At 63.4% G+C, this 57,671-nt stretch carries 45 protein-coding genes and 1 pseudogene (1 of these 46 running past the window's edge); 32 read left to right on the forward strand and 14 right to left on the reverse strand.

Going from position 1 to position 57,671, the window contains the following annotated elements; genetic code table 11:
- Window positions 1–1,767 (reverse strand): penicillin-binding protein 1C (pbpC, locus tag X726_RS163040; RefSeq protein ID WP_023668184.1); only part of this gene is annotated, 1,767 nt, incomplete at its 3' end.
- An 83-nt stretch (window positions 1,768–1,850) separates the two neighbouring features.
- Window positions 1,851–7,337, reverse strand: coding sequence for an alpha-2-macroglobulin family protein (locus X726_RS163035; protein ID WP_023668185.1), 5,487 nt, complete (start codon window positions 7,335–7,337; stop codon window positions 1,851–1,853).
- Between the two features lie 277 nt (window positions 7,338–7,614).
- On the opposite strand from X726_RS163035, the pseudogene X726_RS01000000166625 reads away from it, so the two are divergent.
- The 8 genes and pseudogenes from X726_RS01000000166625 (at window position 7,615) to X726_RS163000 (ending at window position 23,008) form a co-directional block, all read left to right on the forward strand.
- Window positions 7,615–9,554: pseudogene (locus tag X726_RS01000000166625) on the forward strand (autotransporter assembly complex family protein).
- 2 nt (window positions 9,555–9,556) lie between these two features.
- Window positions 9,557–15,604 (forward strand): translocation/assembly module TamB domain-containing protein, encoded by a 6,048-nt coding sequence (locus X726_RS163030; protein ID WP_023668186.1) that lies wholly within the window; start codon window positions 9,557–9,559, stop codon window positions 15,602–15,604.
- Between the two features lie 254 nt (window positions 15,605–15,858).
- Window positions 15,859–17,511, forward strand: a complete 1,653-nt coding sequence (locus X726_RS163025; RefSeq protein ID WP_023668187.1) for an ABC transporter substrate-binding protein — start codon at window positions 15,859–15,861, stop codon at window positions 17,509–17,511.
- Between the two features lie 223 nt (window positions 17,512–17,734).
- Window positions 17,735–18,769: an ABC transporter permease gene (locus tag X726_RS163020; RefSeq protein ID WP_023668188.1), complete on the forward strand. Its 1,035-nt coding sequence runs from the start codon at window positions 17,735–17,737 to the stop codon at window positions 18,767–18,769.
- 13 nt (window positions 18,770–18,782) lie between these two features.
- On the forward strand, window positions 18,783–19,940 hold the full coding sequence (locus X726_RS163015; protein ID WP_023668189.1) for an ABC transporter permease: 1,158 nt from the start codon (window positions 18,783–18,785) through the stop codon (window positions 19,938–19,940).
- Window positions 19,941–19,987: 47 nt separating this feature from the next.
- Window positions 19,988–22,204: an ABC transporter ATP-binding protein gene (locus X726_RS163010; protein WP_023668190.1), complete on the forward strand. Its 2,217-nt coding sequence runs from the start codon at window positions 19,988–19,990 to the stop codon at window positions 22,202–22,204.
- 142 nt (window positions 22,205–22,346) lie between these two features.
- Window positions 22,347–22,574 carry a hypothetical protein gene (locus tag X726_RS163005; RefSeq protein WP_023668191.1) on the forward strand — a complete coding sequence of 76 codons (228 nt, stop codon included), beginning with the start codon at window positions 22,347–22,349 and terminating at the stop codon, window positions 22,572–22,574.
- The gene (locus tag X726_RS163000; RefSeq protein ID WP_023668192.1) at window positions 22,571–23,008 is read left to right on the forward strand and encodes a TA system VapC family ribonuclease toxin; all 438 of its coding nucleotides are present in this window, start codon (window positions 22,571–22,573) and stop codon (window positions 23,006–23,008) included. Before X726_RS163005 ends, X726_RS163000 begins: the two co-directional genes overlap by 4 nt.
- A 56-nt stretch (window positions 23,009–23,064) precedes the next feature.
- Here the strand turns inward: X726_RS163000 and X726_RS162995 are convergent, their stop codons facing one another.
- Window positions 23,065–23,655, reverse strand: coding sequence for a transglycosylase SLT domain-containing protein (locus X726_RS162995; protein ID WP_023668193.1), 591 nt, complete (start codon window positions 23,653–23,655; stop codon window positions 23,065–23,067).
- A gap of 216 nt (window positions 23,656–23,871) precedes the next feature.
- On the opposite strand from X726_RS162995, the gene X726_RS162990 reads away from it, so the two are divergent.
- Together X726_RS162990 and X726_RS162985 are read left to right on the forward strand one after the other, a co-directional pair.
- On the forward strand, window positions 23,872–25,410 hold the full coding sequence (locus X726_RS162990) for a trimethylamine methyltransferase family protein (RefSeq protein WP_023668194.1): 1,539 nt from the start codon (window positions 23,872–23,874) through the stop codon (window positions 25,408–25,410).
- A 78-nt stretch (window positions 25,411–25,488) separates the two neighbouring features.
- Window positions 25,489–27,930, forward strand: coding sequence for an FAD-dependent oxidoreductase (locus X726_RS162985; RefSeq protein ID WP_023668195.1), 2,442 nt, complete (start codon window positions 25,489–25,491; stop codon window positions 27,928–27,930).
- 93 nt (window positions 27,931–28,023) lie between these two features.
- On the opposite strand, the gene X726_RS162980 is transcribed toward X726_RS162985, so the two are convergent.
- On the reverse strand, window positions 28,024–28,416 hold the full coding sequence (locus tag X726_RS162980; RefSeq protein WP_023668196.1) for a DoxX family protein: 393 nt from the start codon (window positions 28,414–28,416) through the stop codon (window positions 28,024–28,026).
- Between the two features lie 207 nt (window positions 28,417–28,623).
- On the opposite strand from X726_RS162980, the gene X726_RS162975 reads away from it, so the two are divergent.
- The gene (locus X726_RS162975) at window positions 28,624–29,112 is read left to right on the forward strand and encodes a hypothetical protein (protein ID WP_023668197.1); all 489 of its coding nucleotides are present in this window, start codon (window positions 28,624–28,626) and stop codon (window positions 29,110–29,112) included.
- A gap of 76 nt (window positions 29,113–29,188) precedes the next feature.
- On the opposite strand, the gene X726_RS162970 is transcribed toward X726_RS162975, so the two are convergent.
- The gene (locus tag X726_RS162970) at window positions 29,189–29,965 is read right to left on the reverse strand and encodes a VOC family protein (protein WP_023668198.1); all 777 of its coding nucleotides are present in this window, start codon (window positions 29,963–29,965) and stop codon (window positions 29,189–29,191) included.
- Window positions 29,966–30,157: 192 nt separating this feature from the next.
- On the opposite strand from X726_RS162970, the gene X726_RS162965 reads away from it, so the two are divergent.
- Window positions 30,158–30,877, forward strand: a complete 720-nt coding sequence (locus X726_RS162965) for a gamma-glutamylcyclotransferase (RefSeq protein WP_023668199.1) — start codon at window positions 30,158–30,160, stop codon at window positions 30,875–30,877.
- A 68-nt stretch (window positions 30,878–30,945) separates the two neighbouring features.
- Here X726_RS162965 and X726_RS162960 read toward each other — a convergent pair whose 3' ends face one another.
- Window positions 30,946–31,389: a hypothetical protein gene (locus X726_RS162960; protein ID WP_156940612.1), complete on the reverse strand. Its 444-nt coding sequence runs from the start codon at window positions 31,387–31,389 to the stop codon at window positions 30,946–30,948.
- Window positions 31,390–31,602: 213 nt separating this feature from the next.
- On the opposite strand from X726_RS162960, the gene X726_RS162955 reads away from it, so the two are divergent.
- From X726_RS162955 to X726_RS162930, 6 genes are all read left to right on the forward strand, one after another.
- A complete protein-coding gene (locus X726_RS162955; protein WP_023668201.1) occupies window positions 31,603–32,970 on the forward strand; it encodes an NAD(P)-dependent oxidoreductase in 1,368 nt (455 codons plus the stop codon).
- A 425-nt stretch (window positions 32,971–33,395) separates the two neighbouring features.
- The gene (locus X726_RS162950) at window positions 33,396–33,749 is read left to right on the forward strand and encodes a hypothetical protein (RefSeq protein WP_023668203.1); all 354 of its coding nucleotides are present in this window, start codon (window positions 33,396–33,398) and stop codon (window positions 33,747–33,749) included.
- A 59-nt stretch (window positions 33,750–33,808) separates the two neighbouring features.
- On the forward strand, window positions 33,809–35,122 hold the full coding sequence (gene preA / locus X726_RS162945) for an NAD-dependent dihydropyrimidine dehydrogenase subunit PreA (protein ID WP_023668204.1): 1,314 nt from the start codon (window positions 33,809–33,811) through the stop codon (window positions 35,120–35,122).
- Window positions 35,123–35,231: 109 nt separating this feature from the next.
- Complete coding sequence (locus X726_RS162940; RefSeq protein ID WP_023668205.1) at window positions 35,232–35,750, forward strand: Rrf2 family transcriptional regulator; 519 nt, start codon at window positions 35,232–35,234, stop codon at window positions 35,748–35,750.
- 31 nt (window positions 35,751–35,781) lie between these two features.
- Window positions 35,782–36,240, forward strand: coding sequence for a carboxymuconolactone decarboxylase family protein (locus X726_RS162935; RefSeq protein ID WP_023668206.1), 459 nt, complete (start codon window positions 35,782–35,784; stop codon window positions 36,238–36,240).
- 76 nt (window positions 36,241–36,316) lie between these two features.
- The gene (locus X726_RS162930; RefSeq protein ID WP_023668207.1) at window positions 36,317–36,694 is read left to right on the forward strand and encodes a DoxX family protein; all 378 of its coding nucleotides are present in this window, start codon (window positions 36,317–36,319) and stop codon (window positions 36,692–36,694) included.
- A 2-nt stretch (window positions 36,695–36,696) separates the two neighbouring features.
- Here the strand turns inward: X726_RS162930 and X726_RS162925 are convergent, their stop codons facing one another.
- Both X726_RS162925 and X726_RS162920 read right to left on the reverse strand, forming a co-directional pair.
- On the reverse strand, window positions 36,697–37,419 hold the full coding sequence (locus tag X726_RS162925; protein ID WP_023668208.1) for an SDR family oxidoreductase: 723 nt from the start codon (window positions 37,417–37,419) through the stop codon (window positions 36,697–36,699).
- A complete protein-coding gene (locus X726_RS162920; RefSeq protein ID WP_023668209.1) occupies window positions 37,416–38,255 on the reverse strand; it encodes an SDR family oxidoreductase in 840 nt (279 codons plus the stop codon). The genes X726_RS162925 and X726_RS162920 overlap by 4 nt, the downstream gene beginning before the upstream one ends.
- 101 nt (window positions 38,256–38,356) lie before the next feature.
- Between X726_RS162920 and X726_RS162915 the strand changes: the two genes are divergently transcribed.
- The gene (locus X726_RS162915) at window positions 38,357–39,229 is read left to right on the forward strand and encodes a helix-turn-helix transcriptional regulator (protein ID WP_023668210.1); all 873 of its coding nucleotides are present in this window, start codon (window positions 38,357–38,359) and stop codon (window positions 39,227–39,229) included.
- A 9-nt stretch (window positions 39,230–39,238) separates the two neighbouring features.
- Here the strand turns inward: X726_RS162915 and X726_RS162910 are convergent, their stop codons facing one another.
- Entirely contained in the window at window positions 39,239–39,868 is a 630-nt protein-coding gene (locus X726_RS162910; RefSeq protein ID WP_023668211.1) for a TetR family transcriptional regulator C-terminal domain-containing protein, read from the reverse strand.
- A gap of 255 nt (window positions 39,869–40,123) precedes the next feature.
- Between X726_RS162910 and X726_RS162905 the strand changes: the two genes are divergently transcribed.
- The 6 genes from X726_RS162905 (at window position 40,124) to X726_RS162880 (ending at window position 45,562) form a co-directional block, all read left to right on the forward strand.
- Window positions 40,124–41,452, forward strand: coding sequence for an aspartate aminotransferase family protein (locus X726_RS162905; RefSeq protein WP_023668212.1), 1,329 nt, complete (start codon window positions 40,124–40,126; stop codon window positions 41,450–41,452).
- Window positions 41,453–41,591: 139 nt separating this feature from the next.
- Entirely contained in the window at window positions 41,592–42,011 is a 420-nt protein-coding gene (locus X726_RS162900; RefSeq protein ID WP_245260016.1) for an endonuclease domain-containing protein, read from the forward strand.
- A gap of 3 nt (window positions 42,012–42,014) precedes the next feature.
- Window positions 42,015–43,274 carry a Zn-dependent hydrolase gene (locus X726_RS162895; protein ID WP_023668214.1) on the forward strand — a complete coding sequence of 420 codons (1,260 nt, stop codon included), beginning with the start codon at window positions 42,015–42,017 and terminating at the stop codon, window positions 43,272–43,274.
- Between the two features lie 62 nt (window positions 43,275–43,336).
- Window positions 43,337–44,788, forward strand: a complete 1,452-nt coding sequence (hydA, locus tag X726_RS162890) for a dihydropyrimidinase (RefSeq protein ID WP_023668215.1) — start codon at window positions 43,337–43,339, stop codon at window positions 44,786–44,788.
- Window positions 44,785–45,162 (forward strand): hypothetical protein, encoded by a 378-nt coding sequence (locus X726_RS162885; protein ID WP_023668216.1) that lies wholly within the window; start codon window positions 44,785–44,787, stop codon window positions 45,160–45,162. The genes hydA and X726_RS162885 overlap by 4 nt, the downstream gene beginning before the upstream one ends.
- Window positions 45,163–45,178: 16 nt before the next feature.
- A complete protein-coding gene (locus X726_RS162880; protein ID WP_023729378.1) occupies window positions 45,179–45,562 on the forward strand; it encodes a hypothetical protein in 384 nt (127 codons plus the stop codon).
- A gap of 17 nt (window positions 45,563–45,579) precedes the next feature.
- On the opposite strand, the gene X726_RS162875 is transcribed toward X726_RS162880, so the two are convergent.
- Window positions 45,580–45,990: a cupin domain-containing protein gene (locus X726_RS162875; RefSeq protein WP_023668218.1), complete on the reverse strand. Its 411-nt coding sequence runs from the start codon at window positions 45,988–45,990 to the stop codon at window positions 45,580–45,582.
- Between the two features lie 104 nt (window positions 45,991–46,094).
- Between X726_RS162875 and X726_RS162870 the strand changes: the two genes are divergently transcribed.
- The 4 genes from X726_RS162870 to X726_RS162855 all read left to right on the forward strand — a co-directional run bounded on the left by X726_RS162870 (window position 46,095) and on the right by X726_RS162855 (window position 50,256).
- Complete coding sequence (locus X726_RS162870) at window positions 46,095–46,886, forward strand: ABC transporter ATP-binding protein (RefSeq protein WP_023668219.1); 792 nt, start codon at window positions 46,095–46,097, stop codon at window positions 46,884–46,886.
- 330 nt (window positions 46,887–47,216) lie between these two features.
- A complete protein-coding gene (locus X726_RS162865) occupies window positions 47,217–48,095 on the forward strand; it encodes an ABC transporter permease (RefSeq protein WP_023668221.1) in 879 nt (292 codons plus the stop codon).
- Window positions 48,092–49,246 (forward strand): ABC transporter permease, encoded by a 1,155-nt coding sequence (locus X726_RS162860; protein ID WP_023668222.1) that lies wholly within the window; start codon window positions 48,092–48,094, stop codon window positions 49,244–49,246. Before X726_RS162865 ends, X726_RS162860 begins: the two co-directional genes overlap by 4 nt.
- Before the next feature lie 38 nt (window positions 49,247–49,284).
- Complete coding sequence (locus X726_RS162855) at window positions 49,285–50,256, forward strand: ABC transporter substrate-binding protein (protein WP_023668223.1); 972 nt, start codon at window positions 49,285–49,287, stop codon at window positions 50,254–50,256.
- Window positions 50,257–50,304: 48 nt separating this feature from the next.
- Here the strand turns inward: X726_RS162855 and X726_RS162850 are convergent, their stop codons facing one another.
- Entirely contained in the window at window positions 50,305–50,763 is a 459-nt protein-coding gene (locus tag X726_RS162850; RefSeq protein ID WP_023668224.1) for an Lrp/AsnC family transcriptional regulator, read from the reverse strand.
- A 123-nt stretch (window positions 50,764–50,886) separates the two neighbouring features.
- Here X726_RS162850 and X726_RS162845 point away from each other — a divergent pair, with 123 nt between their 5' ends.
- On the forward strand, window positions 50,887–52,170 hold the full coding sequence (locus tag X726_RS162845) for a cystathionine gamma-synthase family protein (RefSeq protein WP_023668225.1): 1,284 nt from the start codon (window positions 50,887–50,889) through the stop codon (window positions 52,168–52,170).
- A gap of 388 nt (window positions 52,171–52,558) precedes the next feature.
- On the opposite strand, the gene X726_RS162840 is transcribed toward X726_RS162845, so the two are convergent.
- The 3 genes from X726_RS162840 to X726_RS162830 form a co-directional block, all read right to left on the reverse strand.
- On the reverse strand, window positions 52,559–54,208 hold the full coding sequence (locus X726_RS162840; RefSeq protein WP_023668226.1) for a thiamine pyrophosphate-binding protein: 1,650 nt from the start codon (window positions 54,206–54,208) through the stop codon (window positions 52,559–52,561).
- Window positions 54,205–55,380 carry a CaiB/BaiF CoA-transferase family protein gene (locus X726_RS162835; RefSeq protein WP_023668227.1) on the reverse strand — a complete coding sequence of 392 codons (1,176 nt, stop codon included), beginning with the start codon at window positions 55,378–55,380 and terminating at the stop codon, window positions 54,205–54,207. The genes X726_RS162840 and X726_RS162835 overlap by 4 nt, the downstream gene beginning before the upstream one ends.
- Before the next feature lie 82 nt (window positions 55,381–55,462).
- The gene (locus tag X726_RS162830) at window positions 55,463–56,395 is read right to left on the reverse strand and encodes an alpha/beta hydrolase (protein WP_023668228.1); all 933 of its coding nucleotides are present in this window, start codon (window positions 56,393–56,395) and stop codon (window positions 55,463–55,465) included.
- A gap of 140 nt (window positions 56,396–56,535) precedes the next feature.
- Here X726_RS162830 and X726_RS25930 point away from each other — a divergent pair, with 140 nt between their 5' ends.
- Both X726_RS25930 and X726_RS162825 read left to right on the forward strand, forming a co-directional pair.
- On the forward strand, window positions 56,536–57,426 hold the full coding sequence (locus X726_RS25930) for an alpha/beta hydrolase (RefSeq protein WP_198037275.1): 891 nt from the start codon (window positions 56,536–56,538) through the stop codon (window positions 57,424–57,426).
- On the forward strand, window positions 57,423–57,671 hold the 5' portion of the coding sequence (locus X726_RS162825; protein WP_023668231.1) for a MarR family transcriptional regulator. It continues 201 nt past the right edge of the window; only the first 249 of its 450 coding nucleotides appear in the window; its start codon is at window positions 57,423–57,425; its stop codon lies beyond the right edge, outside the window. Before X726_RS25930 ends, X726_RS162825 begins: the two co-directional genes overlap by 4 nt.

The raw sequence follows: 57,671 nt of genomic DNA on the forward strand, positions 1-57,671 counted from the left end.
GACGACGCCGGCCGGCTGGCTGGGCAACGGTACCGCTGCAAGGCTGGAGCGGACGAAGCCCTCGAACAGGATGGGGGCGGCCGAGACATAGCCGGACAGGCCGGGCACGGCGCCGGCATCGGCGCGGCCGACCCAGACGCCCAGCACGTAGCGGCCGTCGAAGCCGACCGACCAGGCGTCGCGGTAGCCGTAGGACGTGCCGGTCTTGTAGGCGATGCCGCGCTGCAAGGCGCCCTCGGGCGGCTTCACGCCCGACAATATGTCGGTGATCTGCCAGTTCGCCTGGGCGTCGAGGATGGTGGCGGTGGTGCGCTCGGCATTGGCCGGCTCGGTGCCGTCATGGAGCGTGTTTGCCTTGCCGCCATTGGCGAGGCCGGTATAGAGCTGGACGAGATCGCGCAGCGTTACGCCGACGCCTCCGAGGCCGATGGCGAGGCCCGGCGCCTCGTTGACCGGTAGCACGGGGCTGACGCCGGCCTGGCGGAAGCGCGCCATCAGCCGTGCCGGGCCGACAGAGTCGAGCACGCGGATTGCCGGCACGTTGAGCGACAGCTGCAGCGCCTGGCGGATCGAGACATCCCCCTGATACCCCATGTCGAAATTCTTCGGCCGGTAGCCGCCGAAATCGACCGGGCTGTCCTCGATCAGCATTTCCTGGGCCACCAGCCCCTGCTCGAAGGCGAGGCCATAGATGAACGGCTTCAGCGTCGAACCGGGCGAACGCACGATCTTGGTCATGTCGATCCAGCCGGAGCGGCTGGCGTCGAAGAAATCGGCCGAGCCGACTTCGCCAAGAATGTCGCCGGTGCGCGCGTCCGCCATCACCATGGCGACCGACAGGCGCGGGCCAAGCTTGATCGCGGCATCGCGCGCCACCTGTTCCAGCCCTTGCTGGACGCTTTTGCGGATCGTCAGCTGCAATGGCTTGCCGGGTACGGCCTTGGGCAGCATGGCATAGGCGGCATGTGGCGCCAGTGCCGGCAGTTTGCGGCGCAAGCCCGAGACATCATCGAGCGCTGCGCGCGCGGCCTCGCGCTCGCCAAGCAGGTCAGCTGATACCATGCGGGTCAGCACGCGGTCGCGGGCTGCATGAGCGATGGTGAGATTGCGGTCGGGCCGGCGCTTTTCCGGCAATTGCGGCAGCGCCACCAAGAGGGCTGCTTCCGAGACCGTCAGCCGCTTCGGCTCCTTGCCGAAATAGGCGAGTGACGCGGCGCGCACGCCTTCGAGATTGCCGCCATAAGGCGCCAGCGTCAAATAGCGTTCGAGGATCTCCTGCTTAGACAGCCGCCGCTCGATCTGGATGGCACGCAGCATCTGCTTGATCTTCGAGCCGAGGCTGCGGTTTTCGCGTGGCTCGATCAGCCGGGCAAGCTGCATCGACAGGGTCGAGCCGCCGGAGACGATATGGCCGCTGGTGGCGAACTGGCCGGCGGCGCGCGCCAGCGCCAGCACATCGACGCCATCATGGTCCCAAAAGCGCTTGTCTTCATAGGTGACCAGCATGTTGACGAACTGCTTGTCGACCTGGTCGAGATGAGTGTCGAGCCGCCAGTAACCGTCCGGCGTGGCGAAGGCGCGCAACAGCTGGCCGTCGCGGTCCTGGACCTCGGTGGAGACGGTGAGCCTTCCGGGCAGCGGCGGCGGAAAAGCGCGGTCGAGTTCCCAGAGAGAAGCGGCAGCGATCGCCGCAAAGCCGACGAGGGAGGCGGCGGCGATGCCTGTTCGACGGAGAAATTTTCTGGAGAGCATGGTGGTGCCCTTCATCCGCCGGCCGGCTCCTTCTCTCCGCATAGCGGGGAGAAGGAGATGGTCGCGGACATCGGCGTGTTCATCTTCGTCAAGGCGCCTTACGGCGCCTTGATCTCCATCATGCCGGTGGCGGTGCGGGCCGAATATTGCGGCCGGTACATGTCCTCCACCGTGGCTGCCGGATGGGCATAGGTGCCCGGCGTTACCGCACGCACGACGTAGGCCAGCATGATGTTGCGGTCGCCATCGCCGTCATTGGGATTGAATGCCGCGACGAAACGGTCGTCGCGGAATTCGAGATGGGCTGCGTCCGTTTGCGCCAGCCAGGTGAAGTTCGACAGCTGGGCGCTGGAAACAAGGCCCGGATTGTCGATCTCGAAGCCGGCCGGCAACAGGTCGGTGATCAGCAGGCGCGAAGGCCAGCGGTTCTGCTCGTAAACCTTGAGCACGACCACGTAGCGTTCATTCTGCGTCGCCTCGGTGACGTTGGCTTCGGTGCCATCGAGCTTGTAGTAGGTGCGGTCGATGGTGAAGCCGTCGCCGCCGGCCGGCAAGGGCTCTACCGGCGAGGCGACCGTGGTGACGACCGCCTGCAGCGGCGTGGCGCCGGTGTTGGCGATGGTCAGCGGGCTGTCGGCAATGTCGGTGCCGCTGAGGTGGTTGGAATATCCACCTGCATGCGGCGCGCCGTTGACCGACAGCGTGATAGAGTCGTTGCCCGACTTCAGCGCGCGGGCCGCCAGAAGCATCCAGGACTCGTCCTGCGTGCTGGTCCAGCGGGCATCGGCGCGTTCCCTTGCCACCAGCCGGATCAGCTCCGGCACGATGGTCGGCACCGGCTTCGATTCGGCGGCGAGCGCCAGGATCGCGGCGCCATCACGCAGCCGCGAGCCATAGTCGGACCGGTAGTAGTCGTATTCGGTGGTCGACTTGGCCAGCTGCAGCGCCGTCTGGAAGGTTGCTTCCGAACGCTGCGCGTCGCCGTAGAGCGCCAGGCTCGCCGCCAACTGGGCGACGGCCATCGGGCTCGAGAAGGCTTCGAGCTTGGTGTCGGCGTAGTAGCGCAGATCGCCGACCGAGGCCTTCTTGTTGCGGGCCAGAACATAGAGCGCGTAGGCGATTTCGCTGCCGCGATCCTGGACGTCCTGGTCGTAACCGACCGAGTTTTGCAGATTGCTCAGCGCCTGGCTCATCGCCAGCGCCGGCACGTCGTAGTTCTGCTCGCGCGCCCGGGTCAGGAAGTCGGTGACGTAAGAGTCAAGCCACAGATCGCCGGAGCCCGGACCCCACAGGCCGAAGCTGCCGGCCGAAGCCTGGTAGCTCAGCACCTTGTAGATGGCGGCCTGCACGCGGCCGTGCAGTTCGGGATCGCTTTGCATGCCAACGCCGGACGCCAGATCGTTGACGTAGAGAAGCGGCATGGCGCGGCTGGTGGTCTGCTCGGCGCAACCATAGGGGTAGCGGTCGAGCGTCATCAGCAGCGACGGCACGTCGAAGGCGGCAGCCTGCGAAACGCCGACGCTGATCGAGGCGCCGTCGAGCAGGCTTGCCGCGAGCAGCTCCTTGTCGACGCGCAGCGAGCCGCCATTGCCCTTGAGGTCGACGACCAGACGGGTGGTGACCGGCAATTGCGCCGGACGCACCGGAACATACAGCGTCTGCTCGACGGCGGTGCCGTCGCCATGGGCGAGCTTGATGGTGATCGAGGCATTGCCCGCCGTCTGTGCAATCAGCGGCACGGTCAGCGTCTGGCGCTTGCCCTTGGCCAGCGTCAGCTTTTCGGGCAAGGGCTTGTCGCCGGTCGAGAGGTCGCCGGTCGTGGCGATCGACAGGGCATAGTCGCCCTCCGGACCGTCGGTGTCGGCGACGTCGAGCCGCATGATAGCTGCATCTCCAGGCGCCAGGAAGCGGGGCAGGCCGGCAGTGATCACCACCGGATCGCGCACGATGACATCGGTCGTGGCATGGCCGACGGCCTCCTTGGTCCAGGCGACGGCCATGACGCGCACGGTGCCGTTGAACTGCGGGATGTCGAAGTCGATCCTCGCCTTGCCGTCGGCGTCGAGCTGGACCGGGCCGGAGAAGAAGGCGACCAGCTTTTCGGTCGGCGGACTGCCTTGCGGCTGCATCGAGGCGCCGTCGCCGCCGGTCCTGAGCTTGCCGCTGGTGCCGAGCGAGCCGTCGATGAGACGGCCATAGATGTCGCGGACTTCGAGCCCGAGCATGCGCTGGCCGAAATACCAGCCCTCCGGATCCGGCGCCTTGTAGTTGGTGAGGTTCAAAATGCCGACATCGACGGCAGCGACCGTGACATAGGCATTGCTGCCCGGCGCTACGCCGGCGACCGAAACCGGGATCGACAGCTGCTGGCGCGGCATCGTCTTGTCCGGCGGCGTCAGGGTGACGGCGAGCTTTTTCGAGCCTGGGTCGACCGTCAGCCATTTTACGCCGATGGCGCGCGCCGGCATGCGGGTTTCCTGCGCATCGCCGGGCCGGAACAGGGTTGCGGTGATGTAGGCGCCGGCGCCCCAGTCGTCACCGACCGGGATCTCGACCGTGCTGCCGCCGGCCGGCACGGTTGCCGTGACGGTCTTGAGCAGCTTGTCGGCGCCGATGGTGACCAGCAGTTCGCCGGCAAAATGCGGCGACACTTTCAGCTTGGCCACGTCGCCGACGGCATAGCTGTCCTTGTCGAGAGCGATCTCGAGCCCGTCAGGCGTTTCGGTGGAGGTCGAGGAGACATACCAGCCGGCGTCGAACTCATAGCTGGTCGCCGGGCCCTCGGGATCGGCAGTCTCGATCTCGAGCCGGTACTGGCCCCAGTCGACCGGCATCGTCACGGCCGCCTCGGCATCGGCGCTGAGATCGACCTGGCCGTTGGCGATCGATTTGGTGAAGGTGACCGGTTCGTAGTTCCACGAGTTGTTGTTGCGATACCACTGGTAATTGCGTTCGACCTTGACCAGCGACCACTGCGCGCCCTTCAGCGTCTCGCGCTTGCCGTCGGGATCGACCGCGATGAGGCTGAATTTGGCGGTGCCGCCCTGCGGCACCTCATTGTCGGCGAAATCCGGACGAATGCCGATCATGTGGCCTTGCGGGCGGATGCCGATGTTGAGCGAGCGCTCGATGGCGCGGCCGCCGGTTTCGCGCATGCGAACCGTGACCTTGGCGTCGACCAGCTTGGTGGTCGCGGGCAATTGGTCGACCGTGACCGGGAAGGTCGCCTTGCCGTCGTCGCCGACCACCGGCAGACCGGTGAACGGGGTCACCGAAGGCTCGGCCGACTGCTCGTCGGCAAGGCCGAACGAATAGCCGGCGAAACGGTCCCAGTCGCGCGCTGTCGACAGCGTCAGCTCGCCTTCGAGCGCGAGGCCGGCGGCCGGCGCGCCATAGAGGAAGCGGCCGTCAATGTCGATGTTGGCGGTTTCGCCCTGTGCGATCTCCTGCTTGTCGGACTTCATGTCGAACTCGATGCGATCCGGCACGAAGTCTTCGACCAGGAACATCTGGCTGGAAACGGCCGCCTGCTTGGGATCGGTATAGATCGACACCGTCCAGGTGCCGCGCATGGCGTTGGCTTCCAGCGGGAGGTCGACGGCATAGCCGCCGGCCGAGACGCCATCGGCAACGATGCGGCGGTTCTCGACGCCGTCGGGACGGGTGAAGATGAAGGTCAGCGGCAGGTTTTCCACCGCTTTGGAGGCGCCGTCGCGGGCAAGGGCTGCGACATGCACATCCTCGCCGGCGCGGTAGATGCCGCGTTCGGTCCAGGCATAGACATCGAGCGCGCCCGGTGCGGCGCGTCCGGCGACGCCGCGATCGGACAGATCGAAGCCGGCGCGGCCCATGTCGAGGAAGACGAAATCGTTGTCGCCCTGCTTGGCCATCAGAACGGCCGGCACCATGCCGCCGTCGCCGCGCGTCAGGCCGGGGTTGAAGACAGCATGGCCTTCGGCGTCCGACGTGGCTGTGCCGAGGATTTCATTGTTCCTGGCCAGCAGCGTCAGTTCGGCGCCGGCGATCGGCTTGGCGGTTCCGAGCGAGCGGGCAAAGACATTGAGGCCATCCTGGCCGGTATAGGTCGACAGGCCGATGTCGGAGACGACGAACCACTGCGTGGCAAGCGAATTGTAATTGTCCTCGTCGTTTTCGTTTACCGCTTGCGCGGTCAGCACGTAGACGCCGGGCTTGCGCTGCGGCAAAGCTTCGTCGACCGGGAACGACGTCGTGACGTCCTTGTTGAGGTCGTTGGCGATGTCGAGCTGGCCCTGCCAGACCGGCTCACCCATCTGGTCGGAAATGCTGGAGATATCATAGCCGTCGAGCTGCTTCAGGAACTGATAGCCGGACAGAAGCTGCGCCAGCGAACGATCGCCGATGCGGTAGAGCTTCATCTGTGCGGCATTCATGTTGACGGTGACGACCGGGATGCCGCGGCGGGCGCCGGCGGGCAGCACGAAGCTGTCGCCGGTGAAGCGGGCGGACGGCGCGCGGTCCTGCACATAGATCGACAGCACGACCGGAGCGGCGGTGACCTCGCCAATGGCGGCCGGCAGACCGGCGCGGAAGGTCACTTCGTAATGTTGGCCGTGCTCCAGGCCTTCGACGCAGATCTGCTTGTCCTTGGCCTCGACGCCCTTGGGCGGCTGGTTGTCGACGGTGACGAACTGGGCGTAGTCGACGCCGGTCTTCACCAGCTCCTCGGAAAACTGCGCGCAAATGCGCGGCGCGCTGGTGTCGGCGTCGATCGAGTGATCGATGACGCGGAAGCCCTTGCGGGCCTTGAGATCCTCATATTCGGCCTTGACCGCCGGCGAACTGACCAGCGCGAGGCTGGCTTCATAAGCCTGCAGGGCCGGACGGTAGAGATCGCGGCGGTCGAGGCCGTTGCCGAGCAACGCCAGCACTTCGGCGCGGGTCTTGGTAGTGCGCAGCAATTTGTAGGCGTTGATGGCGGCGGAGGTGCCTTTGACCGGCAGATTGTAGGATTCGGAGGTGCCGCTGGCCGGCTGTATGGCAAGCGTTTCACGCGCCAGACCGAGCCAAAGCTGGCCGTCGTCAGGCAGGACCGAGACCGCGGCCTCGTATTTGTTCATGGCCTGGCCATGGTCGCCGGTCAGTGCAGCCTGTTCGGCGGCGGCGCGGAGTGATTCCAGCCCGTCGGTCGGCTTGTCATAGGCCGGATCAGTCAGCTTGTTGCGGTATTGCTGGGCCTGGTCGGCCATCCAGTTGGGGAAGAAGGCGAGTTCCGGCGGGGCGCCGATATCGGGGTCGCCATCGACATTGACGACCTTGCCCGCGACCGCGCCGCTGAAGGGTTTCAACTGGTTATAGTCGGATTTTAGGAAGCACCATTTGGCCTTGTTGTTGTAAGTAAAGGCGCGGCAGGCGGGGTCGCCGAGGCATGTCGTCTTGCACTGATCGAGGCTGACATTCTGGTCCGATCTGAGATCGAACCCGAAATAGTCGGAATTATTTGAGGTCACCACCCGGCGGGCTTCGGCCGCTTGCGCTACAGACCCCCAGGCGAAAATGAGAAGAATCAAGATCGACAGACCACGAGCCGCCGCGCGCATCGCCATAACACCCTCCAGACACTGCTACGTCCGCGGCATGTTCAAGCTTCAGTCAAGCTTGTCAACACGAGGACGGGCAGGTTTCCGCCCGCCAACGGTTCCCAAACCGGCCAATGACCGGTATGCCGATAGTTCATCCACGGGAAAGGGATCACGCATTCTTGCGAAAACGCAGAAGGTGTGAATTCCAAGCCCTGCCTATTTCAGACAATTGGATTGTGGCCCCTTTACGAGCGCTTCAAAACTTCATTCCAATTTTAGTTTTGTAACCTAGGTTGTCCTGATGCCGGCGTATGAAGCGCAGATGTCGAAGGTAAGTGCGCCACGGCGCACGCTTTCGCGTGCGCTGATTGTGGCGTTGGCGTGCTCGAGCGTGCTCGTTGCCGAATCAGGGTCGGCAGCCGCCTTCGAGCTCTTCGGCATCAAATTGTGGGGCTCTTCGAATGACGAGGACGCCGATATCGTCGACCCGCTGCGCTATGCGGTGACCATCGAAGCGCCCGATGCCGACAAGGACCTGATCAAGAAGCTCGAAAACGCCTCGTCGCTGAAATCCGACGAGGACCGCCCGGTTTCCGGCTCGCTCGGCCTTTTGGCAAAGGCGCGTAGCGACCGCGAACAGCTGGTCGCCGCGCTTTATGCCGACGCCCGCTATGAAGGCGTCGTCACCATCACCATCCAGGGCAAGGCGCTCGACGATTTGCCGCCCGATGCCGAATTCACTGGTCCGCAGCCGATCCCGGTGGTGGTCAGCATCGCCAGCGGGCCCAAATTCACACTCGGCAATATCAGGCTGGAGGGCGATGCCGCCGGGCTGGCGAGCGCCGATTTCGGCCTGATAGCCGGCGGCGATGCCGGCTCGGGCGCCGTGCTCAAGGCCGAGGCGCTGATCGTGCGGGCGCTGAAGCAGGAGGGCCGGCCGCTGGCCCGGATCACCGACCGGCAGGTCGTGGCCGAGCACACCACCTCGACGCTCGACGTGACGCTGACGGTGGCCGCCGGGCCGGTTGCCGGCTATGGCGACACCACCGTCGATGGCACCGAGAAGGTCGATCGCGAGTTCACCGAATATATGACCGGGCTGAAACGCGGCCGGCAATATTCGCCCGACGAGATCGACGATGCCCGCGACCGGCTGCTGAGGCTCGAAGTGTTCAACAGCGTGACGCTGAAGGAAGCCGACAGTCTTGACCCCGACGGCAACATTCCGATCGGCGTTCAGGTCAGCGAGCGCAAACCACGCTATTTCGGCGTCGGCGGCACTTTCTCCAACACCGAAGGGCTAGGCCTGGAAGGCTATTGGGGCCACCGAAATCTGTTCGGCCGGGCCGAAAAGCTGCGCATCGAGGGCAAGATCAGCGGCATCGGCAGCAACGATCTCAGCGAGCTCAACTACAATGCCGGCATCATGTTCGAGAAGCCGGGGGTGGTCGGGCCGGCCTCGAAATTCATCGCCAGCGTCAAGACCGTACTCGAACATCCCGACGCCTACGACCATTTTTCGGTCAAGGGCAGCACCGGCCTGTCCTATGAGATCGACAAGAAGCAGACGGTTTCGGCTGAAATCGCGCTCGACTACTCCAGGATCACCGACGCTTTCGGCAAGCACAAATACCTGATCGCCAGCATTCCGCTGCAATATGTCTACGACAACAGGGACAACCGGCTCAACCCGACCAGCGGCTTCAGGGTTCTGGCCTATGCCGAACCGAGTTACGACATTCTGAGCNCATTCTGAGCGGCGCCGCCTTCCTCAAGCTCAGGGGCGAGGGGTCGGCCTATCAGTCGCTCGACACGGCCTCGAAATTCGTGCTTGCCGAACGCGTCGCGCTGGGTTCGATCGTCGGCACCGGCCTTCAGAACGTTCCAGCCGACAGGCGCTTCTATTCCGGCGGTGGCGGCTCGGTGCGGGGCTATGCCTATCAGGGCATCGGACCGAAGGACATCGACAATCAGCCGATCGGCGGGCTTTCCTTCTTCGAAACATCGGTCGAAATGCGCATTGCTCTGACCGACACGATCGGCATCGTGCCGTTCGTCGACGCCGGCACTGTCTCGACCACAGCGACGCCGGACTTTTCAGACGTGAAGGTCGGCGCGGGCGTTGGCCTGCGCTACATCACGCCGTTCGGGCCGCTGCGCATCGACGCCGCCGTGCCGCTCAACCGCGACCGTGGCGACCCGCGTTTCGGCATCTATGCCGGGATCGGACAGGCGTTCTGACGATGAAGATTTTGAAACGCATCCTTCGCCTGTTTTTCTACACGCTGCTGATCGTGGCGGCGGCGGGCATCGGCGCGTTGGTCGTGCTGACCAAGACCGAGCGCGGCCGCGAAAATCTCGCCGGCATCATCTCTGACATGGCCTCGTCAGGGGACAGCAAAGTCACGGTCAGCGGCATTAACGGTATCTGGTCCGGCGCGCTGACGGTCGACCATGTCGTGCTGGAAGACCGCGAGGGCGCCTGGCTGGTGGCCCGCAAGGTGGCCGTCGACTGGTCGCCGCTGGCGCTGTTGTCGAAGAATTTCAGCGCCGACCGCATAGCGGCCGAACGGATAGAACTGGCACGGCTGCCTATGGCGAGCACCGAGCCGAGCAAGAGCGGGTCGACCGGCCTGCCGGTTTCGCTTGATATCAGAGCGATCGATTTGCCGGAGATCGCGCTCGGCCAGCAACTTGCCGGCAGCGGCATTGCCGAACTTGCGGCCAAGGGATCGGCCAAGGTCGATGCGTCGCCGCTGGCGATCCAGACGGTGCTCAACGTTACCCGCCATGACGGCAAGCAAGGCAATGTCGACGCCAACATCCACTTCGCGCCGGATGAAAACAAGCTCGACCTCGATCTCAAGGCTTCCGAGCCGGCCGGCGGCATCATCGCCAACCTGCTCAAGCTACCCGGCGCGCCGCCGGTCAACATCGTCGTCTCGGGCACCGGGCCGCTGGCCAACTGGAGCGGCATCGGCACCTTCATGGTCGACGGTCAGATCGTTACCCAGCTCACCGGCCGGCACCAGCTCACCGACAAGGGCAACCGGATCGAGGCCAAGGGCGACGGTTCGTTCGAAGGCTTCCTGCCGGAACGGTTCAAGTCGCTGTTTGCCGGCAAGACCAGCTTCGACCTAGCCGGCACCGCGACCGCGACCGGCGGCGTCGACATCGAGCGCGCTGCGATCGAGAGCGACGCAGTTCATGGTACCGCTGCCGGCATGGTCGACCCCAAGGGCGCCAGCGACCTTTCGGTCGAACTCGTGGCCAAAGCCAAGCCGGTCACGGTCAATGTCGGTACCCAGGCGCAGCCGATCATGGTGGCCATCAACAATGTGACCGCGCGCGCCTTCGGTGACGGCAAGGCGCCGATGATTGACGCCAGCGCTTCACTGGTGTCGGTGGTGGCGGGCGGCTCTCAGGTGAACAATCTGGATGCGAAGATCCATTCCGACGGTTTCGACATCGAGAGCCGCAGCGGCCCGGTCAGTGTAAGTCTGGCGGCCGCCGGGCTGAAGACCGACGTGGCGACGCTGGCGCCGCTGATCACCGGCAAGCTGACGGCCTCTCTTGCCGGTTCGATCAGCAGGGACGAGATTTCCCTCGACGAAGGCACGCTGCGCAGCGATGCTCTCAATGCCGGGCTGACGGCCAAGGTGACGCTGGCCGATCTCGCCATGACGCTGAAGATGAATGCCGATGCTGTGTCGACGGCGCTGCCGCCGCAGATCAGTTCGCTGCTTGGCGAACGGGTCAAATTCTCGGCGACCGCGACGCGCGATCCGCAGGGCTCTTTCGCCGCCAACTCGATCGAACTCACTTCCGGTTCGCTGAGCGCCAGCGGCACCGCCAGCGCGCAAGGCAGCGATATCCAGGCCGACATCAAGGGCAAGCTCGGCGACGTCTCGGTGCTGTCTTCGCTGGTCGGCGTGCCGGTCGCCGGCGGGGTCGATTTCGCGCTGACGGCAAGCGGCGCGCGCAACGCACCGGATTTCTCGGTTTCGGCCGACAGTGCCAGCCTGACGGCCTCCGGCCGCACGGTCAAGGACATCAAGCTGACCGCATCGGGCAAGGCCGACATTGTGAGCCCGGCCGCAGATATCTCGCTGACCGGCGCGGTCGACGAACAGCCGCTCGCCATCAAGGCGGCGCTGGTGACGAGCGATGGCAAGCGCTCCATCAAGGGGCTCAGCGTAGCGCTGGGCGACAACAAGGTGTCGGGCGACCTCACGCTCGATGAGAAATTCCTGCCGCTGGGGACGCTGACGATCTCCGCGCCCGATATCGCGCCGCTGGCGTCGCTGGCCGGGCAGACGGCGGCCGGCGATATCGGCGGCACCGTGGTGTTCGCCAAAGACGGCGAGGCTCCCACTGTCACCATCAATGCAGCCAGCGTGTCGATCGCGCGCGGTGATGTGGCAGCCAAGGCAGTCACCGTCAGCGCACTGATCGCCAACTATCTCAACAGCCCTGCGATCTCCGGCACGATCAAGGCCGAGAGCGTGACCTCGGGAACGACCGTCGTCAGTGGCATCGGCGTCGACCTCAAGCGTGACGGCGACTGGACGAATTTCACCGGCGGAGCAACCATATCAGGCATTCCGGCGACAGCTGCCGGGCGGGCGAAGATTGCTGGCGGCGCGACCAGCGTCGAGATCGCGTCCGGCGAGGCGACGGTGCGCGGCATCAAGGTGGCGATCGCCGAGCCGTCGAGCCTGACCATTGCCGATGGCATAACCAACATTCAAAGGCTGGTAGTCGATCTCGGCGGCGGCTCGGTGACGCTGTCGGGCACGGCGGGCCAGACGCTCGATCTGGCGGCGACCTTCTCGGCGCTGCCGGCTGCGCTTGCCAATGGCTTTTCGCCCCGCCTCGATGCCGCGGGCACGCTCGACGGCACGGCGCAAATCACCGGGCCATCAGCAAATCCCGACATTCGCTTTAATGCAAAGCTGGCCGGCGCCGAGACGAGCCAGACCCGTCAGGCCGGGCTCGGGCCGCTCGATGTCGATGCGGCCGGCAGCTATTCCGCGGCCGGCGGCGTCGTGCTCGACCAGGCGACGCTTTCGGGTGAGAAAATCTCCGGCAAGGCGGCCGGCACCCTCAACCCGAACGGCGCCAGCGATTTCGCGCTCGATCTGACATCGTCCGGTCCGAGCCTGCCGTTGACGCTGGGCAGCGCGGAAAGCCCGATCAAGCTCGAATTGCAGGCGCTGTCGGTGAAGGCGGCCGGGCAGGCTGCGCAAGCCAAGCTCGACATCTCGGCGGTACTGCCTTCGGTGGCGACGGATGACGCCAAGGTCGAGGGCATTGCGCTTGCGCTGCATTCCGATGCATTTGATATGAAAAGCCGAACCGGTCCGATCTCGGGCACGGTGACGGCGGACAAGATCGGTCTGGACAATCCGACCATCGCGCCGCTGATCGCCGGCAAGATCACCGCCAAGATCGCCGGCACCCTGGCGGCGGACGCGATCACCATCGACAGCGGCTCGGTGCAGGCCGATGCGCTGGGCAGCGCCTTCAATGGCCGTGTCGGCTTTGCCGATGGAGCAATCGACCTCAACCTCAACGCCGACGTGCTGTCGGCGGCGTTGCCGGCGGCGGCGCGCAGCGTGCTGGCAGAGCGCACGCAGCTCAGCGCCACGCTGAAGCGGGATGGCAATGGCAATGTCAGCGCCAATCCGGTCAAGCTGGCGTCGGGCGCACTGACCGCGGACGGTCAGGCCAGTCTCGCCGACAATAAGCTCAGCGCAGATATCAAGGGTGCACTGGCCGACATCTCACTGTTGTCGAAAGATGCCAAAGGCGCGATCAGCTTCGCACTCAGCGCGCAGGGGCCTAGCCTGGCGCCGGACCTGTCGCTGACAGTCAACAGCGACCGGCTGCTGGTGGCGGAACGCGAAATCACCGGGTTGAAGCTGACCGCAACCGGCAAGGCCGACGCCGCCAATCCGGCGGCCAATGTGCAACTGACCGGCAATGTCGCAGGGCAGGCGCTGCAAGGCAGCGCGGTGCTGGCGACGGCCGACGGCAAGAGCGCCATCAACGGCCTGCTGCTGTCGCTCGGCAACAACAAGATCTCCGGCGACCTTGCGCTCGACGAGGCTTTCGTGCCGGTCGGCACCATCGCGCTCGACCTGCCGGATATCGGGCCCCTGGCGGCGCTGGCGCTGGAAAAGGCCGAAGGCGACGTGCGCGGCACCATCGCCTTCTCAAAAACCGCGGATGGCCCGAACGTCGCCGTCAAGGCTGCGACCGCTTCGATTACGCGCGGCGACCTGCAGGCGAAGACGGTGTCGATCGATGCGCTGGTCGCCAACTATCTCGCCGCGCCGGTCATCTCGGGCAAAATTCGCGCCGACAGCGTCATTTCCGGCGGCACCGCCATCAGCGGCATCGATGTCGATTTGAAGCGCGACGGCGACTGGACCGGGTTTTCCGGCGGCGCCACCGTCAAGGGCATTCCGGCGAAGGCTGCGGGCAGGGTAAAGGTGGCTGGCGGCACCACCACCATCGAACTCGCTTCCGGCCAGGCCACGGTGCAGGGCATCAAGGCGGCCATCGCCCAGGCCTCGACCGTCAGCATCGCGAACGGCACCACGACGCTGGACAAGCTGGTGCTCAATCTCGGTGGCGGCACGGCGACGGTGACCGGCAAGGTCGGGCAGGCACTCGACATCAGCGCCGCGCTGTCGAAGGTGCCGGCCTCACTCGCCAACAGTTTTTCGCCGGGCCTCCAGGCCGCCGGTTCGATTTCGGGAACAGTCAAGGTAACCGGCGCGCCGGGCAATCCGACTGTCGCTTTCGATATCGATGCTGGTGGGGTGCAGACCTCGCAGACGCGCAGCGCCGGTCTTGGCGGCATGAATATCTCCTCGTCGGGAACATTCGCCGGCAAGAAGCTCACCTTCAACGCCGACATCAGCGACGGCGCCGGGCTTGGGCTCAAGGGCGGCGGTACGGTGACGACGGCCGGCACACCAGCGCTGGTGCTCGACTTCAACGGCAAGGTGCCATTTTCCTTCCTGGCCGCCAAGCTTGCGGCGCAAGGGCTGTCGCTCAGCGGCACCGCTAACGTCAATATCCAGATGCGCGGCCCGGCGGCGTCGCCGGTGATCGGCGGCACGGTCAGCACGTCGGGCGCCCGCCTGGTCGACGCGCGCTCCGGCCTTGCCGTCAACGACATTGCCGCCGACATTTCGATCGGCAACGGCGTTGCCCGGATCAACCGGCTGACCGGCACGCTGTCGACACGCGGCAGCCTGTCGGCCTCCGGCACACTCGGCATCAATCCGGCGCAAGGTTTCCCAGCCGATTTGTCTATCAAGCTGGTCGACGGCCGCTATACCGACGGCAGGGTGGTGACAGCCAATCTCGGCGGCGACCTGACCATCAAGGGGCCGCTCACCTCGGCGCCGGTGATTTCGGGCACCGTCAATCTGGCCAAGACCGTCATCACCGTTCCGGATAAGCTGCCGGGCTCGCTGGCAGCGCTCGGTGTCAAGCACAAGAACGCGCCCGCCTCCGTGCGGGCGCAGGACAAGGCCTTGCGACCGGCGGCGGCCAGCGGGGGTGGCGGCAGTGGGCTTGTCCTCGACGTCACGGTCAATGCGCCGAACCAGATCTTCATCCAGGGCAGGGGCGTCGATGCCGAGTTCGGTGGTTCGCTGAGGCTGACCGGCCCGGCGGCTTCGCCGCAGGCGGTCGGCACCTTCACCTTGCAGCGTGGGCGGCTGTCGATCCTCGGCAAGCGGCTGACCTTTACCGAAGGCACGGTCGGCTTTTCGGGCTCGCTGGTGCCCTACCTCAACTTGACCGCGACATCGACCACGACCAGCGCCACCGTCACCATCGTCGTCTCGGGCGAAGCGACCAATCCGAAATTCGACTTCTCCTCGGTGCCGGCGCTGCCCGAGGACGAGGTGCTGGCGCAGCTGATTTTCGGCCGCTCTATGTCGAACCTGTCGCCGCTTCAGATCGCGCAGCTGGCCGAGGCCGCCGGCCAACTGGCCGGCGTCGGCGGCTCGACCTCGCTGCTCGAAAACCTGCGCAGTGCAATCGGCGTCGACGACCTGGATGTGACCACCGATGACCAGGGCGGCACCGCCGTGTCGGCGGGCAAGTACCTCAATGACCGCACCTATGTGACGATCCAGAAAGGCGACAGGCCAGGATCGGGCAAGGCGACGATCGACCTCAATGTGGGACGCGGCGTCAAGCTGCGCGGCGAGGCCAACGATGGCGGCGAGGCCAAGGGCGGCATCTTCTACGAAAAGGAATATTGAGTTCCTGGCCCTTACCGCCGCCGGAACTGGCGCTGTCTCAACCCGCCCAAAATGTATCAATTTACTCGCCTAAGCAGATTCCGGCGGAATCTGGGCGCGCTAGCACTTTTGCGCCAAGTCTGTCGTTATCACGCGAACCGCTCCCTTTTCAAAGTTGCACATTCCCTAACAGGTTCCGTAGCCATGCCGTCTTTGACATCACGGCAGGGATGCGGAATGTTAAAAGGCGGAAAGCCAACAATGGGAGTTAAGGTATGACAAATTACAAGAGTAATGGCGATCGCGTTCCCGATCACATCCTGGCCATGGCCGAAGAAGCCAAGGCAGGCAAAGTCGATCGCCGCGAGTTCCTCGCCATGGCGAGCGTGTTCGGCGCGTCGACCGCGATGGCCTACGGCATGCTCGGCGTAGCCGTGCCGACCCAAGCCAGGGCCGAAGAGGTGCAGGGCAAGAAGGGCGGCATCCTTAAAGTCGCGCAATGGGTCAAGGATCCCAAGGATCCGCGCAAGGCCGACTGGTCGGAAATCGCCAATGCCGAGCGTCAGGCGCTTGAGCCGCTGGTCAAGTACACCAGCGAATACACGTTCCGCCCGTACCTTCTGGAGAGCTGGGAGGTCAACGACGACGCCACCGAGTACACGCTGCATGTGCGCAAGGGTGTGACCTGGTCGAATGGCGATGCCTTCACCGCCGATGACGTCATCTTCAACCTCAAGCGCTGGGCCGACAAGAAGGCCGAGGGCAATTCCATGCCTGGCCGTCTCGGCACGCTGGTCAAGGACGACAAGCTCGACGAAAGCGCCGTGACCAAGGTTGACGACCACACCGTCAAGCTGAAGCTCGGCAAGGCTGACATCGCGCTCATTCCGAACATGTGCGACTATCCCGGCCTCATCGTGCACAAGAGCTTCGACGAGAAGGGCGGCGACTTCAAAGCCTGCCCGATCGGTACCGGCCCGTTCGAGCTCGTCTCCTACGATGTCGGCCAGAAGGTGGTCTACAAGCGCCGCGAGGACAACAAGTGGTGGGACGGCGAGGTGTTCCTCGACGGCATCGAATTCGTCGACTACGGCACCGATCCGGCAGCCATGGTCAGTGCCTTCGAGGCCGGCGAAGTCCATACCAATTTCGAGACCTCGGCCGACTATGTGTCAATCCTCGACGGACTGGACCTGGTCAAGTCCGAAATCGTCACCGCGTCGACCATCGTGTGCCGCACCAACATCAACAACAAGCCTTACGGCGACCAGAAGGTACGCAACGCGCTGCAACTCGCGGTCGACAACAATGTCGTCCTGCAGCTTGGCTACGGAAATGCCGGCACGGTGGCTGAAAACCACCATGTCTGCCAAATCCACCCGGAATATTACGAGCTGCCCAAAGTCGCTCGCGATCCGGCCAAGGCCAAGGCGCTGATGGCGGAAGCCGGCCAGGCCGACTTCGAGCATGAGCTGATCACGGTCGACGAAGACTGGCACAAGAATACCGGCGACGCCATCGCCGCGCAGATGCGCGACGCCGGCCTCAAGGTAAAGCGCACGGTGCTGCCGGGCTCGACGTTCTGGAACGACTGGACCAAGTATCCGCTGTCGATGACCAACTGGAACATGCGCCCGCTCGGCGTTCAGGTTCTGGCGATCGGCTACCGCACCGGCGAGGCGTGGAACGAGTCGGCCTATTCCAACCCCGAATGGGATGCCAAGCTCAATGCAGCATTGGCCGTTGCCGATGCGGCCAAGCGCAAGGAGATGATGAAGGACATCGAGCAGATCCTGCAGGATTCCGGCATCATGATCCAGCCATACTGGCGCAAGCTCTACAGCCACTCGGTCAAGGCGGTGCAGAATTACAAGATGCATCCGACCTTCGAGCGCGACTACGGCAAGGTCTGGCTCGACCAGGCGTGATCGGAACGTCAGGGAAGGGGCGCTTCGCTCCTTCCCGTCACGCCTCGCTTGGTCCAGAACCGGAAGCCGCCGCAGCAAAAAGTTGCGGACTCTCCTGAAAGACCGTTCAATAAAACTGGGTTGATTGCATCCGAGTGCCGATTTGACGGCCAACTCTGCCGGCAACGGCAAAGCTGGTTTTTCGAACTGGCTCCAACCCCAACCAGACCGGCAGGGGACCGCCATGCTTTCTTTCGTAATCCGGCGTCTCGGCACCATGGCATTGACGATGCTGTGCCTGACGATGATCGTCTTCTTCCTGATCAACCTCGAGCCGAATTTGAAGAAGCTGGCGATCAGCCAGACCGAAATGCACACATCGGCCGAACAGCTCGAAAGCTGGCTGGTCAACCATGGCTACCGGCAGAACTTCTTCGTGCGCTACGGGCAATGGCTGGGCGTCGTCCCGAAGCAACCGGTGACCGATCCGGCGACCGGCAAGCCGACGCAGCGTTTCTCCTTCTGCAACGATCCGCTGGAGCCGAAATTCTCCGGCATCCTGGAAGGTGATTTCGGCTGCTCGACGAAGTTCAAAACCTCCGTTGCGTCAAAGCTCTTCCCCGCACTCGCCGCCACCGGCATTCTGATGCTCTGCGTGCTGTTGGTGATGGTACCGATTTCGCTGCTGATCGGCATCCTGGCCGGCATGCGCGAGGGCTCGCGAACGGACCGAACGCTGTCCGTCGCCTCGATCGCGTCGACGGCGACGCCCGAATATGTGTCCGGCGTCATCTTCACCGTCATCTTCGCCTCCTGGCTCGGCTGGCTGAACGGTTCGGCCGCCTCGGCAAGCCAGGGCATCACCTTCTACAATTTCACCCTGCCGGTGATGACGCTGGCGATCTACGGCATCGGCTACATCGCCCGCATGACGCGCGCCTCGATGGTCGAGGTGATGACGCAGCAATATATCCGCACCGCCCGGCTGAAGGGGCTTTCCTTCGGCAGCGTCGTCGTCAAGCACGCGCTGCGTAATGCGCTGATCGCGCCGTTCACCGTCATCATGCTGCAATTTCCCTGGCTGCTTACCGGCGTCGTCATCGTCGAGGTGATGTTCCGCTACCAGGGCTTTGGCTACACGCTGGTCGAAGCCGCCGGCAACAACGACATCGATCTGCTGCTTGGCTGTTCACTGGTCTCGGTGTTCATCGTGCTGATCACGCAGCTCATCTCGGATGTCGGCTACGCGTTCCTCAATCCGCGTATCAGAGTTCAATAGGGGGCTGGGGCAGATGCAGGTCGAATATATCGGTGCCTTCAATGTCGTGCTCGGCGTGATTGGGCGTTTCTGGCCGGTCTGGTTAGGGCTTGCCCTGGTGATGGGAGCGAGCTTCGCCTACAAGAAAAGGCTCGGCCTCTACGGCCAGCTGTTCGATAGCGGCGTCGGCATAGTGGGTGTCGGCATCTGCCTGTTCTGGCTGTTCACGGCAATCTTCGCGTCGACCGTCGCGCCCTTCGATCCGCTCGCCCAGGTGCCGATCATGAAGGATGCGCTGCCGGGCGCGCTCGAGCCGGTATCGAAACTCATCTACTATTTCGGCGGCGACAAGCTCGCCCGCGATGTCTTTTCGCGCATGGTCTATGGCAGCCAGATCGTGCTGATCATCGCACCGGCTGCGACCGGTTTCGCGCTGATGGTCGGCATTACGCTCGGTCTGCCCGCCGGCTACTATGGCGGCCGGATCGACACCGTGCTGTCCTTCCTGGCCAATCTGGTGCTGGCCTTCCCGGTGATCCTGCTGTTCTACCTGCTGGTGACGCCGGGCATCATGGATACGCCGATCCCATACGCCATGGCCGGGCTGTTCTTCCTGTTCCCGATCATCTTCTTTTCGGTGCTGTTCTGGACCCGCTACAAGAACCGGCCGGACCGCCTCTATATATTGCTCGGGCTGACGCTGATCATCGGCGGCTGGGTCTATGCCGGCCTGGTGTTCGACGCCGATCCGTTCAAGATCATCCACATCGATCCCAACCAGCTCAACATCTTCGTGGCGGTGGTGTTCGCCTCCAGCCCCGGCGTATTCCGCATCGTGCGCGGCCTGGTGATGGACATCAAGACGCGCGACTATGTGGCGGCGGCGCAGACGCGCGGTGAATCGCCCTGGTACATCATGCTGTGGGAGATCCTGCCCAATGCGCGCGGGCCGCTGATCGTCGATGCCTGCCTGCGCATCGGCTACACCACGATCCTGCTCGGCACGCTCGGCTATTTCGGGCTGGGCCTGGCGCCGGAGAGCCCGGACTGGGGCACCGCAATCAAGGACGCCAGCCGCCTGCTGCGCTCCTTCATCCACCCGGCGCTGCCGCCGACGATCGCGCTGATGTCGTTCGTGCTGGGCTTGAACCTGCTTGCCGACTCGCTGCGCGAACAATCGATGAAAGACTGATCTGCGGGTTTCGGCCCGCGAGCATGAAAATAGGATTGGAGCGACCCATGAATGAGGCAGTTCGAAATCCCGGCAACCCGACCCTTGGGCCAAGCGCTGCGCCGATCATCGAGATCGAGAACCTGTCGATCTCCTTCTTCACCCGCAAGGGCGAGATCCCCGCCGTCATGGACTTTTCCTGCACGGTGATGCCGGGCGAAGCCATGGGCATCGTCGGCGAGTCCGGCTGCGGCAAGTCGACCGTGTCGCTCGGCATCATGCGCGACCTCTCCAACATCGGAAAGATCGTCGGCGGCAAGATCAAGTTCCAGGGCAAGGACATGGGCGAGCTGTCCGACGAGGAGTTGCGCTCCATCCGCGGCAACAAGATCGCCATGATCTACCAGGAGCCGATGGCGAGCCTCAATCCGGCGATGAAGGTCGGCCAGCAATTGATGGAAGTGCCGCTGATCCACGACAAGGTGTCGAAGGAAGAGGCTTACAAAAGGGCGCTCGAAATGGTGCGCTCGGTGAGATTGCCCGATCCCGAACGCATGATGCGTTCCTATCCGCACCAGCTGTCCGGCGGCCAGCAGCAGCGCATCGTCATTGCCATGGCGCTGCTGTCGAAGCCGGCGCTGCTTCTGCTCGATGAACCGACGACGGCGCTCGACGTGACGGTGGAGGCCGGCATCGTCGAACTGGTCAAGGGGCTGGGCGAGAAGTTCGGCACGTCGATGATCTTCGTGTCGCACAATCTGGGCCTCATCCTCGAGACCTGCGACCGCATCACGGTGATGTATTCGGGCGAAGCGGTCGAGACCGGCAAGATCAAGGACGTGTTCGACCGGATGCGCCATCCCTATACGCAAGGGCTGTTCCGCTCGATTCCGCTGCCGGGCGCCGACAAGAATTCGCGGCCGCTGATCTCTATCCCCGGCCAGTTGCCGCTGCCGCATGAGCGGCCCAAGGGCTGCAATTTCGGCCCGCGCTGCCACCATTTCGTTGAGGGCGTCTGCAATGCCGCCGAAATCCCGATGATCGAGGTCGCCGGTCACGAAGGGCATTTCTCGCGCTGCGTGCGCTTCAACGAGATCGACTGGGAAGCGCTGCCTCCCGGCGCCAAGAAGGTCAATGAGAAGGTCGTGCCCGGCGCGCCGGTGCTCAAGATCGAGGATTTGAGAAAATACTACAAGGTCGGCGGCAGCGAAGTGTTCGGCTCCAGCGAAGGCCGCGTGGTCAAGGCCAATGAGACGATCTCGTTCATGGCGCGCGAATCCGAGACCGTCGCCATCGTCGGCGAGTCCGGCTGCGGAAAGTCGACACTGGCCAAGGTCCTGCTGGGGCTGGAGACGGCAAGTGCCGGCACAGTGACGCTGGGCAACAAGGAGATCCAGTCGACCGGCATCGAGAAGCGCAGCGTCGAAACGGTGTCGTCGATCCAGATGGTGTTCCAGAACCCGTTCGATACACTCAATCCCAGCCACTCCGTCGGTTCGCAGATCATCCGCACGCTGGAAAAATTCAAAGTCGGCAACAATGTCGCCGAGCGGCGCAAGCGCATGCTGGAGCTGCTCGACCTGGTGAAGCTGCCGCGGGCCTTCGAGACGCGCAAGCCGCGTCAGCTCTCAGGCGGCCAGAAGCAGCGCATCGGCGTGGCGCGTGCCTTTGCCGGCGATGCCAAGGTGGTGGTGGCCGACGAGCCGGTGTCGGCACTCGACGTCTCGGTGCAGGCGGCGGTGACCGAGCTGCTGATGGACATCCAGCGCAAGAACAAGACGACGATGCTGTTCATCAGCCACGATCTGTCCGTCGTGCGCTACATCGCCGACCGCGTCGTCGTCATGTATCTCGGCTACATCGTCGAGCAGGGCACGACCGACCAGATCTTCGCGCCACCCTATCACCCCTACACAGAGGCGCTGCTGTCGGCGATCCCGATCGCCGACACCAGCGTGGTCAAACGGCACATCGTGCTCGAAGGCGATATCCCGTCGGCGATGAACCCGCCGAGCGGCTGCCCGTTCCAGACGCGCTGCGGCTACAAGAGGCTGGTGCCGGACAATCTGTGCGAGACCAAGGTGCCGCCGGTGAAGCATCTCGGCGATGGCCATATGAGCCTGTGCTGGCTGTCGGACGATGTGCTGGCGACGATGGAGCCGGTGATCAAGTTCGACAGGGAACACGCAGCGCATGAGGGCGTGCCGGAAGACGCACCGGATGGGATCGGCCCCGGTTTCGCCGGCGAACCGCCGAAGCGCCCGCATGGCAAGAAGCCGAGCTGACCAGCCATAGAGGCAATGCCGCTCGTTGGCGCATTGCCGCAGCGTCGCCATAGCTCAAGGAACGACAGCTACGTTCGCTTGAATATTGCTGTCCATTGCTTTATGTGATGCGTGATGTTTGATGCGCCATAGGGAGCATATTGTGAGAACCACACTTGCAATCGATGACGATGTCCTACTTGCGGCCAAGGCCATGGCGCGACAGCAGGATCGCAGCGTTGGCGACGTCATTTCCGATCTGGCTCGCCGCTCACTGCGCAGGCCCCCGACCGGCGGTGAACGCAACGGCATCCCCTTGCTTGCATCGCGGCCCGACGGCCCGATGGTCGATCTCGAAATGGTCAATGCGCTTCGCGACGAATTGCCGTGACCTTCCTGCTCGACGTCAATGTGTTGATTGCGTTGATCGATCCGGCTCACGTCGCGCATGAAGATGCCCATCGGTGGTTCCAATCCTCCGGGCATTTATCATGGGCAACATGTCCCATTACCGAGAATGGCGTCATCAGGATTGTAAGCAACCCGAAATACCCCAATTCTCCGGGTTCGCCCGCCGTGGTGGCGCAGGTTGTCGGCAAGCTGCATGCCCTTTCAGGACATCAGTTCTGGCCTGACGAGATCAGCCTTGTCGGTTCCAACGACATCGATGCAGCCAGGATCCTCACCCCGGCACAGGTAACGGATAGCTATCTGTTGGGACTCGCCAAGGCGCGTGACGGCCAATTGGCGACGTTTGACCGAAAGCTGTCGACGGCAGCGGTAAAGGGAGGGAGGTCGATCCTCCACCTGATCCCAAGCGAATGAATTGCTGAGTTCCGCTTCGATCGCAAACTGCGTGGCTGCAAGACCGCTTGGCAACGTCAGCTGCCGCATTGCTGCAGCTGTTCGGCATAGTCGCGGGCCATCTTTTCGGTCGCCCTGGCATAGCCCTGCACGCCGGCGTCACCACGGTTGCCACGGCCGTAGGCGGTCCAGCCGAGATAGTAGGCGAGATAGAGATTGTAGGTGTCGTTGCGGGCGACGCCGAACGTGTCTGATGTCTTGGAATGATACCAGCCGACGAAATCGACGGCATCGGCAAACTTGGTCCGCCTCGCCGCCCAACTGCCGGTTTCGCTTTGGTATTGCGACCAGGTGCCGTCGAGCGCCTGCGAGAAACCGGTGGCCGACGAGACATGCTTCCACGGAATGAAGCCGAGCAGTTTGGTACGCGGCGGCCTGGCATTGCTCTTGAAACCGGATTCCTTGCGCACCGTCGCCATCAGCACGGGGACGGGGACGCCGTATTTCTGCGAGGCGCGCTCGGCGGCCGACTGCCAGTTGTCGAACCAGCCGTCGTTCTGGTCGAAGACGGCGCAGACATCGTTGATATGGTTGGGCGGCGTCGCGCAGGCCGGCAAAGCCAGCAGCACGCCAACCGCTACAATTTTACTCAAATTCGAACTACGCATGGAAGACGGATAGGCCGAAATCATAAAGGGAATCTTTCGGCGTTTCTTAACGGCTTGCCGGCCTGGCTGCGCTCAGTGGGCCTGTATCATTATTCCGACCTTTCGCGTCGCCTTTATCTCCGTCAGAATTCAAAAATGCCGCCTTGGCTAAAATCACGTCCGCGAAGGGCGGATTTCTGACAGCGATGTCCGGATGCCGGCGCTCTGATGACAGGCATGAATGAACCAAGACGCAAGCGCGGCGCGGAGCGAACCAGCAACCGGGGGCCTGCCGCCATCCCGCAACTTCCACTGCGGCGGGTGACCAATCCCTATCCGCCGATGGCGATGCTCTCAGTCGACCAGGTCGAAGCGATCCACCAGGCGTCGATGCATATTCTGGAAAATTTCGGCATCGAGGTGATGTCTCAGCGGGCGCTGGCGCTGTTCGAGAAGGCGGGCGCAAAGGTCGACCATGCAACGGCGAACGTCCGCATCGACCGGGGCCTTGTCGCCGAGGCGCTGAAGACCACGCAGTCCAGCTACCGGCTGACGCCGCGCAACCCCGCCAACACCATTCATCTCGGCGGCAACACGATCAATTTCACCCTCGTCGCCGGGCCGCCCAATGTGCACGACATGGAGCGCGGCCGGCGCGCCGGAAACTTGCGCGACTATGCCGATCTGACCCGGCTGGCTCAGCATTTCAACTGCATCCACATGCTCGGCAACCAGGTCTGCGCGCCGGTGGAACTGCCGGCGAACACCAGGCACATGGATACCTATTTCACCAATCTGACGCTGACCGACAAATCCTTCCATGTCTCGGCGATCGGACGAGGCCGGGCGCTGGACGGCATCGAGATGATGGCAATCGCGCGCGGGCTGACGCTGGACGAGATGCGCGATGATCCCGGCATTGCCACCATCATCTCGGTCAACTCGCCGCGGCGTTTCGACGAGATGATGGCCGAAGGGCTGATGACCATGGCTGAGTTCGGCCAGTCGGTGGCGGTGACGCCGTTCACGCTGATGGGCGCGATGAGCCCGGTGACGCTCGCCGGCGCCCTGGCGCAGCAGAATGCCGAGGCGCTGTTCGGCGTGGTGCTGACGCAACTGGTGCGCCCCGGCGCGCCGGTGATGTACGGCGCCTTCACCTCCAACGTCGACATGAAGTCGGGCGCGCCGGCCTTCGGAACGCCGGAGAACACCAAGGCCAACATCGCCTCGGGGCAATTGGCGCGGCGCTACAATCTGCCCTACCGCACGACACCGGGGTCGGCATCGAATGCGGCGGACGCGCAAGGCGCCTACGAGACGCTGATGGCGCTGTGGGGCGCTGTGCTCGGCCACGGCAACCTCGTCTATCATGCCGCCGGCTGGCAGGAGGGCGGGCTGACGGCATCGTTCGAAAAGCTCATCATTGATGTCGAGATGATCCAGCACATGATGGAGTTCCTGCGCCCGATCGTCGTCGACGAGGCGGAGCTTGCGGTCGAGGCGCTGGGCGCGGTGCCGACCGGCGGCCATTTCTTCGGCGAACCGCACACGCTGGAACGCTATGCCACCGCCTTCTACCAGCCGATGCTGTCCAACTGGCAGAATTACGAGGCCTGGCAGGAAGCCGGCGGCCTCGACACCACGGCGCGCGCGACGCGGCTGTGGAAGAAGGCGCTGGAAGACTATGTCGAGCCGGTGATGGACATCGCCGTGCGCGAGGCGCTGGAGGCGTATGTGGCCAGGCGCAAGGAAGCGATCGGGCAGGGCGAGCCATGACTTTTTCAACATCGGCGCGCGGCGCTGCCTTTCTGATTCACCTTATCTCCTCAACTCGTTGATAACAGAGCAAAACTCATGAAATCGCATGCAAAGGTCGTGGTCATTGGCGGTGGCGTCGTCGGGTGCTCCGTGCTGTTCCATCTGGCGCGTCATGGCTGGACCGATGTCGTGCTTTTGGAGCGCGACGAGCTGACCTCCGGCTCGACCTGGCATGCGGCCGGCGGCATGCACACGATCAATGGCGACCCCAACGTCGCCAAGCTGCAGAAATACACGATCTCGCTCTACAAGGAGATCGAGGAGCTGTCGGGACAGGCGACCGGCGTGCATCTGACCGGCGGCGTGCTTCTGGCGGCGACCGAGGCGCGGCTCGACTGGCTGCGCGGCGTCGTCGCCAAAGGGCGTTACCTCGGCATCGAGCTCGAAGAAATATCGGCCCATGAAGCGGCCGAGCTGATGCCGCTGCTCGACCCGAAACAATTCGTCGGCGCCGTCCGCAACAAGGAGGACGGCCATCTCGATCCCTCCGGCGTGACGCATGCCTATGCCAAGGCCGCGCGGAAACTGGGCGCCGAGGTCGAGCGCTTCACCAAGGTCGAGGACATTGTGCGCCGGCCCGACGGCATGTGGCGCGTCATCACCAACAAGGGCGAAGTGGTGGCCGAGCATGTCGTCAATGCCGGCGGGTTATGGGCGCGCGAGGTCGGCCGCATGGTCGGGCTGGAGCTGCCGGTGCTGGCAATGGAGCACATGTACCTGATCACCGAGGATATGCCCGAGGTGGCGGCGTGGAACGCCAAGACGGGGACCGAGATCATCCATGCCGTCGATTTCGATGGTGAGCTGTACCTGCGCCAGGAGCGCGGCGGCATGCTGATGGGCACGTACGAGAAGGCCAATAAGGTCTGGTCCGAATTCCAGACGCCGTGGAATTTCGGTCATGAATTGCTGGAGCCGGACATCGACCGCATCGCGCCGTCGCTCGAAGTCGGCTTCCGCCATTTCCCGGCCTTCGAGAGGACCGGCATCAAGCAGATCATCAACGGGCCCTTCACCTTCGCGCCGGACGGCAATCCGCTGGTTGGGCCGGTGCGTGGCCTTCCCGGCTTCTGGGTCGCCTGCGGCGTCATGGCGGGCTTTTCACAAGGCGGCGGCGTCGGCCTGGCGCTGTCCAACTGGATGATCGAGGGCGATCCCGGCGCCGACATCTGGGCGATGGATGTCGCGCGCTACGGCGACTGGGCGACGATGGCCTACACCAATGCCAAGGTGCGCGAGAACTATTCGCGCCGCTTCTCGATCCGTTTCCCCAATGAGGAGCTGCCCGCCGGGCGGCAGCTGAAGACGACGCCGATCTATGATCTGCTGTCGGCCAAGGGCGCGCAATGGGGCGTGTCCTATGGGCTGGAAGTGCCGCTCTGGTTTGCGCCCGAGGGTGTCAAGGACGAGTTCTCGTGGCGGCGGTCCAGCGATTTCACCCATGTCGCCAATGAGGTCGCGACTGTTCGTGAGAGCGTCGGCCTGGCGGAGATTTCGAACTTCGCCAAATACAAGGTGACGGGAGAAGGGGCGGCCGCTTGGCTCGACCTGATCTTTGCCTGCAAGTTGCCCAAGCCAGGCCGCATGACGCTGGCGCCGATGCTGAAGGATGACGGCAAGCTCATCGGCGATTTCACGCTGGCCAATATCGGTGCCCCCAATTCCAACGGGACCGAGTGGTTCATCGCCGGCTCCGGCATTGCCGAGCAATATCATATGCGCTGGTTCGAGGCGCATTTACCTGCGGATAGCTCAGTGCGCATAGAGGCGCTGGGCCAGAGGCTGACCGGCCTCGCCATTGCGGGGCCCAAGGCGAGGGAGGTGCTGGCAAAGGTCAGCCGCGCGGATGTCGCCAACACCGCATTCCCCTTCATGGCGGTCGCGAAAATGGACATCGGCACGGCGCCGTGCCTGGTCGGCCGCGTCAGCTACACCGGCGATCTCGGCTACGAGATCTGGGTGGCGCCGGAATATCAGCGCGCTGCCTTCCAGGCGTTGATGGCGGCAGGCGAGGAATTCGGCCTCGGCCTGTTCGGCTCGCGCGCGCTCAATGGGCTGCGGCTGGAGAAAAACTACGGCTCATGGGCGCGCGAATACCGGCCGATCTACGGGCCGCTGGAGGCCGGGCTCGACCGTTTCGTCGCCTATGGCAAGGATGCCGATTTCATCGGTAAAACCGGCGCTCTTGCCGAGCGCAAGCAGGGCGGCAAGCTCAGGCTGCGCACATTTATCCTCGATGCCGACGATGCCGATGTCATCGGCGACGAGCCGATCTGGTACGATGGCGCGGTGCGCGGCTGGGTAACGTCGGGCGGCTATGCGCATCACTCGAAGAAATCCGTCGCCATCGGCTATGTGCCGAAGGAGATCGCAGACAAGAGCGACGGCTTCGAAATCGAACTTTTGGGCAAGCGCCACGCGGCGCGCGTTCAGGCAGCGCCGCTCTTTGACGCGAACTTCGAGCGAATGCGCGCCTGAAGCGCTTCGGCTTCGCCGAGGCGCTTCAGATTCTTGGTGCAAGTCGTTATCCCAAAACCGCTGCGCACTTTTGGGCGACATGCATTAGGCGCGTCAGGTGCTGCGGCGGTTGTCGAGCGCGAAAGCGCCGGCGCCGGCAAACACCAGATAGAGGAAGATGAAGCAGAAGGAGATCGCCGCATCGCCGCCGTTGTTGACCGGGAAGAAGTCGCGCGGATAGTGCGCCATGAAATAGGCGATGGCCATCTCGCCGGCCAGAAGGAACGCGACCGGGCGGGTGAACAGACCGAGCGCCAGCAGGATGCCACCGGCGAACTCCAGGATGCCTGCCGTCGCCGTCAGGCCGATAAGAGCGTGAGGCTCGGCGCTGACCGGAAAATTGAACAGTTTCTGCGAGCCATGCTCGAGGAACTGCAGGGCCGTCATGATGCGCAGGACGCCGAGTGCCTGCGGCTGAAATCTGGCGAGACCGTCAAAAAGCTTCATCTAAACTCCATTTTTCCAACCATGTGGCCCGGCCATAAATCATCACCCGGCGCTGGACCATTCACTTCCCATGGCCTGTCATCAACAATCGGTGATTGCAATTATTTCCAGTCTGACTTCGAAATTTGCTCTCGTTATGGTTGCATAGATCTCGTTAAGGTTGTATATCTGCGAGTAGACACTCCAAACCAGACGGGTTCCTTCGCCATGAAAAAAGCCGCCATCAGCCTGTTCGCAATCCTCGCAAGCACCAGTTTCGCCATGGCCGCTGATGCTGGCTGCGATGCCTTCAAATGGCCGGTGACACGCGAGCAGGAACTGTTTCCGGCAGCGCCCGCCGCGCAGTCCGGTGCCTCTCTTGCTTTCGGCGAAGCCGCGGATATGGCGCTGGAGCCCGTCGATGCGGTCAGCTTCACGGTCTCACCGCAACGCGCGCCGGCAGCCGGCACGTTCGGCGCGACGGCAAACGTGGCCGTGCCAGCGGAAGGAGAGCTCCAGATCAGCCTGTCCGAGGAGGCCTGGGTCGACGTCATTCAGGATGGCCAAGCCGTGAAATCAGCGGGTTTCAGCGGCGTGAAGACCTGCCCCGGCATCCGCAAGAGCGTGCGCTTCAAGCTGACGCCTGGCGCAGCCACGATCCAGCTCAGCGGCGCCAGGAAAGAGAACCTCAAAGTCGCGGTGCTGGCGCCGGAGTGACCGCGCCCGGACGCGCCTCTCATCGCACCGGCAGTGCGATGAGAGCAGTTTCCGTGCAGGCGAGTACCGGAGGGGGTCAGCGGCCCGGCGCGATCAGCGCGAAATAGGCGCCTTGCGGATCGGTGAACTGGGCAATCCATTGGCCGGTCTGAACCGGCATCGGACCCATGACGATCTTGCCGCCATTGTCGGTGACGCGTTTGGCGGCTGCGTCGATGGCGCCGACATTGAAGTAGAACAGCCAGACCGGCACCGGCAGCGGTTGCGGCTTGTTCATGATGCCGCCGCCGGATTCAGGGCCGGCCGAGAAGGTCTGATAGATGCCCATCTCGCCGACGTCCATGCTACCGGCATCGGTCCAGCCGAACTGGCTTGAGTAGAAATCGAAGGCCTTCTGGCGGTCGGCCGCATAAAGCTCGTGCCAGCCGACATGGCCCGGCGTCGTTGCCGGAAGGACGGGCTGGTCGGGCCCACTGGGCTGCAGGAACATGAAGGCGGCGCCTTGCGGGTCGGCGACGACGGAGAAGCGGCCGACGCCGGGAATGTCGTCGGGTTCGCGGTGAACAGCCCCGCCGGCGGCTTTCAGTGCCTCGGTCGAGGCATCGGTATCGCTGGTGTGGATATAGCCGAACCAGGCCGGCTTCAGACCCGTCCTGGCTGCTTCCTCGGGCAGGGTCATCAGCCCGCCGACGCCACGCTCGGCGGAGTTCACCACGATATAGCGCGGCATGCCGGGCGCCTTGTCGAAGGGCTCGGCCCGCCAGCCGACCACGCTGGTGTAGAACGCTTGCGCCGCATCGAGGTCGCTGGTCATCAACTCGTACCAGAAGAAGGGCATTGGGGATCTCGGCATTCTCGGTCTCCTCACCTATGCATAGATCGTCGTCCGATCCATCAAAGGACGTTTTCAGCGACGCGAATCCGACAGCGAACCGGAGAAAATTCAACGGCTGCGTTGACACATCGTTCCGCACTTCGCCCCACCGACGCCTTGCACGTGCGGCGGTTTTCGACTTTCCTTGGGCAAACGAGGGGTAGTCGTTTCATGCGCCTTATGTCGCTCACGCCTGAGCTTGTGTCACTGTGTCATCGCGAAGAGGTCGATCCCGGACCCGACTGCAGTTGGACGCAGCTGAACGATGAGGATTTTCGCACGCTTGCCTTACGGCTCTCCGACGAAGCCGATGCGGGGCCGTTATGGGTGTTCGCCTATGGCTCGCTGATCTGGAAGCCGGCTTTCGAGCCCGTCGAACGCCAGCGCGCCACTGCGTTTGGCTGGCATCGCTCCTTCTGCCTCGACATGGTGCGCTGGCGCGGCAGCGTCGCGCAGCCGGGGCTGATGATGGCGCTCGAACGCGGCGGCCGATGCGACGGCGTCATCTACCGCCTGCCCGACGGCGACAAGCCGCAGCAGATCGAAAGATTGTTGCGGCGCGAGATCGACGACCATGAGAGTGTCAGCTCGGTCCGGTGGGTTCCCGTGCGCACGGAGCAGGGCCGGATACGGGCGCTCGGCTTCTGGGTCGGGGTGACGGGCAGGGGAACCTCGCTTGGGCAGCCGCTAGATCGGGTGGCGCGGGTGTTGGCGCGGGCCTGCGGCCATGTCGGCTCGGGTGCGGAATATCTCTACAACACCGTCAGCCACCTCGAGGAATTCGGCATCCGCGACCGCAATCTGTGGCGGCTGCAGCAACTGGTTGCCGACGAGATCAGGTCGATTCATGGCGGCCCCTCAGATGCCAGCCTACAGCTGGCACCTTCGTAGCGAACAGCCACCAATCTTGGCCTGTGCCGGAGCGTATGCGGTTTCAAGGCGTTTCGCTCCTCGGGTGATCAGATCCAAGAAGGAGTGGCTTCACGAGCAATGACCTCAACCGTGCATTCGAGACTGAGCAGCAGAAAATGCGTACAGTCTACTGTCGGGCCAAGTGTCGATCGCAACCAATGCGAGTTCTCCACTCGCAGGATCGGCCACCTGTAGGAGGCTTGCCTGCCAGATCCAATCAATGGGATCGAGGTGTCCGCACGGATTTTGGTCAGTCCCAGCATGTCATCATGGGCAGCCAGGGCTACTACCCCTTGAAAATCGATCTTGAGAGTTCGTTCCGATGTCCCGAAGTCGCCTTCGACGGTCAGCTCAAAGTTATTGTCGGATTTTAGACGCCACACCTGACAGGCAGCCAGAGGTAAATCTCCCACGGGCTCCCACCGGTGAGCCGTCTCCCTATCATCGGTCATCGTCTTCTCCGTTGAATGAAAGCCGCGCATCGTGCTCAAGCGCCCTATCATTTCGCGCTGGCCTGGAACAGCTTGCCGCGACTTGGAGCTTGTCGCGCTCCCCTCTTTGAGGACGCAACCGTCACTCATAACATGAGCAACTAAATCATATTATCAGCTAGTCTTTTCAGCGGCTTGGGTCGAAAATTGACCAATTGATAAAAAAATAAAACGTGCTAGCCTTTCCCAAAACGAAAACATGGGGAACTGACGATGCCAGAAGGCCAGTTCAAGGACGGCATTGCCGGCGGCCGGCTTGCCGCCGACCAGTACGCCGAGAATTTTTCCGACCTGCATCCGCCGCTCGATCACCACGAGGCGCTGGTCGAATCAGACCGCTGCTATTTCTGTTACGATGCGCCGTGCATGAATGCGTGCCCGACCTCGATCGACATTCCCCTGTTCATCCGCCAGATATCGACCGGCAACCCGATCGGTTCGGCCAAGACGATTTTCGACCAGAACATATTGGGTGGCATGTGCGCCCGCGTCTGCCCGACCGAGACGCTGTGCGAAGAGGTCTGCGTGCGCGAGGTGGCGGAAGGCAAGCCGGTGCAGATCGGCCGCCTGCAACGCTACGCCACCGATGTCGCCATGGCCGAGCACAAGCAGTTTTATCCGCGCGCTGAATCGACCGGCAAGTCGGTCGCCGTCGTGGGCGCCGGACCGGCCGGTCTTGCCGCGGCCCACCGGCTCGCCCGCCAGGGCCATGACGTCACCATTCTGGAAGCCCGCCCGAAGGCCGGCGGCCTCAATGAATATGGCATCGCCGCCTACAAGAGCATCGACAATTTCGCCCAGGCCGAGGTCGACTATGTCATGGGGATCGGCGGCATCGATATCCATAACGGCAAGGCGCTCGGCCGCGACTACCAGCTGTCGGACCTGATCCTGAATTACGATGCCGTCTTCCTCGGCATGGGGCTAGGCGGCGTGAATGCGTTGCGCGCGGATGGCGAGGACGCCGATGGCGTTGTCAATGCGGTCGAGTTCATCGCCGGGCTACGCCAGGCCAGCGATCTCGCGAGCCTGCCGGTCGGCCGGCGCGTCGTCGTCATCGGCGGCGGCATGACGGCGATCGATGCCGCGGTGCAGTCGAAGCTGCTCGGCGCCGAGGAGGTGACGATCTGCTACCGGCGCGGCCAGGAGCACATGAACGCCTCCGAGTTCGAGCAGGATCTGGCCGCGGCCAACGGCGTCACCATCCGCCACTGGCTGCAGCCGAAGCGGGTCATCGCCGAGGCTGGCAAAGTGTCGGGCATCGAGCTCGAATACACCGCTATGAACGGGGACAGGCTTGCCGGCACGGGCGAGACGCTGACGCTTACCGCCGACCAGGTGTTCAAGGCCATCGGCCAGAGCTTTGTGCCGGCCGCGCTTAATGGAAGCGGCGCCTCGATCGATCTTGAAGCCGGCCGCATCAAGGTCGATGCGGAAGGCCGCACCTCGCTCGCCAATGTCTGGGCCGGCGGCGACTGCATCTTCGGCGGCGACGATTTGACGGTCTCGGCCGTCGCGCAAGGCCGCGACGCGGCGGAGAGCATCAACCGGGCACTGGCTGGAGGAAGCTGGAATGCCTAACGTCGTCAAGTTCGTTGGAGCTTTAAGCACGAGCCTGTTGCTGTTTTCTGCCAACGCCTCGGCGGCTCATCGTGTGACCAGATATTTTGATCAACCGGACGTTCGCGCAGGGGAGGCGTTCTCTCCTATGCTTGGGTGCGGGAACGAGGAGCTCATCTCTGGAGGTTACGCGCTTGATATCCCGCCGGCCAACCCTACTGCGTTGGTTGTATCGGCAAGTTATCCGTTTAGCGACCATGTGTGGCAGGTCGTCGTCCGAAACGATTCGAGTGAGCCTGTAGCAGTTCAGATGACTCTTGTTGTGATCTGTAGCTAGCGGAGAGAGTTATGACCGACATCCGCAACAATTTCGTCGGCATCAAATCGCCCAATCCGTTCTGGTTGGCCTCGGTAAAGCCGACCCGCTTGATCAACCGGGCACTGCGATGATCGCGCCGATCCTCGCTGCCGTCATCGGCACCGCGGCAATGCCGGCGGCTTCACCGGACTATTGGCTCTATACGCAATGGTGTGACGCGAAGGGTGAAGAGCGGATGTCCGTCGAGGCATCCGGTGTCGGCTTCAGCGAGCACACGATCTGCCAATGGACATCCGGGCCGCCAAGCGGCGATCATGTTGAGACAAGGATTTCATGCGCCAGCGTCTATCTCAACGGGGACGAGACCGTGCGCATGGATGAAAAAATGGTCGGGCTGGAAGCGCGCAAGGGCGATCCGGACCAGATCACGGTAACGGTCGAAGGTGAACCGCCATCGGTTTTTCTTCGATGCGAGGAATGATCCGATAGGCAACGCTTTAAGGTGGCGGTAAGCCCGCCACGGCCAGAGGAGAAAGACCCATGGCAGACATCCGCAACAATTTCGTCGGCATCAAATCGCCCAATCCGTTCTGGCTGGCTTCGGCGCCGCCGACCGACAAGGCCTACAATGTCATCCGCGCCTTCAAGGCGGGCTGGGGCGGCGTCGTGTGGAAGACGCTGGGCGAAGAAGGTCCGCCGGTGGTCAACGTCAACGGCCCGCGTTATGGCGCGATTTGGGGGGCCGACCGGCGCCTGCTCGGCCTCAACAATATCGAGCTGATCACCGACCGCGATTTGCAGGTCAATCTGCGCGAGATCAAACAGGTCAAGAAGGACTGGCCCGACCGCGCCATCGTCGTCTCACTGATGGTGCCATGCGTCGAGGAAAGCTGGAAGGCGATCCTGCCGGTGGTCGAGGAGACCGAAGCCGACGGCATCGAGCTCAATTTCGGCTGCCCGCACGGCATGTCGGAACGCGGCATGGGCGCGGCTGTCGGCCAGGTGCCTGAATACATCGAAATGGTAGTGCGCTGGTGCAAGGCCAACACCCGCATGCCTGTCATCACCAAGCTGACGCCGAATATCACAGATGTGCGCAAGCCGGCGCGCGCCGCACTCTCCGGCGGAACCGACGCGGTGTCGCTGATCAACACCATCAACTCGATCACCGGCGTCGACCTCGACAGTTTCGCGCCGCAGCCGACCATCGACGGCAAGGGCTCGCATGGCGGCTATTGCGGCCCGGCGGTGAAGCCGATCGCCATGAACATGGTGGCCGAGATCGCCCGCGATCCGGAAACGCGCGGCCTGCCGATCTCCGGCATTGGCGGCATCACCACCTGGCGCGATGCGGCTGAATTCATGGCGCTCGGCGCCGGCAATGTGCAGGTGTGCACGGCGGCGATGACATACGGCTTCAAGATCGTGCAGGAGATGATCGCCGGTCTCGAAAACTGGATGGACGAGAAAGGCCACGCCTCGCTCAACGACATTGTCGGCCGCGCCACGCCCAACGTTACCGACTGGCAGTATCTCAACCTCAATTACATCGCCAAGGCGCGTATCGACCAGGACGCCTGCATCAAATGCGGCCGCTGCCACATCGCCTGCGAGGACACTTCGCACCAGGCAATCACCAACATGGTCGACGGCGTCAGGCATTTCGAGGTGATCGAGGCCGAATGCGTCGGCTGCAATCTGTGCGTCAATGTCTGCCCGGTCGAGAACTGCATCACCATGGAGCCGCTGGCCGCCGGCGTGATGGACCAGCGCACCGGCAAGCCGGTGTCGCCGGTCTATGCCAACTGGACGACGCACCCGAACAACCCGATGGCCAAGGTGGCTGCGGAGTAGGGAACGGGTCGAAGAAAAAAGCGGCGCTTTCGAGCGCCGTTTTTCATTTTCCAATTGCAGATAAAATTTATCTAGGATAAAAGATATCCATGAATAGGAGCGCAACATCGTGAAACTGGGCGAGGGTGTAGAAGCGGCCATCCATTGCGCGGCCACACTGGCCAGCGTGGAGGGCAACAGCACGATACCGGGTGCTGCTTTGGCAGAGTCCTTCGGCCTGTCGCCGAGCTATCTGCTGAAACATCTGAACCAGCTGACTGCTGCGCGCATCCTGGAATCGGTGCCGGGACCGGCGGGCGGCTACCGGCTGGCGCGTCCGGCCGAGCGCATCACGCTGCTCGATATCGTGCTTGCGGTCGAGGGTCGCGAGCCGGCCTTCCGCTGCGGCGAGATCCGCCAGCGCGGCCCGGTCAAGATCGATGCTTCGGCCTATGTGAAGCCGTGCGGCATCAATGCCGCGATGCTGAAAGCCGAGCGTGCCTATCGTGCCGCTCTCGCGGAAACCCGGTTGTCCGACATCGTGGCTGACTACAAGGCCGAAGGCGATCCGCGATCGTTTGCCGCCAGCTGTGCCTTTGTGGCGCGCCATCAGCGGCCGCAGAAACCCGCTTCGACCAAACAGATTTAATCCCCCGCAAACAGATGTGAAAGGAAAGACGATGAAACAGAGACTGCAATTCTTCGCCAAGGCGCCTGAGATCATGAAAGCCGTGTCGGCGCTCAACAAGGCGGTCGACGAATGCGGGCTTGAAGTGAGCCTGCTGCATTTGATCAAGCTCCGCGCCTCGCAGATCAATGGCTGCTCCTACTGCGTCGAGATGCATAGCCGCGAGGCGAGGCGCGATGGCGAAACCGAGACACGGCTCTATCTGGTTTCGGCCTGGAAGGAATCGCCGCTGTTTTCCGAGCGCGAACGCGCGGCGCTTGCTTGGACCGAGGCAACGACCCTGATCGCCAACAATGGCGTTTCGGACGAACTCTATGCCCGCACGCTAGAGCACTTCTCGGAAGAGGAACTGGTCAAGCTGTCGGTCGCGATCGGCATGATCAACACCTGGAACCGGCTCTGCATCCCGTTCCACGCCATTCACCCGATGCCGGCTGCCAAAGCAGCCTGACCGTCCGGTTAGTCATGGAGCGCCGTGGAAAGGGCGGCGCTCCACCTGTTTCATGCTTAAGTACGGGGAAGATTTCATGCCTGTCGATTTGCCTTCGACCTTTTTGTTTCTCGGCCGCCTGTTGCTCGGCGGCGCCTTCGTTTGCGCCGGCCTGCGCAATGTTCAGAACGAGACCTTCCTGACAGGGCTGATGACCGCGCGCGGCGTGCCGCAGGCGAGATTGGCGTTGTGGGCCGGCATCGTCCTGCAGACCATTGCCGGCGCGCTGTTGATGGCCGGCCTGTGGACTGCGACCGCCTGCGCCGTGCTGCTGCTGTTTCTCATCGTCGCCACGCCGATGTTCCACAATTTCTGGGACCATCAGGGCCCGGACCGGGCGTCGCGCATCAACGGTTTCGTAGGCAACGTCGCACTGGCCGGAGGCCTTCTCACGCTGATCGCGCAGTCGCTGTAAGGTCACGCCGCGTAGCGCAGGCCGCCGTCGCAGGTCAGCACCTGGCCGGTCATGAAGCCGTTGGAGACTAGAAAGGCGATTGCGCCGGCGACGTCTTCGGCGCGGCCGATCCTGCCCACCGGGGTTTTGCCGGCATATTCGCTGAACACCGCCTGCCGCTGGTCTTCGGCCAGGAAATCCCACCACGGCGTGTCGATGACGCCGGGCGCCACGACATTGACGCGCAGCGGCTTCAGTTCGACCGCCAGGATCGGCACCACCGTCAACAGCATGCCGTTGACGGCGGCAATGCCAGCCACGCCGGGCGCCGACAATTGTGCCGACACCGCCGAGATGAAAGTGACCGATCCCGATCTGTTGAGCGTCGGCAAGGCAGCCTGCAGGCAGGACAGCTGCGGCCTGACTTTCTCGTCGACGCCGCCGGCGATGTCTGAGAGATCGAGGGTTTCGAACGGCCCAAGTCCCTTGCCGCCGCTCGCAGCCAGCACGAGGTGATCGAACGGTCCGAGTTCCCCAAAGAAATGGCGGACTTCATCCGGCTTCGAAGCATCGAAGGCAGCTTTTTCGGCGGCGCCGCCGAGGCTCTTCCAGGCGCTGGTGAGCTTGTCCTGGCTTCGTCCGGTGATGGTCACCTTCATGCCTGGGCCCAGCAGTTTTCGCGCCGTTGCGAGGCCGATGCCGGATGAGCCGCCGATGACGACCGTGTGTTCGATCTTGCCGGTCATGAATGCTGTTCCTTCGATTTTGCGGAGACTTGGCCGACGAAGTCGAGGCTCAGGGTTCGCAATTGCTGTCTGGCCTTGGCGTCATAGGCTTGTGCTTCGGCGCGGGATTCCTTTAGGCCATCGAAATAGAGGCCACTGCGGCCCTCCAGGGCGGGCGATGTCGCGAGGTTGAGAATGGCGTCGGCGCCGGTCTCGACCGAGCTCCATGGCGTCACGCCGGCTTGGCGGACCATGGTGGTGTTCATGTAGCTCGCTGGATGCAGAGCGTTGACGGTGACGCCGCTGCCTTTCAACTCTCCGGCCAGGTCGATGGTGAACAGGATCTGCGCCAGCTTGCTCTGGCAATAGGCGCGCACGCCGTCATAGGAACGTGTCAGCATGACATCGCCGAAATCGATCGCCTGCTGGCCGGCCGAAGCGACGTTGATGATGCGCGCCGGCGAACTCGCCTTGAGCAGCGGCAGCAGTTCCGAGGTCAGCAGGAAACCGGCGAGATAGTTGACCGCAAAGCGCAGTTCGAAGCCGTCGGCGCTGAGCTGTCGCTTGGCGCCGGCCGTGCCGATGCCGGCATTGTTGATGAGGATGTCGAGCCGGTCGGTTTTTGCGCGTACGGCCTCGGCAAGGCGGCGGACCTCGGCTAGCGAGGCGAGGTTGGCGGCGAGGAACTCGGCCTTGCCGCCGGCGGATTCGATTTCTGCGACGGTTGCCTTGCCGCGAGCCGCGTCACGGCCATGCACCAGCACGCGCGCGCCGCCGGCGCCCAGCCTTTGCGCGACGACACGGCCGACGCCGTCGGTCGAACCGGTGATGAGGATTGTCTTGTCTTTCAGATCCATATTCAGAGCCTCCATCTCTCTGGATGGAAGATGGGGCGCCTGACCCAGCCCAAACAGTTCAAACTTTATCCTGGTATATCAATACTGCTATAATAGCTCTCATGGATGCCCCCACGCACTCCGCTGAAGACAGCCGCCGGCGCGAGCTTGGCGCCTTCCTGCGCTCGCGCCGCGAAAGATTGACGCCGTCCGCCACCGGCATCGCGACCGGCCTGCGGAGACGCACGCCAGGCTTGCGTCGCGAGGAAGTGGCGATGATCGCCGGCGTCGGCACCACCTGGTACACATGGCTAGAGCAGGGGCGCGAGGTCAGACCCTCGGTGGAGGTGCTAGCGGCGCTCAGCGAAGCGCTGCGCCTCGACGCCGTTGAAAGGCGGCATCTGTTCATCCTGGCAGGCCGCCAGCAACCGGAGAACCGCGTGGCTGCGCCGGAAAAGGTCGATGGCCCGCTAATGCATATGCTGGAGAGCCTGGTGCTGCAGCCGGCCTATGTCGTCGGGCGGCGCTGGGATGTGCTGGCCTGGAATCCGGCGGCGGTAGCGGTGTTCGGTGATTATGGCCTGCTAGAGGGCGACGCCCGCAACATCGTCCACATGGTGTTCACCAATCCGCATCACCGGCGCCTGCTGGTTGACTGGGAGCAATTGGCGCGCACCGTGCTGGCCTCGTTCCGGGCGGAAAGCGCCCGCTATGTGGGCGATGCGGATTTCGAGCGGCTGATCGTGCTTATGACGCGCTCAAGTCCGGAGTTTCGCGACTGGTGGCCGCAACGCGACGTGGCACGCCGATTGTCGGGGGTGAAACATGTCCGACATCCGAGCGCCGGCGCCATGACGTTCGAGCATATGAGCCTGTCGATCGACGACGGCTCGGACATGAAGCTGATCGTCTACACGCCGCTGGCCGAACAGAATTCGATCGAGAAGCTGCAGAATTTGCTTGAGGCGATGTCGGCGGAGCGCCGCAGCGCCTGACGCCCAAGGTCAGCCCTTCGGCTTCAGCCCATCAATGAACAACTGCTCCAGAAACCGCGCCGCATCCTCGAAGCGGCCGTCGCCGCCGCGATCGGGCCCAAGCACCGCGCGGACCTGGACATCGAAATCGGCATAGTGCTGCGTCGTCGCCCAGATCGAAAAGATCAGGTGCCAGGGATCGGTGCGGGCGATTTTTCCTGCGCGCATCCAGCCCTTGATGACGTTGGCCTTCTCGTCGACCAGCGTTTTCAGCTCACCCGCCAGCAGCGGCATGATGCGCGGCGCGCCTTGCAGGATCTCGTTGGCGAACAGCCGGCTTTCCCTGGGAAAATCACGCGCCATTTCGAGCTTGCGCCGGATGTAGCTCCTGAGCTCGGTCAGGGGGTCGCCGATGTCGTCGAGTTCACGTAGCGGCGCCAGCCACGTCGCCAGCAGCCGCTCCATCAGCGTTTCGTGGATGTCTTCCTTGCGGCGGAAATAGTAGAGCAGGTTCGGCTTCGACATCCCGGCGGCCTCGGCGATCTGGTCGATGGTCGAACCGCGAAAGCCGTTGGCGGAGAAGACTTCGAGGGCTGCCTCCAGGATCAGTTCGCGCTTTTCCTGCTGGATGCGGGTGCGGCGAGGGGCTGAGCCTTCCATGGCGCCGCTCACCCCTGCAAGCCTTGGCCGCAGGGTTCATCTGGACCAATTCTCTGGACCAGTTTTTCTCTTACCCGTGGAGCGCACTTCGCAGGCCGCATTTCCGCTAGTAATCCCTTGACCGCCGACAGGGCGGTGCTAACGTTTGTCCAATCGGTCAAAAATTTGCGTAGCATGAAAACGCAGCAAAGACCAAGCTTTGGAAAGACCAAGCGTTAGCCGCACCGAAACAGGTTACAAGGGGAAGTCTTGGTCATGTCCAACCGGCTGAAAGTCACGCCGAACGATCTCAGCGCATTCTGGATGCCGTTCACGGCAAACCGGCAGTTCAAACAGGCGCCGCGCATGTTCGTGTCCGCCAAGGACATGCACTACACCACCAGCGACGGCCGCAAGGTGCTCGACGGCACCGCCGGCCTCTGGTGCGTCAATGCCGGCCATTGCCGTCCCAAGATCACCGAGGCGATCCAGCACCAGGCGGCCGAACTCGACTATGCGCCGGCCTTCCAGATGGGCCACCCCATCGTGTTCGAGCTGGCCAACCGCCTGGTCGATCTCGCGCCCAAGGGCATGGACCATGTCTTCTTTACCAATTCCGGTTCGGAATCGGTCGAAACGGCGCTGAAGATGGCGATCGCCTATCACCGTGTGAAGGGCGAGGGCGCGCGCACCCGCCTGATCGGCCGCGAACGCGGCTATCACGGCGTCAATTTCGGCGGTATCTCGGTCGGCGGCATCGTCACCAACCGCAAGATGTTCGGCACGCTGCTCGGCGGCGTCGACCACATGCCGCACACGCATCTGCCGGAAAAGAACGCCTTCTCCAAGGGCGTGCCGGAATATGGCGCGGAACTCGCCAACGAGCTGGAGCGCATCGTTGCCCTGCATGACGCCTCGACCATCGCCGCCGTCATCGTCGAACCGGTCGCCGGCTCCACCGGCGTCATCCTGCCGCCGAAGGGCTATCTGCAGAAACTGCGCGAAATCTGCACCAAGCACGGCATCCTCTTGATCTTCGACGAGGTTATCACCGGTTTCGGCCGTCTCGGCGCGCCGTTCGCAGCGGATTATTTCGGCGTCACGCCCGACATCATGACCACCGCCAAGGGCGTCTCCAACGGCGTCATCCCGATGGGCGCGGTGTTCGTGAAGAAGGAAATCCACGACGCCTTCATGACCGGCCCCGAGCACATGATCGAGTTCTTCCACGGCTACACCTATTCGGGCAATCCGATTGCGTGCGCCGCGGCACTCGGCACGCTCGACACCTACAAGGAAGAGGGCCTGCTGACCCGCGGCGAGGAACTGGCGCCCTACTGGGAAGATGCGCTGCATTCGCTGAAGGACGAGCCGCATGTCATCGACATCAGGAATATCGGCCTGATCGGCGCGATCGAACTGGCGCCGATCGCCGGCAGCCCGACCAAGCGGGCCTTCTCGGCCTTCGTCAAGGCGTTCGAGCGCGGCGCGCTGATCCGCACCACCGGCGACATCATCGCGCTGTCGCCGCCACTGATCATCAGCAAGGGCCAGATCAACGAATTGATCGACCATGTCAGAGAAGTGCTGAGGGCGATCGATTGACAAACCGGGCGCGGATAGCCCTCCCCCTCGAGGGGAGGGTGGCCGCGAAGCGGTCGGGTGGGGTCGGTGCGACCGGACGCCGACCTGCTCTTTTGTTCCAAGGCCGCTCCTGATGCCCCGTACCCGCGTGAGCTTCGAAATGCGCCAGAAGGCGCGAGCGCTTCGAGTTCACGCGACCAAGGGAGAATCGCTGCTGTGGTATGAACTGCGGGACCTGAAATCAGCCGGCATCAAGTTTCGCCGTCAGTGCCCGATTGGGCCGTACATCGTGGATTTTGCCTGCTTGGCGGTGAAGCTGATCGTTGAGGTCGATGGCGACATGCACGAACACGACAGGGGTAGGCGGCACGATGCCGTTCGCGATGCTTATCTGCGATCGCTCGGATTTGAAGTCTTCCGTGTTGACGAGCCCGATGTCATAAACAGCGCTTGGCACGTCGCGCAGGTGGTCAAAGAGAAGGTCGCGCGCGTCGCGGGCGACCCCACCCGACCGCTTCGCGGCCACCCTCCCCTCGAGGGGGAGGGGGACGCCGCCGCCCCGCAACCGATGAGGTTTTAGAGCATGGCCGCCCCAGGCGAGAATCTGCGAATCAATTCAGACCGTTTGTGGGATTCCATCATGGAGATGGCGAAGATCGGCCCCGGTATTGCCGGCGGCAACAATCGCCAGACCGTGACCGACGAGGACGGCGAGGGACGGCATCTGTTCAAGCGCTGGTGCGAGGCGGCCGGGCTCGAAATGGGGCTCGACGAAATGGGCACCATGTTTGCCCGCCGGGAAGGCGCTGATCCCAGCCTGCCGCCGGTTTATGTCGGCAGCCACCTCGACACGCAGCCGACCGGCGGCAAATATGACGGCGTGCTCGGCGTGCTCGGCGGGCTGGAGATCATCCGCTCGCTTAACGATCTCGGCATCCAGACCAGGCATCCGATCGTCGTTACCAACTGGACCAATGAGGAAGGCTCGCGCTTTGCCCCGGCGATGATGGCGTCCGGCGTGTTCGCCGGTGTGCTCGATCAGGCGGACGTGTATCAGCACACTGATAAACAGGGCAGGAAATTTGGCGAGGAGCTGGAGCGCATCGGCTGGAAAGGCACCGAGAAGGTCGGCGGTCGCAAGATCCACGCCTTCTTCGAACTGCATATTGAGCAGGGGCCGATCCTCGAGGACGAAGGCATCGACATTGGCGTCGTCACCCACGGCCAGGGCCTGAAATGGCTGCAGGTAACGCTGACCGGCAAGGAGGCGCATACCGGCTCGACCCCGATGCCCAAGCGCCGTAATGCCGGTCTAGGCATGGCGCGCGTGGTCGAACTGGTGCACGAGATCGCCATGGACTACCAGCCCGACGCCGTCGGCGCGGTCGGCCACATGGAGGTGTTTCCGAACTCGCGCAACATCATCGCCGGGCGCACCGTCTTCACCATCGACATCCGTTCGCCCGAGAAGGAAGTGCTGGACGCGATGGATGGGCGCATACGCGAAGGCATCGACACGATCTGTGAGGCGCTCGACATCCAGTACAAGGTCGAGCAGGTCGGCGCTTTCGATCCGGTCACCTTCGATGCCGGCTGCGTCAAGGCGATCCGCGACGCCGCCGATCGGCTCGGCNGGCTCGGCTATTCCCACCGCAACATCGTCTCCGGCGCCGGCCACGACGCCTGCTGGATCAACCGAGTTGCGCCGACCGCCATGGTGATGTGCCCCTGCGTTGACGGGTTGTCACACAACGAGGCTGAGGAAATCACCAAGGAATGGGCCGGCGCCGGCGCCAACGTGCTGTTCCATGCGGTGGTAGAGACAGCGGGGATCGTGGCGTGAACTAAGATCTGTATTCAAAACGACGCTCACAAGAAGCGCGAAGAGAACAAGGGAACACGACAATGACCAAAGTTATCCGAAACGGCACCATCGTCACCGCCGACCGAACCTGGAAGGCGGATGTGCTGATGCAGCACGGCAAGATCGTCGCCATCGGCTCGAACCTGCATGGCGACCATGAGTTCGACGCCAGCGGCTGTTACGTCATGCCGGGCGGCATCGATCCGCACACCCATCTCGAAATGCCGTTCATGGGCACCTATTCGGCCGACGATTTCGAGTCCGGGACGCGTGCGGCCCTTTCCGGTGGCACCACGATGGTGGTCGATTTCTGCCTGCCGGCGCCGCAGCAATCGCTGCTGGAAGCGTTGCAGATGTGGGACAACAAGACCTCGAAGGCTGCCTGCGACTACTCCTTCCACATGGCGATCACCTGGTGGGGCAAGCAGGTGTTCGACGAGATGGCCACCGTCGTCGACAGAGGCATTACCTCGTTCAAGCATTTCATGGCCTACAAGGGCGCGCTGATGGTGGACGACGACGAGATGTACGCGTCGTTCCAGCGCTGCGCCGATCTCGGCGCGCTGCCGCTTGTTCATGCCGAGAATGGCGACGTGGTTGCGGCGCTGTCGCAAAAGCTGCTCGCCGCCGGCAATAATGGCCCCGAGGGACACGCCTATTCGCGGCCGCCGGAAGTGGAGGGCGAGGCGACCAACCGCGCCATCATGATCGCCGACATGGCCGGCGTGCCGCTCTATGTCGTGCATGTGTCCTGCGAGCAGAGCCACGAAGCCATCCGCCGCGCCCGCCAGAAGGGCATTCGGGTTTTCGGCGAGCCGCTGATCCAGCATCTGACGCTGGATGAAAGCGAGTATTTCGACAAGGATTGGGACCATGCGGCGCGCCGCGTCATGAGTCCGCCCTTCCGCAACAAGCTGCACCAGGATTCGCTGTGGGCCGGCCTGCAGGCGGGATCGCTGCAGGTGGTGGCGACCGACCACTGCGCCTTCACCACCAAGCAGAAGCGCAACGGCCTCGGCGATTTCACCAAGATCCCGAACGGCACTGGCGGGCTTGAAGACCGCTTGCCCGTGCTGTGGACGACGGGCGTCAACACCGGGCGGCTGACGATGAACGAGTTCGTCGCGGTGACTTCGACCAACATCGCCAAGATCCTCAACATGTATCCTAGGAAGGGCGCCATCGTCGAAGGCGCGGACGCCGACATCGTGGTGTGGGACCCCAGCGCCAAGAAGACCATCACCTCGAAGAAGCAGCAATCGGTGATCGACTACAACGTCTTCGAAGGTTTTGAGGTGACCGGCCTGCCGCGCTTCGTCTTTTCGCGCGGCGAATTGTCGGTCGAGGAAGCGGAGGTCAAGGCCAAGCCCGGCCATGGCGAATTCGTCGCCCGCGAGCCGAACGCGGCGGTCAACCGGGCTCTGTCGACCTGGAAGGACATTACCGCGCCGCGCAAGGTGGAACGCACCGGCATTCCGGCGACAGGCGTTTGACGTTGCGGAGCCCGGGGGCGCTCATTTCACTGGTCGTGGCGATGGTGGTCGCTGGTCCGGCAACAGGGGCCGAGAGGCTGGCCGGCTCCTGGGGCAACGATGCCGGCTGTGTCTTTGCAAAGGCCGGTTTTCAGGGCCGGGACGATTATATCGTGCTGACCGCCGAAGGCATCGAGACCTATGGCAGCGGCTGCCGGTTCGCGCAGCAATTGACGTGGGCGCCGGGCACGCAATCGCTTGATGCGACCTGTTCCGCCGAAGGCGAGGCGGGGACGACGGCTGAAACCGTTGTGGTCACCAACAAGGGCGAGGGTGGGTTCTTCGTGACCATTCCCGGTCTTGAAGAAATGGGGCCGTTGCAACCGTGTTCGTGACGTTGGAGCTGGGGGAATGAGCGCGCGCGGTTTGGGGCCGTCTGTTGCGATGATAGTCGTTCTGGCTGCGGGTCAGGCCCTTGCGGCAGGCATCGACCTGACGAAACCCTATGGGGACAAATATGGCTGCATCAACCGCAATGGCCAGGAAGTCGCCGCCGATCGGATGCTGCTTTTGACCGACGAGGCATTGGTCACCGCCGCCAGCGCCTGCACCTTCACGGACAAGCAGGCGCAGGCTGATGGGTCGCTGGTGGTGACGGCAACATGCGAGGCGGAAGGCGAAGAAGGACAGGAGCCGACCAAATTCACCATCAAGCGCAGCGCCAAGAACGCCAAGAAGCTGACGGTGGCCGACGACGACGGCAATGTCATGGGCGAAGTGGCGCGGTGCAAATGACGGCAGTCCCGTCAGCGTCAGGCCACCAGCGCATCCAGTTCCGGCAACAGGACGACGCTTTCCTGTTCATTGGGATCGGTGCGGGCGATGACGGCCGAGGACGGGGCGTTGCTCAGATTGGCCGGCAGATGCGGTACGCCGGCCGGGATGTAGAAGAGGTCGCCGGCCTTGACGACGATGTGGTTCTCGAGCCTGTCGCCATACCATGTGTGGACCTCGCCCGAGAGCACATAGATCGCCGTCTCATGGCTTTCATGCAGATGCGCCTTGGCGCGGGCGCCAGGCGGCAGGGTGAGCAGATGCATGCAGATGCCGGACGAGCCGACCGTCTCGGCTGCAATGCCGGCAAAATAGGTCAATCCCTGCTTGCCTTCATAAGTGCTTTCAGGACGGATAAGGTGACAAGTGGGTTTGGGCGACATCGGCAAGGCTCCGGGCGTCGATTGGGTGGGATTGGACGAGTGGAAAGCAACATCAACGCGAATGCAACGGCATTTCATCCTGGGCGGCTGCGAGAAGCAGGCAGCAAGCGATGACGGGACGATCGCCAGCCGTCGTCTCGGCAAGCAAACTTGGCCTTACCTTTCAGACCAATGACGGTCCGGTAGAGGCGCTCTCCAAAGTCGACCTGACAATCGGCAAGGGCGAGTTCGTCTCCTTCATCGGCCCATCTGGCTGCGGCAAGACCACCTTGCTGCGCGTCATCGCCGATCTGGAAAAACCGACATCGGGCACGATCTCGGTCAACGGCATGACGCCGGAACAGGCGCGCGAGAAACGCGCTTATGGCTACGTCTTCCAGGCGGCAGCCCTTTTCCCGTGGCGCACGATCGAGCGTAACGTGGCGCTGCCGCTGGAGATCATCGGCCTTTCGAGAGCGGAGCAGGCCGAGCGCATCAAGCGCACGATGGAGCTCGTCAACCTCTCCGGCTTCGAGAAGAAATACCCTTGGCAGCTTTCCGGCGGCATGCAGCAGCGCGCTTCGATCGCCCGCGCGCTCGCCTTCGACGCCGACCTGTTGCTGATGGACGAGCCCTTCGGCGCGCTGGACGAGATCGTGCGCGACCATCTCAATGAACAGCTTCTGGAATTGTGGGCGCGCACCAACAAGACGATCTGCTTCGTCACCCATTCCATCCCCGAGGCGGTGTATCTGTCGACGCGCATCGTCGTCATGTCGCCGCGCCCAGGTCGGGTTACCGACATCATCGAATCGACGCTGCCAAAGGAGCGGCCACTGGACATCCGCGAGACGCCTGAGTTTCTGGCGATCGCGGCCCGCGTGCGCGATGGGTTGCGGGCAGGGCACAGCTATGATGATTGAGGGGGTAGCGAATGAGTGCGGACGTCGCCGCCACGCCTTCGTCATCCTAGGGCGAAGCAAGGAGCGAAGCGACGCGGCGCAGACCCTAGGATCCATGCCGTTACCTATACGGTCCGCAACGGTGCAAAACGGTGCACACGCCGCTGCGCCCGCGAAGGCGAACATTCTCAACCGCTTATACCCCTCGGCCAACGTCACGGAATGGATCCTAGGGTCTGCACGACGCTTCGCGTCGCTCCGCCCTAGGATACCGAGCGCACCGGTGATCGGCCTCCGCTTCGCTCCGGCCACCCTCTTCCCGGCGGGGAGAGGAGAAGGGGAGCGCGCCTGATGGACACCTTCCGCGAAAAACTCATCCCCGTGACCTCCATCCTCCTGGGCGTGGTGGTGCTCTGGTATGTCTTCGCCGTCATCCTAAACGCGCCCTTCCAGCGCGACCTCGACCGGCGCGCCGGGGAAACCCACGACACCGTCGAATTCATCGGCAAGACGCTGTCGCAGCCCAAGCCGACGCTGCCGGCGCCGCATCAGGTGGCGGTGAACTTCTTCGAGAACACCTTCCTGCGGCCCATCACATCGAGCCGAAGCCTCGTCTACAATGCTTGGGTGACCCTGTCGTCGACGTTGCTCGGCTTTGCCTTCGGCACGGCGCTCGGCATCGTCATCGCGGTTGGCATCGTGCATGTGGCGACGCTCGACCGCAGCCTGATGCCGTGGATCATCGCCTCCCAGACGATTCCCATTCTGGCGGTGGCGCCGATGATCATCGTCGTGCTGGGGGCGATCGGCATCAGCGGTCTGATCCCAAAGGCGATGATCTCGACCTACCTGTCGTTCTTCCCGGTGACGGTTGGCATGGTGAAGGGCCTGCGCTCGCCCGAACTCATGCATCTCGACCTGATGCACACCTACAATGCCAGTGTCTCGCAGACCTTCTGGAAGCTGCGGGTGCCGGCCTCGGTGCCGTTCCTGTTCACGTCGATGAAGGTGGCGGTGGCGGCGAGCCTGGTCGGCGCCATTGTCGGCGAACTGCCGACCGGTGCTGTCGCCGGCATCGGCGCCAAGCTTTTGGCAGGCGCCTATTACAGCCAGTCCATCGACATCTGGTCCGCCCTTGTGGCGGGCTCGGTGGTGGCGGCCCTTCTGGTCATGGTGGTCGGCATAGCCGGGCGCCTCGTTGACCGCGCGATGGGCGGGAGGCCGGCATGAACTGGCTGAAGCCCTCCTGGCAAGCCGTGCTGGCCATTGCGCTGTGCCTCGTCGCCGTCGCGCTCGGTGCGATGTCGAAGCCGGAAGCGGCCGCCCTTGCAGACCCGACAGCAAGCTTCGACTACCCCTATTTCGGGATAAAGACCCCGATGATCGGCCTGGCCGTGCTGGCAGGGCTGATCTCGATGATCAGAATTTCGCCGCTGGCCGAGGCTGCGGTGCTGTTCATCGGCGCTCATCTCGTCGCCTGGATGCTGATCTCGGGCATTACAGGGTTCGAAGGCATGGCATTGGCGCCGTATTTCCTGCTGCTCGCCGCTGCCTGGCTGCTGGCATGGCGCTGCGTCGCCGTGCTGTCGGGGCTTCGCCCGATGGCAAAAGGGGCGCGGATGGCGCTGCGCCTCATCATACCGGCGATCTTCGGCGCCTGGATCCTGATCATATGGGAAGCGATGACGCGTGGCGCCGGCATTCCCTTCATCCTTTTGCCACCGCCGAGCGCCATCGGTGTGCGCATCGCCAGTTCCCTGCCGGTGCTCGGCGCCGATATCAGGCAGACCATCTTCAAGGCGGTGATCTTCGGTTATGTCATCGGCAGCGGCGCCGGCTTCCTGGTGGCGATTGCGGCCGACCGCGTGCCGTTCCTGCGCCGCGGTCTGCTGCCGATCGGCAATATGGTCTCGGCGCTGCCGATCATCGGTGTGGCGCCAATCATGGTGATGTGGTTCGGCTTCGACTGGCCGTCCAAGGCCGCGGTCGTCATCATCATGACCTTCTTCCCGATGCTGGTGAACACGGTTGCCGGTCTTGCCGCCTCCGGCCATATGGAGCGCGATTTGATGCGCACCTATGCGTCGGGCTACTGGCCAACACTCTTGAAGCTCAGACTGCCGGCGGCAGCGCCCTTCATCTTCAACGCGCTCAAGATCAACTCGACGCTGGCGCTGATCGGCGCCATCGTCGCCGAGTTCTTCGGCACGCCTGTGGTCGGCATGGGCTTTCGCATCTCGACCGAGGTCGGGCGGATGAACATCGATATGGTCTGGGCCGAAATCGCAGTTGCAGCACTGGCGGGTTCGGTCTTTTATGGCGTGGTCGCTCTCGTCGAGAGAGCCGTCACGTTTTGGCATCCCTCTGTCCGTGGTGGATAGGGCGGTGGGTTCGGGTGTTAACTTCAGAGGGTAAAAACATGAAAAGACTGATCATTCCGATGCTGGCCGGCGCGATGTCGCTGGGCGCGTTCCAGGCAATGGCCGCCGACAAGGTGACCTTGCAGCTGAAATGGGTCACGCAGGCGCAGTTTGCCGGCTACTATGTCGCCAAGGCCAAGGGTTTTTATGAAGCCGAAGGCCTCGACGTCGACATCAAGCCGGGCGGTCCCGATATCGCACCCGAGCAGGTGATCGCCGGCGGTGGCGCCGACGTCATCGTCGACTGGATGGGTGGGGCGCTCGCCGCGCGCGAAAAGGGCGTGCCGCTGGTCAACATCGCCCAGCCGTTCAAGAAGGCCGGCATGGAGCTGGTCTGCCCGAAGGATGGCCCGATCAAGACCGAAGCCGATTTCAAGGGTCACACGCTCGGCGTCTGGTTCTTCGGCAACGAATATCCTTTCTACGCCTGGATGAACAAGCTCGGCCTGAAGACCGAAGGCGGCCCGGATGGCGTCACGGTTTTGAAGCAGAGCTTCGACGTGCAGCCGCTGATCCAGAAGCAGGCGGATTGCATTTCGGTCATGACCTACAACGAGTACTGGCAGCTGATCGATGCCGGCTACAAGCCGGACCAGCTCACCGTGTTCAACTACTCGGCGATGGGCAACGACCTGCTTGAGGACGGGCTCTATGCCTCGGAAGACAAGCTCAAGGATCCGGCTTTCGAAGACAAGATGGTGCGTTTCGTGCGCGCCTCGATGAAGGGCTGGAAATATGCCATCGACAACAATGACGAGGCCGCGGGCATTGTCATGGACGGCGGTGGCCAGGACGAAAACCACCAGAAGCGGATGATGAGCGAAGTCGCCAAGCTGATCGACAATGCCGACGGCAAGCTCGACCCGGCGACCTACGAGCGCACCGCCAAGGCGCTGCTCGACCAGAAGATCATCACCAAGGCGCCGACCGGCGCCTACACCACGGCCATCACCGACAAGGCGATCAAATAAGCCTGGCCAGGCAATTTCGACCTCGAGAGCGGCGCCTTTGACCAAATGTCAGAGGCGCCGTTCCTTTATGGTGTTCATGACGAAGCTGGTCTCGATCGAAGCGACGCATTTCAGCCGCGCGATCTTTTCCTTGATGAAGCGCTCGTACTGTTCGAGGCTGCCGGTCACCACCTTCAGCACATAGTCGCGCGCCCCGGTGACGAGGTGGCATTCCAGCACCTCTTCCCACCCGCGGATGGCGTCCTCGAACATGACGATCTCGTCCTCGTTCTGGCGGCTGAGCCGGACGGTGGCGATGGCGACCATGTTCCACCCGAAGGCGGCCGGGTCGACCAGCGTGGTATAGCCCCTGATGATGCCGGCCTCCTCCAGCCGGCGTACCCTCCTCAAACATGGCGACGGCGACAGGCCGATGCGCTCCGCCAGCTCATTGTTGGTGATGCGGGCGTCGGCCTGCAGCTCGCGCAGGATCTTGCGGTCGAAATCGTCGGCTATCTTCTGTTGCACTTTTGCTCTCGCTCGGCAATTTGTTGCCGGAATGCAGCCATGCGAGGCCGAAAATAGCAAGGACTGGTGGACCGGGATCGCATAAATTGCTGGACGAGACTCCTCCAGAACGCAGGAAAAGCCATGACCGCGCCGCGCCCGTCGAAAACCCACATCGGCAACCACAAGCTCCATCCGGAAACGTTGATGTTGAGCTATGGCTTCGATCCGCAACTGTCGGAAGGCGCCGTCAAGCCGCCGGTGTTCCTGACCTCGACCTTCGTGTTCAAATCGGCGGAGGAGGGACGCGACTTCTTCGACTACACATCCGGCCGCAAGGAGCCGCCGAGCGGCACGGCGTCCGGCCTGGTCTATTCGCGCTTCAATCATCCCAACTCGGAGATCGTCGAGGACCGGCTGGCGGTCTATGAGGGAACGGACGCCTGCATCCTGTTCTCGTCGGGCATGTCGGCGATCGCCACGACGCTGCTCGCCTATGCCCGGCCGGGCGATGTCATCCTGCATTCGCAGCCGCTTTACGGCGGCACCGAGACGCTTTTGACGCGCACGCTGTCCGGCTTCGGCATCGGCGCTGTCGGCTTCGCCGACGGCGTCGACGACAAGGCGGTGCGGGCCGCTGCTGATGCAGCGGTGGCGAAGGGGCGTGTCTCGGTCATTCTCATCGAAACGCCGTCGAATCCGACCAACAGCCTGGTCGACATCGCACTGATCCGGAAGTTTGCCGACGAGATCGGCGCAAGCCAAGGATCAACGCCGATCATCGTCTGCGACAACACGCTGCTCGGCCCGGTGTTCCAGCGACCGATCGAACATGGCGCGGATGTCTCCGTCTATTCGCTGACCAAATATGTCGGCGGCCATTCCGACCTGATCGCCGGTGCGGCGATGGGCAGCAAGGCGGTGACCAAGCCGATCAAGGCGCTGCGCGGCGCCATCGGCACGCAACTCGACCCGCATTCCTGCTGGATGCTCGGCCGCTCGCTGGAGACGCTGTCCATCCGCATGGAGCGCGCCAACGACAATGCGCGGCTCGTGGCCGAATTCCTGCGCGATCACGCCAAGGTCGAGAAGGTGCATTACCTGCCGTTCCTGGGCGAGGATACGGCAGCGGGACGGGCCTACAAGGCGCAATGCAGCGGCGCCGGGTCGACATTTTCTTTCGATATCAAAGGCGGAGAGAAGGCGGCCTTCGCATTTCTCAACGGGCTGCAAATATTCAAGCTGGCGGTGAGCCTCGGCGGCACGGAGTCACTCGCCAGCCACCCGGCGGCGATGACGCACTCCGGCATTCCCTTCGACGTGCGCCAGCGCATTGGCGTGCTGGAGACCACGGTCAGGCTGTCGATCGGCGTCGAGCATCCGGACGATCTTATCGCCGACCTGACGCAGGCGCTGGCAGCGGTCTGATAGCTCGCTTGTAGATATCAGGAAAGGGGCGATCGTCTTGGCAGCGTCGGCGGGACAGCACCCCCCTCTGTTCTGCCGGACATCTCCCCCTCAAGGGGGGAGATCAGCAGCTCTGACCATAGCGCCCTGTCTGCAACGCTGCAGATTGGCGAAGGGCGACATGACATCCAATCTCCCCCCTTGAGGGGGAGATGTCCGGCAGGACAGAGGGGGGTGTGACGGAACTCGGCTTTCGCTGCCAACTTCTCAGCTCTTGTCGCGGATCTGCNGCAGGCGCTGGCAGCGGTCTGATAGCTCGCTTGTAGATATCAGGAAAGGGGCGATCGTCTTGGCAGCGTCGGCAGGACAGAGGGGGGTGTGACGGAACTCGGCTTTCGCTGCCAACTTCTCAGCTCTTGTCGCGGATCTGCGTCATCGTCCGCGTCGGCGTGATCGCCTCGGGGTCGAGCCTGATTTCGACGATCGCCGGCTTGCCGCTGGCGCGGGCACGCTCGAAGGCAGGGGCAAAATCTGCCGTGTTCTCGACCGTCTCGCCGTGGCCGCCATAGGCGCGGGCAAGAGCGGCAAAGTCAGGGTTCTTCAGATCGGTGGCGACGACACGGCCGGGATAGTCGCGCTCCTGGTGCATGCGGATGGTGCCGTAGATGCCGTTGTTCACGACGATAACGATGATCGGCAGGTCGTATTGCACGGCGGTAGCGAATTCCTGTCCGTTCATCAGGAAGCAGCCGTCGCCGGCAAAGGCGATCACGGTGCGGTCGGGATGGAGCGCCTTGGCGGCGACCGCAGCCGGGGTGCCGTAACCCATCGAACCGGAGGTCGGCGCGCCTTGGGTGGCGAAGCGGCGGAAGCGGTGGAAGCGGTGCACCCAGGTGGCGTAATTGCCGGCGCCGTTGGTGAAAATGGCGTCATCGGGCAAAATCTTTTCCAGATAGTTCATGATCGGCCCCATCTGGACCGGGCCGGGGCCGGTCTCAGGCGGCGTCGACCAGTCGAGGTAGGCAGCGTGTGCTTTCGCTGTCTCATCCGCCCAGGCTGGCGTGGAGGTTGGCTTGCGCTTGGCAAAAGCCTCGACGAAGGCCGAAGGCGAAGCGTTGATCGCCAGGGTCGGCCGGTAGACGCGGCCGAGTTCGCCGGCATCGGCATGGACATGGACCAGCGTCTGGTCGGGGTAAGGGCTCTTCAGCAACGTATAGTCGGAGGACGGCATCTCGCCCATGCGGCCGCCGATCAGCAGCACCAGGTCGGCCTGCTTGATGGCGGTGGCCAGCTTCGGGTTGATGCCGATGCCGACATCGCCGGCATAGTTCGGGTGCAGATGGTCGAACAGCATCTGGCGGCGGAAGGAGCAGCCGACCGGCAGCGACCAGGCCTCGGCAATGGTGCGCATACGTGCCACCGCTTCCTCGTCCCAGCGTGTGCCGCCGAGGATGACGAAGGGACGCTTGGCTTTGGCCAGAAGCTTTTCCAAAGCATCGAGTTCGGCTTCGCCGGGCCGGGTTTCGACCGGCGTGTGCGGCAAGGCCGCGGGCGCGTCGACAAGACTGGTCAGCATGTCCTCCGGCAGCGAGACGACGACGGGGCCGGGGCGGCCCGATGTCGCGACAGCAAAGGCGCGGGTGACGAGTTCGGGGATGCGCGCGGCATCGTCGATCTCCACCACCCATTTGGCGATGTCGCCGAAGAAGCGCTTGTAGTCGACCTCCTGGAAAGCCTCGCGCTCCTTGGCGTGGCTGGCGACCTGGCCGATGAACAGGATGACGGGTATCGAATCCTGCATGGCAATGTGAATGCCGGCCGACGCATTGGTGGCGCCGGGGCCGCGGGTGACGAAGCAGATGCCGGGCTGGCCGGTCAGCCGCCCCTGGCAGTCGGCCATCATGGCGGCGCCGCCTTCCTGTCGGCAGACAATGGTGCGGATGGGCGAGTCATGCAATGCGTCGAGCACCGCGAGATAGGATTCGCCGGGCACGCAGAAGATGCGGTCGGTGCCGTTCGCCTCGAGTGCGTCGACAATCAGTTGTCCACCGGTCTTCATCGTCCAGACTTCTCCAGTTCGGCAAGAATTTCTTCGGTATGTTCGCCAAGGCGTGGCGAAGGGCGTTCATAGACCAGCGGTGTGCCGGACATCACCATCGGCGCGCGCACCGAGGGCAGACGATTGCCATGGCCATCGTCGAGGTCGAGGCGCATGCCGCGTGCGATCGTCTGCGGGTCGGCAAACATCTGGCCGATATTGTTGATCGGGCTCGCCGGCACGCTTGCCGCTTCGAGCTTGGCCAGCAACGGGTCTCGGTCCCAGTTCTTCAGCGTCTCGATCATGTGCTCGCGCAATTTCACCCGGTTGGCGACGCGGGCCGGATTGGTGGCGAAATCGGGATTCGCTGAGAGATGGTCGAGTCCGACGGCGGCGCAGAATTTGGCGAACTGGCCGTCATTGCCGACCGCCAGGATGATATGGCCGTCCCTGACCGGGACAACCTCATAGGGCGCAATGTTCATATGCGCATTGCCCATCTGCACCGGCGCCTTGCCGGAGACGAGATAGTTGAGGTTCTGGTTGCCGAGTGCGGAAATCTGCGTGTCGAACAGAGCCATATCGATATGCTGTCCCTGGCCGGTCTTTTCGGCATGGCGAAGCGCTGCCTGGATGGCGATCACCGAATAGAGGCCGGTGAAGATGTCCGATATGGCGACGCCGGCTTTTTGCGGCTCGCGCCCGACCTCGCCGGTGATCGACATCATGCCGGCCATGGCCTGGATGATGAAATCATAGCCGGCGCGGGGTGCGTAAGGCCCATCCTGGCCGAAGCCGGTGATCGAGCAGTAGACGAGCTTTGGATTGATCGCCTTCAGGCTCTCGTAATCGAGCCCGTATTTCTTGAGGCCGCCGAGCTTGAAGTTCTCGATCAGAATGTCGGCCGTGGCAACCAGCCGGCGCACCGTCTCGGCCCCTTCGGGCGTCGAGAAATCGACGGCGATGGAGCGCTTGCCGCGATTGCAGGAGTGGTAATAGGCGGCCGACAGGTTCTCGCCATCATGGCTCATGACGAAGGGAGGACCCCATTTGCGGGTATCGTCGCCGCCATCGGGGCTCTCGACCTTGATGACATCGGCGCCGAGATCGGCCAGCAATTGTCCTGCCCACGGGCCGGCCAGGATGCGGGCGAGTTCGACGACGCGGACGCCTTTCAGCGGAGGTTCAGCCATAAATCACCAAAAACGGGTCGGAACCGCAGCCTCTATCAACCCGGGATGCCGCTGTCACGGGCCTTGCGGTGGGCCAGCGATGTCAGCGTTTGAGCACGCTATCGGCCCAGGCAGCGAAATCGTCCATGACGACATCGCGGTTCACCTCGTTCAGGCTTTCGTGGCGGGTGTCGGCGTAAACCTTTGAAACCAGATTCGAAAAGCCCATCGCGCGCATGCGTTTGGCGAGATGATCGATGCCCTTGCCATAGTCGGAGGCCGGATCCTTCTCTCCGCCGACGATGCTGACGGGCAGGTCGCGCCTGATGCCGGCAAAGCCGGAATCCTTGCCGCCTTTCTGCGTCATCTCCACGACATCGCGCCACATCGAGATCGAGGCATCCCAGCCGCACAGCGGGTCGGCGATGTACTTGGCCACTTCAGCCTCGTCGCGCGACAGCCAGTCGAACGGCGTCTTGTGGTTGGGCACCGCCTTGCCCCAGGTCTGGAAGGTCAGCCTTGGCAAGACGCGTGAGGGAACATCGGAGCCGAGCCTGAAGCGCTCATAAGCGAGGATGGCGAGTGCAAGCCGACCAAGCAGGCCTTGTGAGAAATTGCCGTTCCAGATCGCCGCGGCGTGGACGCGCGGCGAGTGCGCCAGCAGGTAGTTGAGCGCCACCGACGCACCCATCGAATGGCCGAACAGGATGACCGGCAGGCCGGGCTGCTCCTTCGCAATCAAATCGTGGACTGCGTCGACATCGGAGATCACCTTGGCCGGGCCGCTTGTGCCGGCGAACCTGCCGAGCGGGGCATCGGGCGCCTTGGTCGCGCCATGGCCGCGATGGTCGTGGACGTAGACATGAAAGCCGCGGGTGCTGAGGTAATCGGCGAAGCGGGCATAGCGCGCGGCGTGTTCGGCCAGGCCGTGATTGACCTGGACTACCGCGCGTGGAGAGCCCCCCGCGTGCTTCACATAGAGATTGAGCGTGGCCCCGGTCGGTGAGGCCAGCGTCGTCTGCTTGTCAAATGCCATGTCTCGCTCCCTTGGCGACTGTTGGGCGACGGCGTGACCGACGTCAAGGGGGGTCGAAATCAGCCGGCGTCACTATTGACAGTGTGCTGTCAATTTGGCTATATGACAGCATACTGTCAAATTACATCGGGAACATGAGCATGAAAACCGTTTCGACCGTTTCGCGCCGCGCGTTTCTGCTGGCGAGCCTTTCATCCGCAATGCTCCTGCCCGGCATTGCTTCCAGCCAGACCAGGGAGAAGACCATGAAGACCTCAACCATTGCCGGCCCGCAGGGCCAGCTTGCCGGCTACGACATCAAATCCGGCGGCGGCCTGCCGATCCTGTTCGCGCATGGCGATTGCAGCCGCGCCACACAGTGGAACCGGGTGATGCAGCTCACCGCAGGTGGCCGTGAGGCGGTCGCCTTCGATTTTCGCGGCCATGGCGCATCGGCGCCTGCAGCTGATGCCGACTACGGCTATGACGGCCGTGCCGACGATATTGGTGCGGTGGCCGATGCGTTCGGCCTGAAGCGGTTTGTCCTCGTTGCACATAGCGGCGGCAGTGGGGCCGCGCTCGCCTATGCCGCCGGCCATGCCGACCGTGTTGCCGGCATCCTGCTGGTCGATCCGGCGACCGATCCGCGCGCCCTGCCCAAAGAGATTCGCGACGGGTTCGTGCGCGATCTGGCGGGGCCAAACGGCGGCGACGTCCTGAGCGCTTATTACACCTCGATCGCCGGATCCAATCCAGATGTCCGCAAACGGGTCCTCGCCGATGCGGCGGTGGTCGATCCGGCGGCTCGGGCAGGCGTCGGCAAGGCGCTGGCGGAATGGAATCCCGAACCGACGCTCGACGCCTATCACGGGCCGATCTTCGTGCTGGCCACGGAGGCCAATGACAATGCGGCGGCCCTGTTTCGGCTGCGCAGCGGAATTGGCCACAGAACCGTCGCCGGTTCCGGCCATTGGGTGATGCTTGACAAGCCGGAGGCGGTGGCTGAAGCCGTCAACACTTTCGTTTCCACCATCCAGGCCGGCCAGAAATGACAAGCAGGACCGAAGCCGGAGATGTGCTCACCGAAGTTGTGCTTGCCGTGTTCCGGCTGAATGGCGGGTTTCTCGACGCGGCCGACCGGCTGGCGGAGCCTGCCGGGTTGACGGCGGCGCGCTGGCAGGTTCTGGGCGCGGTGCTGAAGGAGCCAAAATCGGTGGCCGACATTGCCCGCGACATGGGGCTTGCCCGTCAGAGCGTGCAGCGCCTTGCCGACATTCTGGCCGCCGAAGGGCTCGCC

This window comes from Mesorhizobium sp. LSJC285A00, from assembly GCF_000503155.1.
Classification (GTDB): domain Bacteria; phylum Pseudomonadota; class Alphaproteobacteria; order Rhizobiales; family Rhizobiaceae; genus Mesorhizobium.

Bases quoted from the DNA above. Each gene is read 5' to 3' on its own strand.
- X726_RS162990 (WP_023668194.1), top strand. From the start codon at position 23,872: ATGAATGAACCAAGACGCAAGCGCGGCGCGGAGCGAACCAGCAACCGG.
- X726_RS162835 (WP_023668227.1), bottom strand. From the start codon at position 55,380: ATGGCTGAACCTCCGCTGAAAGGCGTCCGCGTCGTCGAACTCGCCCGC.
- X726_RS162965 (WP_023668199.1), top strand. From the start codon at position 30,158: ATGCGCCTTATGTCGCTCACGCCTGAGCTTGTGTCACTGTGTCATCGC.
- X726_RS162950 (WP_023668203.1), top strand. From the start codon at position 33,396: ATGATCGCGCCGATCCTCGCTGCCGTCATCGGCACCGCGGCAATGCCG.
- X726_RS162920 (WP_023668209.1), bottom strand. From the start codon at position 38,255: ATGGATCTGAAAGACAAGACAATCCTCATCACCGGTTCGACCGACGGC.
- X726_RS162855 (WP_023668223.1), top strand. From the start codon at position 49,285: ATGAAAAGACTGATCATTCCGATGCTGGCCGGCGCGATGTCGCTGGGC.
- X726_RS162970 (WP_023668198.1), bottom strand. From the start codon at position 29,965: ATGCCGAGATCCCCAATGCCCTTCTTCTGGTACGAGTTGATGACCAGC.
- hydA (WP_023668215.1), top strand. From the start codon at position 43,337: ATGACCAAAGTTATCCGAAACGGCACCATCGTCACCGCCGACCGAACC.
- X726_RS162930 (WP_023668207.1), top strand. From the start codon at position 36,317: ATGCCTGTCGATTTGCCTTCGACCTTTTTGTTTCTCGGCCGCCTGTTG.
- X726_RS163010 (WP_023668190.1), top strand. From the start codon at position 19,988: ATGAATGAGGCAGTTCGAAATCCCGGCAACCCGACCCTTGGGCCAAGC.
- X726_RS162870 (WP_023668219.1), top strand. From the start codon at position 46,095: ATGACGGGACGATCGCCAGCCGTCGTCTCGGCAAGCAAACTTGGCCTT.
- X726_RS162925 (WP_023668208.1), bottom strand. From the start codon at position 37,419: ATGACCGGCAAGATCGAACACACGGTCGTCATCGGCGGCTCATCCGGC.
- X726_RS162860 (WP_023668222.1), top strand. From the start codon at position 48,092: ATGAACTGGCTGAAGCCCTCCTGGCAAGCCGTGCTGGCCATTGCGCTG.
- X726_RS25930 (WP_198037275.1), top strand. From the start codon at position 56,536: ATGAAAACCGTTTCGACCGTTTCGCGCCGCGCGTTTCTGCTGGCGAGC.
- X726_RS162935 (WP_023668206.1), top strand. From the start codon at position 35,782: ATGAAACAGAGACTGCAATTCTTCGCCAAGGCGCCTGAGATCATGAAA.
- X726_RS163025 (WP_023668187.1), top strand. From the start codon at position 15,859: ATGACAAATTACAAGAGTAATGGCGATCGCGTTCCCGATCACATCCTG.
- X726_RS162985 (WP_023668195.1), top strand. From the start codon at position 25,489: ATGAAATCGCATGCAAAGGTCGTGGTCATTGGCGGTGGCGTCGTCGGG.
- X726_RS162830 (WP_023668228.1), bottom strand. From the start codon at position 56,395: ATGGCATTTGACAAGCAGACGACGCTGGCCTCACCGACCGGGGCCACG.
- X726_RS163030 (WP_023668186.1), top strand. From the start codon at position 9,557: ATGAAGATTTTGAAACGCATCCTTCGCCTGTTTTTCTACACGCTGCTG.
- X726_RS162980 (WP_023668196.1), bottom strand. From the start codon at position 28,416: ATGAAGCTTTTTGACGGTCTCGCCAGATTTCAGCCGCAGGCACTCGGC.
- X726_RS162905 (WP_023668212.1), top strand. From the start codon at position 40,124: ATGTCCAACCGGCTGAAAGTCACGCCGAACGATCTCAGCGCATTCTGG.
- X726_RS162845 (WP_023668225.1), top strand. From the start codon at position 50,887: ATGACCGCGCCGCGCCCGTCGAAAACCCACATCGGCAACCACAAGCTC.
- X726_RS162880 (WP_023729378.1), top strand. From the start codon at position 45,179: ATGAGCGCGCGCGGTTTGGGGCCGTCTGTTGCGATGATAGTCGTTCTG.
- X726_RS162975 (WP_023668197.1), top strand. From the start codon at position 28,624: ATGAAAAAAGCCGCCATCAGCCTGTTCGCAATCCTCGCAAGCACCAGT.
- X726_RS162840 (WP_023668226.1), bottom strand. From the start codon at position 54,208: ATGAAGACCGGTGGACAACTGATTGTCGACGCACTCGAGGCGAACGGC.
- X726_RS162995 (WP_023668193.1), bottom strand. From the start codon at position 23,655: ATGCGTAGTTCGAATTTGAGTAAAATTGTAGCGGTTGGCGTGCTGCTG.
- X726_RS162865 (WP_023668221.1), top strand. From the start codon at position 47,217: ATGGACACCTTCCGCGAAAAACTCATCCCCGTGACCTCCATCCTCCTG.
- X726_RS162910 (WP_023668211.1), bottom strand. From the start codon at position 39,868: ATGGAAGGCTCAGCCCCTCGCCGCACCCGCATCCAGCAGGAAAAGCGC.
- X726_RS163020 (WP_023668188.1), top strand. From the start codon at position 17,735: ATGCTTTCTTTCGTAATCCGGCGTCTCGGCACCATGGCATTGACGATG.
- X726_RS162900 (WP_245260016.1), top strand. From the start codon at position 41,592: ATGCGCCAGAAGGCGCGAGCGCTTCGAGTTCACGCGACCAAGGGAGAA.
- X726_RS163015 (WP_023668189.1), top strand. From the start codon at position 18,783: ATGCAGGTCGAATATATCGGTGCCTTCAATGTCGTGCTCGGCGTGATT.
- X726_RS162955 (WP_023668201.1), top strand. From the start codon at position 31,603: ATGCCAGAAGGCCAGTTCAAGGACGGCATTGCCGGCGGCCGGCTTGCC.
- preA (WP_023668204.1), top strand. From the start codon at position 33,809: ATGGCAGACATCCGCAACAATTTCGTCGGCATCAAATCGCCCAATCCG.
- X726_RS163035 (WP_023668185.1), bottom strand. From the start codon at position 7,337: ATGGCGATGCGCGCGGCGGCTCGTGGTCTGTCGATCTTGATTCTTCTC.
- X726_RS162915 (WP_023668210.1), top strand. From the start codon at position 38,357: ATGGATGCCCCCACGCACTCCGCTGAAGACAGCCGCCGGCGCGAGCTT.